This is a genomic window from Kitasatospora sp. NPDC059408 (assembly GCF_042751525.1).
Classification (GTDB): domain Bacteria; phylum Actinomycetota; class Actinomycetes; order Streptomycetales; family Streptomycetaceae; genus Kitasatospora.
Genome location: NZ_JBHYWI010000017.1, coordinates 57,672 through 114,360, shown reverse-complemented (window position 1 = coordinate 114,360; position 56,689 = coordinate 57,672). Strand labels below are relative to the sequence as shown.

51 protein-coding genes (2 of these 51 only partly in view) are annotated in these 56,689 nt (G+C 74.4%); 36 read left to right on the top strand and 15 right to left on the bottom strand.

From position 1 onward, the window contains the following. The 7 genes in view from ACFXDE_RS14175 to ACFXDE_RS14145 are tightly spaced (at most 43 nt apart) and all read left to right on the top strand, a layout consistent with a single transcriptional unit that may run on beyond the window. On the top strand, nt 1–754 hold the 3' portion of the coding sequence (locus ACFXDE_RS14175) for an ATP-binding protein (RefSeq protein ID WP_380494070.1). The gene continues 581 nt to the left of window position 1, outside the view; 754 of the gene's 1,335 nt are visible here — the last part of the coding sequence; the start codon falls outside the window, past its left edge; it ends in the stop codon at nt 752–754. Next, a complete protein-coding gene (locus tag ACFXDE_RS14170; protein ID WP_363648005.1) occupies nt 738–1,151 on the top strand; it encodes a roadblock/LC7 domain-containing protein in 414 nt (137 codons plus the stop codon). Before ACFXDE_RS14175 ends, ACFXDE_RS14170 begins: the two co-directional genes overlap by 17 nt. After that, a complete protein-coding gene (locus ACFXDE_RS14165) occupies nt 1,148–1,495 on the top strand; it encodes a DUF742 domain-containing protein (RefSeq protein ID WP_380436874.1) in 348 nt (115 codons plus the stop codon). The genes ACFXDE_RS14170 and ACFXDE_RS14165 overlap by 4 nt, the downstream gene beginning before the upstream one ends. 4 nt (nt 1,496–1,499) lie before the next feature. Next, nucleotides 1,500–2,117 (top strand): ATP/GTP-binding protein, encoded by a 618-nt coding sequence (locus tag ACFXDE_RS14160; protein ID WP_380494033.1) that lies wholly within the window; start codon nt 1,500–1,502, stop codon nt 2,115–2,117. Beyond that, nucleotides 2,114–3,580, top strand: a complete 1,467-nt coding sequence (locus tag ACFXDE_RS14155; RefSeq protein WP_380494031.1) for a cytochrome P450 — start codon at nt 2,114–2,116, stop codon at nt 3,578–3,580. Before ACFXDE_RS14160 ends, ACFXDE_RS14155 begins: the two co-directional genes overlap by 4 nt. Further along, complete coding sequence (locus ACFXDE_RS14150) at nt 3,544–4,659, top strand: cytochrome P450 (protein ID WP_380494029.1); 1,116 nt, start codon at nt 3,544–3,546, stop codon at nt 4,657–4,659. The genes ACFXDE_RS14155 and ACFXDE_RS14150 overlap by 37 nt, the downstream gene beginning before the upstream one ends. A gap of 43 nt (nt 4,660–4,702) precedes the next feature. Then, nucleotides 4,703–4,960, top strand: coding sequence for a hypothetical protein (locus ACFXDE_RS14145; RefSeq protein WP_380436866.1), 258 nt, complete (start codon nt 4,703–4,705; stop codon nt 4,958–4,960). A gap of 46 nt (nt 4,961–5,006) precedes the next feature. Here ACFXDE_RS14145 and ACFXDE_RS14140 read toward each other — a convergent pair whose 3' ends face one another. Together ACFXDE_RS14140 and ACFXDE_RS14135 are read right to left on the bottom strand one after the other, a co-directional pair. Next, on the bottom strand, nt 5,007–5,816 hold the full coding sequence (locus ACFXDE_RS14140) for an isocitrate lyase/phosphoenolpyruvate mutase family protein (RefSeq protein ID WP_380494027.1): 810 nt from the start codon (nt 5,814–5,816) through the stop codon (nt 5,007–5,009). An 11-nt stretch (nt 5,817–5,827) separates the two neighbouring features. Then, entirely contained in the window at nt 5,828–6,334 is a 507-nt protein-coding gene (locus ACFXDE_RS14135) for a carboxymuconolactone decarboxylase family protein (protein WP_380436862.1), read from the bottom strand. A gap of 149 nt (nt 6,335–6,483) precedes the next feature. On the opposite strand from ACFXDE_RS14135, the gene ACFXDE_RS14130 reads away from it, so the two are divergent. The 3 genes from ACFXDE_RS14130 (at nt 6,484) to ACFXDE_RS14120 (ending at nt 8,658) form a co-directional block, all read left to right on the top strand. Then, nucleotides 6,484–7,266, top strand: a complete 783-nt coding sequence (locus ACFXDE_RS14130; RefSeq protein ID WP_380494024.1) for an NRDE family protein — start codon at nt 6,484–6,486, stop codon at nt 7,264–7,266. Nucleotides 7,267–7,383: 117 nt separating this feature from the next. After that, nucleotides 7,384–7,575, top strand: a complete 192-nt coding sequence (locus tag ACFXDE_RS14125) for a hypothetical protein (protein ID WP_380436858.1) — start codon at nt 7,384–7,386, stop codon at nt 7,573–7,575. Between the two features lie 162 nt (nt 7,576–7,737). Further along, nucleotides 7,738–8,658, top strand: a complete 921-nt coding sequence (locus tag ACFXDE_RS14120) for an undecaprenyl-diphosphate phosphatase (protein ID WP_380494022.1) — start codon at nt 7,738–7,740, stop codon at nt 8,656–8,658. Nucleotides 8,659–8,662: 4 nt separating this feature from the next. Here the strand turns inward: ACFXDE_RS14120 and ACFXDE_RS14115 are convergent, their stop codons facing one another. Then, the gene (locus ACFXDE_RS14115; protein WP_380494020.1) at nt 8,663–9,352 is read right to left on the bottom strand and encodes an alpha/beta fold hydrolase; all 690 of its coding nucleotides are present in this window, start codon (nt 9,350–9,352) and stop codon (nt 8,663–8,665) included. A gap of 110 nt (nt 9,353–9,462) precedes the next feature. Here ACFXDE_RS14115 and ACFXDE_RS14110 point away from each other — a divergent pair, with 110 nt between their 5' ends. Both ACFXDE_RS14110 and ACFXDE_RS14105 read left to right on the top strand, forming a co-directional pair. Next, complete coding sequence (locus ACFXDE_RS14110; RefSeq protein ID WP_380494018.1) at nt 9,463–9,987, top strand: STM3941 family protein; 525 nt, start codon at nt 9,463–9,465, stop codon at nt 9,985–9,987. Between the two features lie 8 nt (nt 9,988–9,995). Then, nucleotides 9,996–11,420 (top strand): PLP-dependent aminotransferase family protein, encoded by a 1,425-nt coding sequence (locus ACFXDE_RS14105; RefSeq protein WP_380494016.1) that lies wholly within the window; start codon nt 9,996–9,998, stop codon nt 11,418–11,420. A 125-nt stretch (nt 11,421–11,545) separates the two neighbouring features. Here ACFXDE_RS14105 and ACFXDE_RS14100 read toward each other — a convergent pair whose 3' ends face one another. The 11 genes from ACFXDE_RS14100 to ACFXDE_RS14050 form a co-directional block, all read right to left on the bottom strand. Further along, nucleotides 11,546–11,719: a DUF6126 family protein gene (locus tag ACFXDE_RS14100; protein ID WP_329927495.1), complete on the bottom strand. Its 174-nt coding sequence runs from the start codon at nt 11,717–11,719 to the stop codon at nt 11,546–11,548. A gap of 10 nt (nt 11,720–11,729) precedes the next feature. Beyond that, nucleotides 11,730–12,365, bottom strand: coding sequence for a helix-turn-helix domain-containing protein (locus ACFXDE_RS14095; RefSeq protein WP_380436848.1), 636 nt, complete (start codon nt 12,363–12,365; stop codon nt 11,730–11,732). Between the two features lie 70 nt (nt 12,366–12,435). After that, complete coding sequence (locus tag ACFXDE_RS14090) at nt 12,436–14,148, bottom strand: pyruvate dehydrogenase (protein ID WP_380494068.1); 1,713 nt, start codon at nt 14,146–14,148, stop codon at nt 12,436–12,438. 144 nt (nt 14,149–14,292) lie between these two features. Continuing rightward, entirely contained in the window at nt 14,293–16,704 is a 2,412-nt protein-coding gene (locus tag ACFXDE_RS14085) for a glycoside hydrolase family 65 protein (protein WP_380494013.1), read from the bottom strand. Then, nucleotides 16,701–17,447, bottom strand: a complete 747-nt coding sequence (locus tag ACFXDE_RS14080) for an HAD family hydrolase (protein WP_380494011.1) — start codon at nt 17,445–17,447, stop codon at nt 16,701–16,703. Before ACFXDE_RS14080 ends, ACFXDE_RS14085 begins: the two co-directional genes overlap by 4 nt. Before the next feature lie 233 nt (nt 17,448–17,680). Beyond that, nucleotides 17,681–18,130, bottom strand: a complete 450-nt coding sequence (locus ACFXDE_RS14075) for an SRPBCC domain-containing protein (protein WP_380436842.1) — start codon at nt 18,128–18,130, stop codon at nt 17,681–17,683. 103 nt (nt 18,131–18,233) lie between these two features. Further along, a complete protein-coding gene (locus ACFXDE_RS14070; protein WP_380436840.1) occupies nt 18,234–19,955 on the bottom strand; it encodes an LCP family protein in 1,722 nt (573 codons plus the stop codon). 246 nt (nt 19,956–20,201) lie between these two features. Then, nucleotides 20,202–20,675 carry a nuclear transport factor 2 family protein gene (locus ACFXDE_RS14065; protein WP_380494008.1) on the bottom strand — a complete coding sequence of 158 codons (474 nt, stop codon included), beginning with the start codon at nt 20,673–20,675 and terminating at the stop codon, nt 20,202–20,204. Between the two features lie 5 nt (nt 20,676–20,680). Then, on the bottom strand, nt 20,681–21,640 hold the full coding sequence (locus tag ACFXDE_RS14060) for an NAD-dependent epimerase/dehydratase family protein (RefSeq protein WP_380436836.1): 960 nt from the start codon (nt 21,638–21,640) through the stop codon (nt 20,681–20,683). Nucleotides 21,641–21,660: 20 nt separating this feature from the next. Further along, the gene (locus tag ACFXDE_RS14055; protein ID WP_380494006.1) at nt 21,661–24,453 is read right to left on the bottom strand and encodes an AMP-binding protein; all 2,793 of its coding nucleotides are present in this window, start codon (nt 24,451–24,453) and stop codon (nt 21,661–21,663) included. 318 nt (nt 24,454–24,771) lie between these two features. Beyond that, nucleotides 24,772–24,978 (bottom strand): hypothetical protein, encoded by a 207-nt coding sequence (locus ACFXDE_RS14050; protein ID WP_380494004.1) that lies wholly within the window; start codon nt 24,976–24,978, stop codon nt 24,772–24,774. A 191-nt stretch (nt 24,979–25,169) separates the two neighbouring features. Here ACFXDE_RS14050 and ACFXDE_RS14045 point away from each other — a divergent pair, with 191 nt between their 5' ends. The 23 genes from ACFXDE_RS14045 (at nt 25,170) to ACFXDE_RS13935 (ending at nt 44,296) form a co-directional block, all read left to right on the top strand. Next, nucleotides 25,170–25,949, top strand: a complete 780-nt coding sequence (locus ACFXDE_RS14045) for a DNA-binding response regulator (RefSeq protein ID WP_380436830.1) — start codon at nt 25,170–25,172, stop codon at nt 25,947–25,949. Between the two features lie 132 nt (nt 25,950–26,081). Beyond that, nucleotides 26,082–26,885, top strand: a complete 804-nt coding sequence (locus ACFXDE_RS14040) for a LuxR family transcriptional regulator (protein ID WP_380436828.1) — start codon at nt 26,082–26,084, stop codon at nt 26,883–26,885. A gap of 252 nt (nt 26,886–27,137) precedes the next feature. Then, entirely contained in the window at nt 27,138–28,061 is a 924-nt protein-coding gene (locus tag ACFXDE_RS14035; RefSeq protein ID WP_380494002.1) for an ACP S-malonyltransferase, read from the top strand. Nucleotides 28,062–28,125: 64 nt separating this feature from the next. Further along, nucleotides 28,126–28,884 (top strand): thioesterase II family protein, encoded by a 759-nt coding sequence (locus tag ACFXDE_RS14030; protein WP_380494000.1) that lies wholly within the window; start codon nt 28,126–28,128, stop codon nt 28,882–28,884. Between the two features lie 178 nt (nt 28,885–29,062). Then, a complete protein-coding gene (locus ACFXDE_RS14025) occupies nt 29,063–29,317 on the top strand; it encodes an acyl carrier protein (RefSeq protein ID WP_380436822.1) in 255 nt (84 codons plus the stop codon). Between the two features lie 35 nt (nt 29,318–29,352). Beyond that, nucleotides 29,353–30,618, top strand: coding sequence for a beta-ketoacyl-[acyl-carrier-protein] synthase family protein (locus tag ACFXDE_RS14020; RefSeq protein WP_380436820.1), 1,266 nt, complete (start codon nt 29,353–29,355; stop codon nt 30,616–30,618). Next, nucleotides 30,615–31,766 (top strand): beta-ketoacyl-[acyl-carrier-protein] synthase family protein, encoded by a 1,152-nt coding sequence (locus ACFXDE_RS14015; RefSeq protein ID WP_380493997.1) that lies wholly within the window; start codon nt 30,615–30,617, stop codon nt 31,764–31,766. The genes ACFXDE_RS14020 and ACFXDE_RS14015 overlap by 4 nt, the downstream gene beginning before the upstream one ends. A gap of 73 nt (nt 31,767–31,839) precedes the next feature. Then, a complete protein-coding gene (locus ACFXDE_RS14010; protein ID WP_380493995.1) occupies nt 31,840–32,703 on the top strand; it encodes a beta-ketoacyl synthase N-terminal-like domain-containing protein in 864 nt (287 codons plus the stop codon). Further along, entirely contained in the window at nt 32,700–33,563 is an 864-nt protein-coding gene (locus tag ACFXDE_RS14005; protein ID WP_380493993.1) for an alpha/beta fold hydrolase, read from the top strand. The genes ACFXDE_RS14010 and ACFXDE_RS14005 overlap by 4 nt, the downstream gene beginning before the upstream one ends. Continuing rightward, a complete protein-coding gene (locus ACFXDE_RS14000) occupies nt 33,560–34,528 on the top strand; it encodes a hypothetical protein (protein WP_380493991.1) in 969 nt (322 codons plus the stop codon). Before ACFXDE_RS14005 ends, ACFXDE_RS14000 begins: the two co-directional genes overlap by 4 nt. A gap of 73 nt (nt 34,529–34,601) precedes the next feature. Further along, complete coding sequence (locus tag ACFXDE_RS13995) at nt 34,602–34,976, top strand: hypothetical protein (RefSeq protein WP_380493989.1); 375 nt, start codon at nt 34,602–34,604, stop codon at nt 34,974–34,976. 1 nt (nt 34,977) lies between these two features. Further along, nucleotides 34,978–35,385, top strand: a complete 408-nt coding sequence (locus tag ACFXDE_RS13990) for a hypothetical protein (protein WP_359971066.1) — start codon at nt 34,978–34,980, stop codon at nt 35,383–35,385. Then, nucleotides 35,385–35,792, top strand: coding sequence for a hypothetical protein (locus ACFXDE_RS13985; RefSeq protein WP_380436806.1), 408 nt, complete (start codon nt 35,385–35,387; stop codon nt 35,790–35,792). The genes ACFXDE_RS13990 and ACFXDE_RS13985 overlap by 1 nt, the downstream gene beginning before the upstream one ends. 47 nt (nt 35,793–35,839) lie before the next feature. Further along, a complete protein-coding gene (locus ACFXDE_RS13980; protein WP_380436804.1) occupies nt 35,840–36,949 on the top strand; it encodes a beta-ketoacyl synthase N-terminal-like domain-containing protein in 1,110 nt (369 codons plus the stop codon). Nucleotides 36,950–37,010: 61 nt separating this feature from the next. Then, entirely contained in the window at nt 37,011–37,259 is a 249-nt protein-coding gene (locus ACFXDE_RS13975) for an acyl carrier protein (protein WP_359971072.1), read from the top strand. Then, nucleotides 37,259–37,651: a 3-hydroxyacyl-ACP dehydratase FabZ family protein gene (locus ACFXDE_RS13970; protein WP_380493986.1), complete on the top strand. Its 393-nt coding sequence runs from the start codon at nt 37,259–37,261 to the stop codon at nt 37,649–37,651. Before ACFXDE_RS13975 ends, ACFXDE_RS13970 begins: the two co-directional genes overlap by 1 nt. Nucleotides 37,652–37,719: 68 nt before the next feature. After that, nucleotides 37,720–38,151 (top strand): 3-hydroxyacyl-ACP dehydratase FabZ family protein, encoded by a 432-nt coding sequence (locus tag ACFXDE_RS13965; RefSeq protein ID WP_380494066.1) that lies wholly within the window; start codon nt 37,720–37,722, stop codon nt 38,149–38,151. A 15-nt stretch (nt 38,152–38,166) separates the two neighbouring features. Next, entirely contained in the window at nt 38,167–38,913 is a 747-nt protein-coding gene (gene fabG / locus ACFXDE_RS13960) for a 3-oxoacyl-[acyl-carrier-protein] reductase (protein ID WP_380493985.1), read from the top strand. Between the two features lie 52 nt (nt 38,914–38,965). Next, nucleotides 38,966–39,589 carry a 2-hydroxychromene-2-carboxylate isomerase gene (locus tag ACFXDE_RS13955; protein WP_380436797.1) on the top strand — a complete coding sequence of 208 codons (624 nt, stop codon included), beginning with the start codon at nt 38,966–38,968 and terminating at the stop codon, nt 39,587–39,589. A 28-nt stretch (nt 39,590–39,617) separates the two neighbouring features. Continuing rightward, nucleotides 39,618–39,833: an MbtH family protein gene (locus ACFXDE_RS13950; protein ID WP_380436795.1), complete on the top strand. Its 216-nt coding sequence runs from the start codon at nt 39,618–39,620 to the stop codon at nt 39,831–39,833. 156 nt (nt 39,834–39,989) lie between these two features. Further along, nucleotides 39,990–40,709, top strand: a complete 720-nt coding sequence (locus ACFXDE_RS13945; protein ID WP_380493982.1) for a thioesterase II family protein — start codon at nt 39,990–39,992, stop codon at nt 40,707–40,709. Further along, complete coding sequence (locus tag ACFXDE_RS13940) at nt 40,706–41,548, top strand: mycofactocin-coupled SDR family oxidoreductase (protein WP_380436791.1); 843 nt, start codon at nt 40,706–40,708, stop codon at nt 41,546–41,548. Before ACFXDE_RS13945 ends, ACFXDE_RS13940 begins: the two co-directional genes overlap by 4 nt. Before the next feature lie 54 nt (nt 41,549–41,602). Beyond that, nucleotides 41,603–44,296: an amino acid adenylation domain-containing protein gene (locus ACFXDE_RS13935; protein WP_380493980.1), complete on the top strand. Its 2,694-nt coding sequence runs from the start codon at nt 41,603–41,605 to the stop codon at nt 44,294–44,296. Nucleotides 44,297–44,356: 60 nt separating this feature from the next. On the opposite strand, the gene ACFXDE_RS13930 is transcribed toward ACFXDE_RS13935, so the two are convergent. After that, nucleotides 44,357–44,914 carry a hypothetical protein gene (locus tag ACFXDE_RS13930; RefSeq protein WP_380493978.1) on the bottom strand — a complete coding sequence of 186 codons (558 nt, stop codon included), beginning with the start codon at nt 44,912–44,914 and terminating at the stop codon, nt 44,357–44,359. 135 nt (nt 44,915–45,049) lie between these two features. Here ACFXDE_RS13930 and ACFXDE_RS13925 point away from each other — a divergent pair, with 135 nt between their 5' ends. Further along, nucleotides 45,050–56,689, top strand: partial view of a non-ribosomal peptide synthase/polyketide synthase gene (locus ACFXDE_RS13925; RefSeq protein ID WP_380493976.1) — the start only. 13,053 nt of this gene lie beyond the right edge of the window; 11,640 of the gene's 24,693 nt are visible here — the first part of the coding sequence; the start codon lies at nt 45,050–45,052; its stop codon lies off the right edge, out of view.

Here is a 56,689-nt window from a genome sequence, read left to right as displayed (position 1 = left end):
CTCGCCGCCCAGCACCCAGGTGTTCGTCACGCTGATGCCGGTGCACAACGGCGCCGTCATCGAGATCGACGACGGTGGCGTCGGCATGCCGGAACAGGCCGTCGCCAAGGCGGGCGCCGCGCTGGCCGGCGGCAGCACGCTGGAGGTGTCCCGGCTGGGCGAGGTGCCGCAGCTGGGCCTGGCGGCGGTGGGCCGGCTCGCCGAGCAGTACGGCTTCCGGGTCACGCTCAGCTCGGCGCCCTCCCCGTACGGGGGCGTGCGCGTGGTCGTTCTGCTGCCGAACGCGCTGCTCACCGAACCGCTTCCGCCGACCGTCCCCGGCCTCGGGCCGGACGACCGGGTGTTCGGCGCCGGCCCCTACCACTCCCCCGTGGTGGGCGGGCACCCCCTGCTGGACACCCCACCGCTCGCACCCCCCCTGGCCGCCGGGCCTCCCTCCTCCGCCGGTCTCCCCGCCGGCGGTCCCCCCTTCGCCGGTCTCCCCGCCGGCGACCCGGCCCCGCCGCCGCTGCCCCGCCGGAGCCACCGGCGCGACCGTGCCGGCACGACCGCGCAGCACGCCGCTCCCCCGCCTCCGCCGCCCGCGCCGCCGTACCGCTCGGCCCGGGACGCGCAGGCGTTCATGGCGATGTTCCAGGCCGGCACCGCCAGCGGCCGCTCGGCCGCCCGGGCCCAGGCCCACGACGACCCGTTCCGTCCCGCGTCCCCCCGACTTCCCCAGCGCTCCGGAGAGTTCCATGACCACCACCCCTGATCTCGGCTGGCTCCTCGCCGACATCGTCGCCGTGCCCGAGGTCCAGCACGCCGTCGTCGTCTCCAACGACGGCCTGGAGATCGGCCGCACCCCGGGCATCGTGCGCGAGGACGCCGAGCGGCTCGCCGCCGCCTGCTCCGGCCTGCAGTCGCTGGCGCGCGGGGTCGCGGTGGGCTTCGGCGGGCCCGCCAGCGCCACCCGGCAGATCATCATCGAGTACGGGGGCGGGTACCTGTTCATCGTCGCCGCCGGGGCCGGCGCGCACCTGGCCGTGGTGACCGGCGAGGCGGTCGACGCCGGGCTGGTCGCCTACCAGATGCAGGTCCTGGTCGAGCGGATCGGCACCCACCTCACCAGCCCGCCGCGGGTCGACCACGCGGCGGGGGGCCCGCGGTGAACGGGCCGGTCCGCCCGTACGTCATCACCGGCGGCCGCAGCCGCTCCACCCGGCCCGAGCTGGCGGTCGAGAGTCTGGTCAGCGCCTTACCGGACCTGCCCGAACTCCCCGACCACGCCCCGCTGAACCGGGAGCACCGGCGCATCCTCGGCCTCTGCCGCAGCCTGCTGTCCATCGCCGAGGTGGCGGCCCACCTGGTGCTGCCGCTCGGCGTCGTCAAGGTGCTGGTCGGCGACCTGTGGGACCTCGGCGCCGTGCAGGTGCTCCCGCCCGTCCCGCAGGCCGAACGCCTGCCCACAACACTCCTGGAAGAGGTGCTCGTTGGCCTCCGCCAACTCCGCTGAAGCCGTGTCCGCCGAAGCCGTGCCAGCCGAGGTGCCCGCCGACCCGCAGTACCTGCCGTCCTCCGTCCAGGGGGCGGTGAAGATCCTGGTCACCGGCCCGTTCGGGGTCGGCAAGACGACGCTGGTCGGCTCGCTCAGCGAGATCACCCCGCTGCGCACCGAGGAGACGATGACGGCCGCGAGCAGCGGCGTCGACGACCTCGCGGGGCGCGGCGACAAGACGACGACCACGGTCGCGCTGGACTTCGGCCGGATCACGCTCAACCCGCGGCTCGCGCTGTACCTGTTCGGCACGCCCGGGCAGCAGCGGTTCTGGCCGCTGTGGGAGGACCTGTCGCGCGGCGCGCTCGGCGCCATCGCGATGGTCGACCTGCGCCGGCCGGACGAGAGCTTCGAGGTGCTCGGCCGGCTGGAGGAGCAGCGGATCCCGTTCGCGGTGGCCGTCAACGTCTTCCCGGACACGCCGACCTACCCGGAGGAGGAGCTGCGCTCGGCGCTCGACGTGCTGCCCGAGGTGCCGATCCTCTACTGCGACGCGCGCGACCGGCGGCAGTCCTACGACCTGCTGATCGACTTCGTGGACCACCTGCACCGGACGTCCGTGCTGGAGCTCCAAGGATGAACGCGCCCGAACCGCCGACCACTTCCGGGTGCCCCGTCGGCCACGGCGGCGGCCTGCCCGCCGGAGTGCCCGCCGGCGGCCCGCTGACGCCGCTGTACGGCGCCGCCGTCGCCGAGGACCCGCACGGCCTGTACGCCCGGCTGCGCGCCCGCTACGGACCGGTCGCGCCGATCGAGCTGGAGCCGGGGGTCGAGGCCTGGCTCGTCCTCGGCTACCCCGAGCTGCTCGAACTCACCCGCAACGAGACGCTGTTCTCCAAGGACTCGCGCCGCTGGCGGGTGCCCGCCGAGGGCCGGCTGGCGGCCGACTCCCGGCTGCTGCCGATGACCGCGTGGCGCCCCACCCTGCTCAACCTGGACGGCGCCGAGCACCAGCGGCTGCGCGCCGCCGTCGCGGACACGCTCGCCCAGATCGACCACCACCAGCTGCGCGGCACCACCGAGGCCGCCGCCAACGGACTCATCGACAGCTGGGGCCCGGACGGCACCGCCGACCTGGTCGCGCAGTACGCCCGCGCGCTGCCCCTGCTGGTCTTCACCCAGCTGGTCGGCCTGCCCGCCGCGGCCGGCCCCCGGCTGATCGAGCTGATCAGCCACTTCGTCGACAGCGGCGCCGAATCGGTGCGCGCCAACGCCGAGTTCCAGGCCATCCTGGTCGACCTGGTGCGCCGCCGCCGGGCCGCCCCGAGCGCCGACCTCACCTCCTGGCTGCTCGCCCACCCGGCCGGCCTGACCGACGAGGAGGCGGTGCACCACCTGGTGGTGCTGCTGGTCGCGGGCAACGAGACCAGCATCAACTGGACCGGCAACACACTGCGGCTGCTGCTCACCGACCGCCGCTTCCGGGCCACCCTCACCGGCGGCCGGCTCACCGTCTCCGACGCGCTGGAGGAGGTGCTCTGGCGCGACCCGCCGACGCAGAACTTCCCCGGCCGCTGGGCCACCACCGACACCGTGCTCGGCGGCCAGTACATCAGCGCCGGCGACATGCTCGTGCTCGGCCTGGCCGCCGCCAACGCCGACCCGGCCGCCCAGGGCGTCGCCGCCGCCGCGCACGGCTCGCTCGGCGGCAACCGCGCCCACCTGGCCTGGGGCGCCGGCCAGCACGTCTGCCCGGCGCAGCACCCGGCCAGGATCATCGTCGAGACCGCCGTCGAGACCCTGCTGCACCGGCTGCCGGACCTCCAGCTCGCCGTCCCTCCGGTCGAACTGGCCTGGCGTCCCTCCCCGTGGTCGCGGGCACTGCTCAGCCTGCCGGTGCTCTACAGCGCCTTCACCCCGCCCCGACCGCCCGCCCCCGAGAGGCCCGCATGGACACCGCCGACGCTCCCCGAGGAACCGGCCCCCGGCCCGTCCGACTCGACCCCTTCGGACGGGACCAGCACAGCGAGAACGCCCGGCTCAGGGACGCCGGCCCGGCGGTCCTGGTGGAGCTCCCTGGCGGGGTGGTGGTCTGGGCGATAACCCACCACGACACGCTCCAGGCGCTGCTCGCCGATCCGCGCGTCGGCAAGAACGCCCGGCTGTGGACGGACTTCCGGGAGGGCCGGCTGCCCGAGGGCTGGCCGCTGCTCAACTTCGTCACCGTGCCCGGGATGGTCACCGCCGACGGCGACGACCACCGGCGGCTGCGCGGGCTCGTCAGCCAGGCCTTCACGCCGCGCCGGATCGCCGACCTGGCGCCCGCGATCGAGGCGCGGGCCGTCGCCCTGCTCGACGCCGTCGCCGAGCTGGAGGGCCCGTTCGACCTGCGCGCGCACTTCGCGTACCCGCTGCCCATGCAGGTGATCGGCGAACTGCTCGGCCTCGCCGTCGAGCAGCAGGACGACCTGCACGAGCTGTCCGACACGCTCGTCTCCAGCTCGGCCACCCCGGCCGCCGCCGTCGCCGCGCAGCGGGACCTCAACGCGCTGCTCGCGTCCGTCGTCGCGGCCAAGCGGGCCGAGCCCGGCGACGACCTGACCACCGACCTGATCGCCGCGCGCGAGGCCGGCGACGGGCTGAGCGAGGCCGAACTCGTCGGCACGCTGCTGCTGATGCTGGTCGCCGGGCACGAGACCACGCTCAACCTGATCACCAACGCCGTCCGCGCCCTGCTGGCCCACCCCGAGCAGCTGCGGCTGGTGCTGGACGGCGAGCAGCCGTGGTCGGCGGTGGTCGAGGAGACGCTGCGGTACGACTCCCCGGTCGGGCAGTTCCCGCTGCGGTACGCGATCGAGGACATCGAGGTCGGGGACGTGGTGATCCGGCGCGGGGAGGCGATGCTCGCCTCGTACGCGGCGGCCGGGCGCGACTCCGGGCACCACGAGGACGCCGACGCCTTCGACCTCACCCGCCGGCCCAACCGGCACCTGTCGCTCGGGCACGGGCCGCACTTCTGCCTCGGCTCCGGGCTGGCCCGGCTGGAGGCGGAGACGGCGCTGCGCCACCTGTTCGAGCGCTTCCCCGGCCTCGCCCTCGCGGCGGACGCGGAGGGCGCGGAGCCGGAGCCGATCGCCTCGTTCGTCAGCAACAGCGTGCGGACCCTGAGGGTGACGGTCTGAGCCGTCCGGTTACCCGAGGGCGGCCCGGGTCGTTCGGCAGGGCATGAAGAAACTCGCCACCCTGGCCGCCCTCACCATGGCGGGCCTCGCGCTCGCCGCGCCCGCCGCCTCCGCCACCAGCCAGACCGCCGCCTCCCCGGACGCCACCGGCGGTCTCACCGACGGCCTCACCGTCTCCCCCGCCGACCTCGCCATCCACACCGCCGGCCAGCTGCCGGTGGTCGGGCACACCGCCCAGGAGGTGGAGAAGATCGGGACCAACCAGATGACCCACCCCGGGCTCAGCGGGCAGATCGGCTGACCGACCCCCGTACGGTCGGCCCGTCCGCCGAGGCCGGCAACGGCGTTCAGCCCTGGAAGAGCCCGTTGAGCTCCGGGTAGGTCAGCCCGCCGTCGAGGGCGGTGTACGTGCCGCTCGCGTACACCTCCTCGGCGGCCCGGCGGACCGCCGCGAACGCCACCTTGGCGAGGCCGGGACCGAGGCTCACCCGCGCGACGCCGAGCTTCGCCAGCTCCGGGACGGACGGCGAGCCGGGCGCGGCCAGGACGTTGAGGGGGGCGGGGACCGCCCGGACCAGCGCGGCGATCGTCTGCGGGTCCGCCACGCCGGGGGCGAAGACGCCGTCCGCACCTGCCTCGACGTAGGCCCGCAGCCGGCGCACCGCCTCGTCCAGCCGGCCCTCCGGCTCACCGAGCCGGTGCAGGAAGACGTCGGTCCGCGCGTTCACGAAGAGCGGCACGTCGGCCGCGTCCGCCGCCGCCCGGGCCGCCGCGATCCGCTCGGCCGCCTCGTCGAGCGGACGGCCCTCGTCCTCCAGGTTCACGCCGACGGCGCCGGTGCCGAGCAGCGCGGTCACCGTCTCGCCGACCCCGGCGGCGGTCCGCGCGTAGCCGCTCTCCAGGTCGGCGGTGACCGGCTGCTCCACCGCGCGGACGACCAGCGCGGTCTGCGCCAGCACCAGGTCGCGGTCGGCGCCGCCGCCGTCCGGGCTGCCGATCGTCCAGGAGACGCTCGCGCTGGCCGTCGCGACGGCCCGGGCGCCGGCGTCGGCGACCAGGCGGGCGCTCACCGCGTCCCAGGCGTTGGCGAGCACCAGCGGCTCGCCGGCGCGGTGCAGCTCGTGCAGGAGCCGGGCCTTGTCCTGCTGGCTCGTCACGGCGGTTCCCCTCACTTCGCGGCCGGGCTGAGGCGCGAGGTCACGCCGATCCGGTTCCAGGCGTTGATGGTCGCGATCAGGGCGATCAGCTGGGCGAGTTCGGCCTCCTCGAAGTGGGCGGCGGCCTCGTCGTAGACGGCGTCCGGCACGTGCCCCCGGGTCAGCAGGGTGACGGACTCGGTGAGCGCCAGGGCGGCGCGCTCCTTCGCGGTGAACCACGGGGTCTCGCGCCAGGCCGGGAGCGAGATCAGGCGGTGGTCCTGCTCGCCACCCTGCACGGCGTCGGTGGCGTGCATGTCGATGCAGAAGGCACAGCCGTTGATCATCGAGGCGTGGACCTTGACCAGCTCGGCGAGCCGGGGGTCGAGGCCGGTCCGGGAGGCGCGGTCCACGGCGATCATCGCGGAGTAGTACTCGGGGGCGAGCCGGTGCATCGCGAGGCGCTGAGCGGGCGCCGGAACCGGCGCGTCCGCGCCCTCTGCGGTCCCGTGCGCCGCGGTCTCGTTCGTCGTCGTCATGATCACCAGCCTAGGGACGGAGTGGCCCTACCGCCTGGTGCATTCATGTGCGGCGTTCCTGGGCCACTTTCCGGGCCCCCACCGCTGTTCCGGTAGGCGAACCGGCGTGCGAGGATCGCTGAACAGAGCGAAAACCGGGGGACAGGATCGTGTGTACGGCGTTCGTCAGCATCGAGCCGGGGTCGGCGGTGCCCGTCCTGCTCCTCTCCGTCCGGGACGAGTACCTCGGGCGCCGCTGGCTCCCGCCGGCCCACCACTGGCCGGAGCACCCGGAGCTGGTCGGCGGGCTCGACCTCGCCGCCGGCGGCACCTGGCTCGCCGCCGACCCCGGGCGGCGCTCTGCCGCCTGCCTGCTCAACGGCTTCGGGCCGCTCGCCCCCGCCGAGACGCGGCTCTCCCGCGGCCGGCTGCCGCTCACCGCCGTGCGCGAGGGCGGCGTCGGCCACCTCGACCTCACCCCGTACGACCCGTTCCACCTCGTGCTGGCCGGTCCCGACGGCGCCCGGGTGGCCAGTTGGGGCGACGGGCGGCTGGTCGAGCACCACCTGCCCACCGGCCTGAGCGTCGTGCTCAACGACGGCCTGGAGGGCCGCGCCCACAGCCGGACCACCTCCGAGCGGATCCGCGCCGTGATGGCCGCCCGCGCCGCGCACTTCCGGGCCCGCTTCGAGGCCGAGCCCCGGCCCGAGCCGGGCGGCGCCGGGACCGTCGAGGACGCGTGGGGCGCCTGGCTGCCGGTCGTCTCCGGGGACGGGCTCGCGCCGGACGACGACGCGGCGCTCGTCCAGCGGCGCGACTTCGGCGACGGGCGGATCTGGGGCTCGTCCTCGATCTCGCTGCTCGCCCTCGGACCGGACCGGCTGCGCTACGACTTCGGGCCGGCGCCGGTGGCCGCCGGGGAGGCGGCGTGGCGGCGGGTGGCGCTCGGCTGACCCGGGCCGGTTCGGGGGCCGTCGGCGGATTCGGGGCCCGTCGGCGAACGAACGCTTGAACCTGCCGCAGCGGGAGGTTGCATCGTGGTGCCTCGTCGACCACGAGGGAGGACCACGATGAACCGCCCCCGCCCCGCGGACGTGCTGCCCGCCGCCCTGCTGGTGGCCGGCACCGCGCTCGTCGCCGCGGGCGCCGCGCTGGCGCTCAGCCACGCGGCCGAGCGCGCCGTGTCGTCCGGGGTGCTGCTCGCCGTGTGGGTGCACGTGCTGCTCACCCACGCGCCGGCCGCGCACCCGGCCGCCGCCTGAGCGGCGCCCGAACGCCGGGTGCCCGAACACCGGTCGCCCGGCCCGGGTTTCGGCGAGACGTCCACTCGGTGAATTTCCGGCCTCAGACCTGCCGGGCGTCTACATCCCCGTAGTAGCTTCGCCGGGGCTCCCCCTGATCAGACCTCCGAGCGAAGGTGCGCGATGTCCACCCTGACCTACCCGGAAGCGATAGGCGTCGGCCTGCTGCAGGGTGTGACGGAACTCTTCCCGGTGTCCAGCCTGGGCCACAGCATCCTGCTGCCGGCGATCATCGGCGGGAAGATCCAGCACGACCTGGACATGACCGCCGAGGGCTCCCCGTACCTCTCCGTGCTGGTCGGCCTCCACCTCGCCACCGCGCTCGCGCTGGTGGTCTTCTTCTACAAGGACTGGCTCCGGATCATCAGCGGCCTGATCAGCTCGATCCGTCACCGCCGCGTGGAGACCCGCAACGAGAAGCTGGCCTGGCTGCTCATCGTCTCCACCATCCCGGTCGGCATCGCCGGCCTCGCCTTCGAGAAGGCCCTGCGCAACGCCCTCGGCAAGCCGATCCCGGCCGCCGTCTTCCTCGCCCTCAACGGGCTCGTGCTGCTCGGCGCCGAACGCCTCAAGCGCGGCGGCACCGGCCGCCGGCGGGCCGGCCACGCCGCCCCGGTGACCGACGAACCCGGGCTGGACCCGGCGATCGCCTCCGACCACCGGCTCGCCCGGCTCGGCTACAAGCAGGGCGTCTGGATCGGCGCCGCCCAGATCCTCGCGCTCTTCCCCGGCATCAGCCGCTCCGGCGTCACCATGAGCGCCGGCATCCTGCGCGGGCTGCACCACGAGGACGCCGCCCGGTTCTCCTTCCTGCTCGCCACGCCGGTGATCATCGCCGCCTCGGCGCTCAAGGTGCCCGAGCTGTTCAAGCCGGAGAACTCCGCCGTCCTCGGCCCGGTCGTGGCGGGCAGCATCGCCGCCTTCGTCGCCGGGTACGTGTCGGTGCGCTTCCTCACCAAGTACTTCGAGACCCGCAGCCTGACGCCGTTCGCGATCTACTGCTTCGTGGCCGGCGTCGGCAGCGCGGTCTACCTCTCGCTCTAGTTCCTCACAACTCCTGGAGGACGGCCGCGAGTTCGTGCGGCTGGGAGAACATCGGCCAGTGGCCGGTGTCCAGTTCGACCAGCCGCCACCGCTCGCCCGCCAGCAGCTCGGCGGCCCGGCCGAACGGCTCGGGCCAGTCCAGCAGGCACTTGACGTACGTCACCGGCAGCTCGGGCAACGCGTCGCCCAGCACGGCCGGTTCGGTCAGCGAGGCGCCCGGGTGCGGCGTCGAACCGGCGACGATCCGGGCGACCTGCTCGTCGGTGAGGCCCTGGCCGGCGAAGTCCCCGGCCGCGAGCGGCGGCCACCAGCCGCCGTTCCGCGCGATCGCCACCGCCACCTCCTGGCCGTTCCCGGCCACCGAGACGAACGACTCGCCGTCCCGCGGCACGTCGGCGTCCACGAACACCACCCGGGCCAGTCGCTCGCCGATCCGCTCGGCGGCCTGGCCCACCGGGATGCCCGAGTAGCTGTGCCCGACCAGGACGACGTCGCGCAGGTCGAGCCGCTCCACCTCGGCCACGATGTCCCGCACGTGGACCTCCTGCCCCGCCGGAGCCACCCCGCGCCTCTCCGCTAGCCCGGACAGCGTCAGCGGGTACGCCCCGTGCCCCGCCGCGCGCAGCTCCGCCGCCACCTCGTCCCACGCCCACGCGCCGAGCCACGCGCCTGCCACGAGTACATAGTTCGCCATGGGCGGCACGGTAGCGCGGGGATGTGACACCACCCAGGCGGAGCCCGCCGACGGACGACAGGCCCACCCGGGTCCGACCGGTCTCCGGCCGGGCGCTACCGTGACCGGCCGTGATCAACGAAAACCCGCCTCCGACCGTCTACGCGCTGTCGAGACGCAAGGCGCTCCTCCTCCTGCTCGCCTCGCTCGGCTTCACCGTCGGCGGCGCGCTGCTGCTCTGGCACCACGCCACCGTCAAGGGCCTCGTCGGCGGTGCCCTGGCCGTGCCGTTCTTCGGGTTCTGCTCCTTCGCGCTCGCCCGCCGGCTCGTCCGCAACCGGCCCGAACTGGTGCTGGACGCCGACGGCCTGGAGCACGTCCAGCTCGGCCGCATCGCCTGGAGCGAGATCGCCGCCGTGGGGATCCGCAGCATGACCGTCCGCGGCAGCACCCAGCGGATGATCGCGGTCGTGCTGCACGACCCGGCGGCCTACCTGGCCCGCGCGCCCCGGCTCGTCCGGGCGAGCGCCGGCCTCAACCGCTCCCTCGGGTACGGACCCGCGAACATCGCCGCCAACACCATCCCCGTCCCGCTCGAAGAGGTCCTCGCGGCGATGCACCGCCACCACCCGCGGCTCGGCGCCGACGCGGGATAATCCCGTCGATGAGCACTTCGTGGAGCGCGTTCGGCGGCGACCTGCACCTCGACCTCAGCGGGCGGCGCGCCGCCGGGACCGGGCTGCGGGCCGCCCTGGAGGACGCGCTGCGCGAGGCCGTCCAGGACGGGCGGCTCGCCCCCGGCACCCGGCTGCCGTCCTCACGCGCGCTCGGGGAGGACCTCGGGATCGCCCGCAACACCGTCGTGGAGGCGTACGGGCAGCTCACCGGCGAGGGCTGGCTCACCTCCCGGCAGGGCTCCGGCACCACCGTCGCGGAGCGCGCGGCACCCCGGCCTCCGGTGCCCAGGGCCACCCCGCCGGTGCGGGAACGCCCGGCCGCGCGCCACGACCTGATGTCCGGCCGGCCCGACCTGTCGCTCTTCCCGCGCACCGCCTGGCTCGCCGCCGCCCGCCGGGCGCTGGCCACCGCCCCGCACGAGGTCCTCGGGTACGGCTCGCCGCTCGGGCGCCCCGAGCTGCGGGAGGCGCTGGCCCACTACCTGGCGCGCGTGCGCGGGGTCCGCACCGACCCGGACCGCCTGCTGGTGTGCAGCGGCGTGACGCAGGGCCTGGGGCTGCTCTGCGCGGCCCTGCGGGACCGCGGGGCCGGCGCCCTCGCCGTCGAGGAGTACGGCCTGCCGCCGCAGCTCGCCGTCGCCCGGGCGGCCGGGCTCGCGACCGTACCGCTCCCGCTCGACGACGCGGGCGCCCGGGTGGAGCTGCTCGACGACCGGGTCGGGGGCGTCCTGCTCACCCCCGCCCACCAGTTCCCCACCGGCGCGCCGCTGGCCGCCGACCGGCGGGCGGCGGCGGTGCGGTGGGCGCGCGAGCACGACGGGTACGTCATCGAGGACGACTACGACGGCGAGTTCCGCTACGACCGGCAGCCGCTCGGCGCGATGCAGGCGCTCGACCCCGAGCGCGTGGTGTACGCCGGGACGGCCGCCAAGAGCCTCGCCCCGGGCCTGCGGCTCGCGTGGCTCGCCCTGCCGGACGCGCTCGTCGAACCGGTGGCCCGGCTGAAACAGCTCGCCGACATCATGTCGCCGGTGCTCGACCAGCTGACGCTCGCCGAACTGATCGCCTCCGGGACGTACGACCGGCACGTGCGGCGCTGCCGGCTGCACTACCGGCGGCGCCGCGACCGGCTCGTGGCCGCCCTCGCCGAACACGCCCCGCACGTCCGCGTCACCGGCATCGCGGCGGGACTGCACGCGGTGCTGCGGCTGCCGGCGGACGGACCGTCGGAGGCCGAGCTCCTGGCGCGGGCGGCGGCCGCCGGGGTGTCGCTCAACGGGCTCTCGTGGCACCGGGCGGACGGGGGTGTCGCGAGCGGGCCGCCGTCGCTGGTGATCGGGTACGGGACTCCTGCGGAGCACGCGTTTCCGGCTGCGCTGTCGGCGCTGTGCACGTTGCTGCGCAGTGCGTGAGTGCGGGGTGCTGCGCGGCGCGTAAGCGCGGGTCTGCTCCTTCCGCCTCGCGCAGTTCCTCGCGCCCCTCTCGGGGCGCGGGGATGGAAGGGGAAGGGTGACAAGGGCGCCCGCTCCGCTCCCGACTACTTGTTGCGGCCGCCCAGTTCGAACAGCAGCATGATGAAGCCGGCGAAGGCGTGGATGCCCGCGGTGTAGATGACCAGGCGGACGGCGACGCGGCGGTTGGCCCACTTGCCGGCGTCGATGGTCTTGGGGGCCTCGGGGGTCGAGGTGTGGGTGGTCGGGTCAGCGGCCATGGTTGTCTCCTCAGTGCGGTGCGGCAGGGCCGCCGCCGAGGCAGAGTTCGCCGCCGGGGCTCTGCAGCAGGGTGTGGACGAAGAGCAGCTCGACCCCGTGCGCCGACTCGGCGGCGATGCAGTGCGGGGTGAGCGAGTCGAAGTGGGCGGAGTCGCCGACGGCCAGGTGGTGGACGCGGTCGCCGAGGGTCAGCCGCAGGGCGCCCTGGAGGACGTACAGCCACTCCTCGCCCGGGTGGACCCGGACGACGGCGTCCTGCACGCCCGGCGGCACGTGGACCCGCAGGGCCTGCATGGCCCGGCCGGGGGCGCCGGCCCGCCGGTAGCCCCAGCCGCCGGCCCGGCCGGGCTCGATGACGCCGCCGCGGACCACCGGGTCGGGTTCGGTCATCGCCTCGCCCAGCAGCCCGGAGACGGACGTGCCGTAGGCGCGGGCGAGGCCGAGCAGGACGGGCAGCGACGGCTGGCGCCGGCCGGTCTCCAGCCGGGACAGATAGGCTGGGGACAGTCCGACCCGGGCGGCCGCCACCTCCAGCGTGAGGCGGCTGCTGTGCCGGTGCTCGCGGAGCCTGGCGGCGAGGCCGGCGACCTCCTGGTCGTCGAGCTGCTCGCCTGCGGCGGGGGCGCCGGTGGGGCTGGTCGTCATGTGACCAGTGGACACCTCGCGTGCCGCACGGGCAAGAAATTTGCCCCCCAGGCAAATCCGCTCGGAGGGCTCAGGGCCGCGGGATGTTGCGCAGGTTGCTCCGGGCCAGGTCGATCATGCGTCCCACCCCGCCGGAGAGCACCGTGCGGCCCGCGGCCAGGGCGAAGCCCTTCAGCTGGGCGGCCGTGATGTGCGGCGGGATGGACAGCGCGTTCGGGTCGGTGACCACGTCGACCAGCGCGGGCCCGGGCCGCTCCAGCGCCTCGGCCAGCACCTCCCGCACCCGGGCCGGCTCGGTCACCCGTTTCGCCGGGATGCCCATCGCCCGCGCGATCCCGGCGTAGTCCACGTCGCCGTTGTCGATCTGCCACTCGGGGTAGCCGGAGACGAGCATCTCCAGCTTGATCATGCCGAGCGCGCCGTTGTTGAAGACCACGGTCTTCACCGGCAGCCGGTGCTTGGCCACCGTGAGCAGTTCGCCGAGCAGCATGCCGAGCCCGCCGTCGCCCGCCATCGCGATCACCTGCCGCCCGGGGCAGGCGAGTTGGGCGCCGATCGCGTGCGGCAGGGCGTTGGCCATCGAGCCGTGCAGGAAGGAGCCGATCACCCGGCGGCGGCCGTTCGGCTGGAGGTAGCGGGCGGCCCAGACGTTGTTCATGCCGGTGTCCACGGTGAACACCGCGTCGTGGGCGGCCACGTCGTCGAGCACCGAGGCGACGTACTCGGGGTGGATCGGCAGGTGCGACTCGATGTCCCGGGTGTAGGCGCCGACGACGTCCTCCAGCGCCTTGCAGTGCTTGCGCAGCATCTCGTCCAGGAACGACCGGTCCGGCTTCGGCTCCAGCAGCGGCAGGACGGCCCGCAGGGTCGCGGCGACGTCCCCGTGGACGGCCAGCTCCAGGACCGTCCGGCGGCCCAGCCGGGTGGCGTCGTGGTCGACCTGGACGGTGCGGGCCTGCGGGAGGAACGAGTCGTACGGGAAGTCGGTGCCGAGCAGCACCACCAGGTCCGCGCCGTGCAGGGCCTCGTGGCAGGCGCCGTAACCGAGCAGGCCGCTCATCCCGACGTCGTACGGGTTGTCGTGCTGGATCCACTCCTTGCCGCGCAGCGAGTGGCCCACCGGCGCGTTCAGGGCCTGCGCCACGGCCAGCACCTCGGCGTGCGCGTCCCGGACGCCGGCGCCGCAGAACAGGGCCACCCGGCGGGCCGGGTTGAGCAGTTCGGCGAGCGCCCGCACCTGCGCCCAGGGCGGGGCGGCGACGGCCTGCTCGGTCAGGAAGTGGCCGCTGCCGGTCGGGCCGGCGGCGGGCAGCGCGGCGACGTCCCCGGGGAAGGCGAGGACGGAGACGCCGCGGGCGCCGAGCGCGTGCTGGATCGCGATCCGCAGCAGGCGGGGCAGCTGGGCGGGGGTCGAGAGCATCTCGCACCAGCTGCTGCAGTCGGTGAACACCCGCTCGGGGTGGGTCTCCTGGAAGAACCCGGTGCCGATCTGCCCGGACGGGATGTGGGAGGCCAGCGCGAGGACGGGCAGGCCGCTGCGCTGGGCGTCGTACAGGCCCTGCACGAGGTGGGTGTTGCCGGGGCCGCAGGAGCCGGCGCAGACCGCGAGCCGGCCGCTGAGCTCGGCCTCGGCGGCCGCGGCGAACGCACCGGCCTCCTCGTTGCGGACGTGCACCCAGCCGATGCCCTCCGCGCGGCGGATGGCGTCGACGACCGGGTTGAGGCTGTCGCCGACGACGCCGTAGACCCGCTCCACGCCGGCCTGCCGGAGCACCTCCACCATCTGTTCGGCCACGCTCGCCACGGGGTCTCCTCGATCGGCTGCCGGATGACGCGGGACACCTGCACCCTCCGGGGAGGGGGGTGCAGGTGCACGGCGGGGAGGCCGAACGGGTGAACGGGCGGCGGCCCGGAAGTCGGGCCGCCGCTACTCCGCCGCCAGGTGGTCGGGGTTCTGGCCGCCGACCTTGCCCGCCGCGAGACCGGCCTGGGGCTGGCGGCGGGCGGGTTCGCGGCCGGGGGGCTGGGCGCAGCGCTCCTGGGCGGGCGGGGCGGTGGTCGGGAGGGTGACCGGCTCCCCGGCCTTCAGCTGGACCGTCTCGCCGTCGTGCCGCAGGTGGATCACCTCGCCCCGGCGCAGCGTGTAGGTCGTCCCGTCGTGGGAGATCTCGACGCCGAGCAGCATGCCGCGGACCATCAGCGAGAAGCCGAGCTTGGTGAGCCCGGCGGGCAGCCGGGGCCGGAAGGAGAGCGTCTCGCCGTGGTCGCGCAGGCCGCCGAGGCCGGCCACGAGGGCGATGCAGGCCCCCGCGAGGGAGGCCATGTGGAGGCCGTCGCGGGTGTTGCCGCCGAGGTCGTGGAGGTCCATGAGGGCGGCTTCGGCGGTGTAGTCGTACGCGAGGTCGAGCTGGCCGACCTCGGCGGCGATGACCGCCTGGGTGCAGGCGGAGAGGGAGGAGTCGCGGACGGTGAGGCGCTCGTAGTAGGCGAAGTTGCGGGCCTTCTGCTCGTCGGTGAAGGCGTCGCCGCGGACCTGCATGGCGAGCACGAGGTCGGCCTGTTTGACGACCTGCTTCCGGTAGAGGTCGAAGTACGGGTAGTGCAGCAGCAGCGGGTACTTCTCGGGCGGGGTGCGCTCGAAGTCCCAGACCTGGTGGTGGGTGAAGCCGTCGGCCTGGGGGTGGACGCCGAGGCTCTCGTCGTAGGGGACGTACATCGCGGCGGCGGCGTCGCGCCAGGCGGCGGTCTCCTCGGTGTCGACGCCGAGGTCGGCGGCCTCGCGGGGGTGGCGGCCGGCGGCCTCGGCGGCGGCGCGCAGGTTCGTCTGCGCCATGAGGTTGGTGTAGACGTTGTTGTCGGCGACGGCGCTGTACTCGTCGGGGCCGGTGACGCCCTCGATGCGGAACTTGCCGGCGGCGTCGTGGTGGCCGAGCGAGCGCCACATCCGGGCGGTCTCGACGAGGAGTGCGAGCCCGTACTCGCGCTCGAACTCGACGTCGGCGGTGGCCCGGACGTAGCGGGCGACGGCGGCGGCGATGTCGGCGCCGATGTGGAAGGCGGCGGTGCCGGCCGGCCAGTAGCCGGAGCACTCCTCGCCGCGGATCGTCCGCCAGGGGAACACCGCTCCGGCCAGGCCGAGTTGGGCCGCTCGCTCGCGGGCGAGCGGGAGGGTGGTGTGCCGCCAGCGCAGGGCCTGGTTGACGGCGGCGGGCAGGCAGTAGGTGAGGACCGGCAGGACGAAGGTCTCGGTGTCCCAGAAGCTGTGGCCGTCGTAGCCGGGGCCGGTCAGGCCCTTGGCGGGGATGGCGCGCTCCTCGCTGCGGGCGCCGGCCTGGAGGACGTGGAAGACGGCGAACCGGACGGCCTGCTGGAGTTCGACGTCGCCCTCGATCTCGATGTCGCTGGTCTTCCAGAACTCCCGCAGGTAGTCGGCCTGTTCGGCGACGAGGCCGTCCCAGCCGGTGTACCGGGCGGCGGTCAGCGCGGCCTCGACCTGGTCGCGGACGGCGGGCAGCGAGCGGGTCGCGGACCAGCCGTAGGACATGAACTTGACCAGCCGCAGGCGCTGTCCGGGGGCGAGGACGGTGGTGACGCTGATCCGGCACTGGTCGGCGCCGGCCTCGGCCACGGTGTCGAGCCGCTCCGGGCCCTCGATGACGTGGTCCATGCCGGCCGCGACCCGGATGCCGCTGTAGCGGGTGCGGTGCACCAGGACGGCCTTCGTCCCGTCGGCGTGGTGGGCCTCGGGCTGGAGGGGCGCCTCCAGGACGGCGGCGGCGCGCGGGTCGCCCTCGGGGCCGCCGGGGAGCTGCTCGTTGGCGACGAGCTCGGACTGGAGCACGATCCGCACCGGGCCGTCGACCGCCTCGACGGAGTACTCGACGGCGGCGATGGCCCGCTGGGTGAGCGAGACGAGCCTGGTCGAGCGGACCCGGATCGTGCGGCCGGCCGGGGAGGTCCACTCGGCCTCCCGGTGCAGCAGGCCGTCGCGGAAGTCCAGCCAGCGCCGGTGGCCGAGGAGTTCGCCGTAGCGCAGGTCGAAGGGCTCGTCGTCGACGAGCAGCCGGATGATCTTGCCGTTGGTCACGTTGATGACGCTCTGGCTGGACTCCGGGTAGCCGTAGCCGCCCTCGCCGTAGGGCAGCGGGCGGAGTTCGAAGACGCCGTTGAGGTAGGTGCCGGGCAGGCCGTGCGGCTCGCCCTCGTCGAGGTTGGCGCGCAGGCCGATGTGGCCGTTGGAGAGCGCGAACACGGACTCGGCACGGGCCAGCGCGGCCGGGTCGAGGCCGTGTTCGGAAACCTGCCACGGGTCGACGACGAAGGTGTCGGACGCGGTCATGCCTGCTCCCCCAGCAGTTCGGAGAGGTCGTCGACGACCACGGTGGCGCCGTCCCGGCGCAGTTCGGCGGCCTGGCCGGTGCGGTTGACGCCGACCACCGCGCCGAAGCCGCCGGCCCGGCCGGAGGCGACGCCGGCGAGGGCGTCCTCGAAGACGGCGGCGTGCGCGGGTTCGACGCCGAGGACCTTGGCCGCGTGCAGGTAGGTGTCGGGGGCCGGCTTTCCGGGCAGGCCCTCGCGCTTGGCGACGATCCCGTCCACGACCACGTCGAACAGGTCCTCGATGCCCGCGGCCCGGAGCACGTCGCGGCAGTTCGCGCTGGAGGAGACCACGGCGCTGGGCAGCCCGAGCGCGCGCAGCCGTCGCACGTAGGCCACCGAGCCGTCGTACGGCTGGACGCCCTGCTCGCGGATCATGCGCAGGACGGTGTCGTTCTTGGCGAGGCTGATCCCGTGCACGGTGGGGGCGTTCGGCGGGTCGTCGTCGGTGCCCTCGGGCAGGTCGAAGCCCCGGCTCCGCAGGAAGGCGCGGGTGCCGTCGAGGCGCGGGCGGCCGTCGACGTAGGTGTCGTAGTCGGTGACGGCGTCGAAGGGGACGAACTGCCCGCCGGTGCGGGCTGCTTCGGCGCGCAGGAAGGTGTCGAAGGTGTCCTTCCAGGCCGCGGCGTGCACCACGGCGGTCTGGGTGAGCACCCCGTCGAGGTCGAAGAGGAAGGCGCGGATGTCGTCCGGTAGGCCCAGCATGGGTGCAGTCTTACCCGGGATGGCCCGTGATGCCGGGGAAGCCGCCGATTTCCCGGCGGCGCGTCGCGGGACGGGTGGCGGCATCGGGGGCCTCCCGTGGGCTCGGGGGGCGGGGCGGGGGCGGGTTCGGGGTACAGGACAACGATCGGCCCGCGGCGGCGATCCCGCCACCGGGCGGGGGCTCAGGCGGGGCTCGGTGGGCTCAGGCGGGGCTCGGTGGGCTCGGGCGGGGCTCAGGCGGGGTCGTGGCGCCGGGCGGTGACGAAGTAGGGCTGGACCTTGCCGCTCTGCGCGTAGTCCTTGAGCCGGACGACCAGTTCCGCCCAGGTGCCGGCCACCATCGGGACGCCGTCCTCGCTGCCGGGCTGCCAGCCGCCGTGGCGGAACAGCAGCCGGGTGCGGTCGGGGGCGTCGGGCTGTTCGGCGAGGTCCCAGGTGATCCAGGTGCCGGCCCAGTGCGGCGGGAAGGCGCCGGTGTTCGCCCACACGACGCGGTCGAGGTCGGCGCGCTCGCGGCGCAGCCGGAAGGGCTCGGGGACGTCGGGGAAGTCGAAGAGCAGGATGTCGTCGTCGCGGTCGACGGCGGTGGTCCACCAGCTGGTGAGGCCGTCGTGGGTGTTGAGGGCGGCGAGGACGACGTCCCGGGGGGCGGCGATGTCGATCTGCAGGGCGATCTCGGGCATGGGATCCGCCTTTCGTGGCCCGCGGTCCCCCTCAGCCACCATGGCACGACCCCGGGACGGACGCGCCCCGGGGTCGTACGGGTGGTGCGGTGTACGGGTGCGGTCAGCCGCCGCTGCCGTAGGTGGTGTTCGCGCAGATGTCGTCGTCCGCGGAGCGGGCGTCGTTGGTGACGGTGGTGGGCAGCGGGGCCGGGGTGCCCGGGGTGCCGGCCGCGGGCGTGCCGCCGGGGGCGGCGGCGCCGTTGGCGGCGGCGAAGTCCTGGCCGACGATCACCGAGATGCCCCGCGAGCTGCTGGGCTCCAGGCTGGCGCCGGGGAACAGCGCGGCGACCTTCTCGGCGTTCGCCTTCTGGCTGGCGCTGTACTCGATCGTGGTGGTCTTGTACTTCGTGCTGGCCGCCTGGCCCGCCGTGGTGGCGGAGAACTTGGCGGCCTTGAGCTGCTCGGTCGCCTTGCCGGCCAGGCCGTTGGCGATCGTGCCGTTGTAGACGGCCACCTTCACGGACTCGTTGGAGGCGTCGCCGGCCGGGGCGGTCGAGGTCGGTGCGGCGGGCTGCGGCGAGCTCGGGGCGGCGGGGGCGCCGTCCTGCTGGCCGGTGGCGTTCTGGCCGTCGATGGTGTGGTCGGCCTTGAGGGTGTCCCAGAGCTTCTGGACGTCCGGCTGGACCAGGTCGATGTTGGCGTCCTGGGTGCGGTAGCGCCAGGGGGCCGTCACGAACTTGAGGTTGTGCATGTCGATGTTCTTCAGCGACAGGCCGAAGGACAGCAGCTTGTCGGCGGAGCTCAGCCCGGGGTCGACGGTCAGCGACTTGGTGGCGGCGTCGGCCAGCGGCAGCAGGTTGGTGGGGCTCAGCCCCTCCGACTTGATCTTGTTGGCGAGCGAGCTCATGAAGGCCTGCTGGCGCTTCATCCGGCCGATGTCGGAGCCGTCGCCGATGCCGTGCCGCAGCCGGACGTAGTCGAGCGCCTTCTGCCCGTCGACGGTCTGCTTGCCCTGCGGGAGGACGAGCTCGCCCTTCTTGTGCAGGTTGGGGTTGATGTCGCCCTCGTAGATGGCCTTGGGCAGGCACACGTCGACGCCGCCGACGGCCTTGGTCATCGAGGAGAAGCCGTTGAAGTCGACGACCATGGTGTGGTCGACCCGGATGCCGGTGAGCTTCTCGATCGTGTTCTGGGTGCAGGCGGGGTTGCCGGCGTCGCTGCCGCCGACCGAGAACGCCGCGTTGAACAGGTCGTTCCCGGCCTTGGTCCACTTGCCGTTGGGCAGCTTGCAGGACGGGATCTGGACGATCGCGTTGCGCGGGATCGAGATGCCGACGGCGTGCTTGTGGTCGGCATAGACGTGCAGCAGGATCGTCGTGTCCGAGCGGGCGCCGCCGTCCTCGCCGCCGCCGAGGTCGGAGTTGGAGCCGCCGCGGCTGTCGGAGCCGATGAGCAGCACGTTGACCGGCTTGTTGCCGTCCGCGTCGGCCTGGGCCTCCGGCGGGCGGTCGGTGGCTATCGCGTCCGCGTCGAAGGACTTGATGTTGGCGTTCAGCTTGAAGTAGATCGCGCCGCCGGTGCCGGCGAGCAGCACCAGGACGCCCGCCGCCGACCAGGCGACGATCTTCTTCACGTTCTTCTTCGGCTTCCGGCTGTTGCGGGCCGCCGCGCGGCCGCCGCCGCCCGCGGACGGGGCGCCCTTGCCACCCTTGCCCTGTGCGGCCCGGCGGGCCTCGGCCCGTCCGCCGGCGCGCGGCTGCGGGACGGCGCTGTCGCCGTCCGTGGTGGCCGCGTCGGGCGCGTCCTCGCCACGAGCCGGGCTCTCGCCCCGTTTGCCTGCCATCCGCGTACCTTTCACCGCCGGAAGCGCTGCCCGTGATGATCGGGCACACCGTACTCTGGGAGACGGTCGGGACCGCACCCGGGTTGCACAATACGAAGGCCATATAAGAACTACGGCCATCACCGGAGAATACAAGCCGGTCGATCGCGCACCGTGTGACCAAGGTCTCCGGGACAGGCGGCGCAGCGCGGGCGGGAGCCCGGCCCGCCGTGCGCGAACCGGGATCCCGGGAGGTGGGGCGGTGTCTCAGCTCTCGATCACGCGGCGGAACAGCACGGTGTCGAAGACGTCCTCCATGCGCACCGCGCGGCCCCCGCGCAGGGTCCAGGAGTGGATGAACGGCAACGTCACGGTCGTGCCGCGCTTCGACGTGACCTCGCGCACACCGAAGACCACGACGCGGTCCCCGGCGGCCACGAACTCCTGTGGTCGCAGGCGCATTCCGCCGAGCACGGAGGGCACCTTCGCGAGGAACTCGCGCACGCCCGCGTGGCCGTGCTTGGTGCCGCCGAGGCCGTACTCGGCCATGCCGTCGGGGTGCACCCACTCGACGCGCGGGTCGAGGGTGTCCAGCAGCGCGGCGACGTCGCGGTCGTGGAAGGCCCGGTAGGCGCGCTCGATCAGGGCGCGGCTGCCGGTGGCGGCGGCATCGGCGGTGAGAGCGATGCCGGTGAGAGCGATGCCGGTCGGAACGGTGTCGGTGAGAACGGTGTCGGTCATGTCGGTCAGCGTCCCTTCGTCATGCTCTCGCCGCCCACGCGGCGGCCGTCCAGGTACTGCGGGTACATCACGCGCAGGGTGCGTTCGATGCCGTCGCGCCAGTCGACGGTGCACGGGCCGGTCAGCTTCCGGCGCAGCGTGGGATCGAACCGGTACGTCTCGCGGGTCACCTCGCTCGGGACGAGGTCCGCCGTCACACCGGTGAGCCGCTCGATGTGGCGGATGCAGTCGGTGACGCCGACGGACTGGTCGCCGCCCCAGTTGACGACGGTGGCCGGGGTGGCGGCGGCCGCCCAGAGGCGGGGCACCTGCGCCACCAGGTCGTCGGTGTGCAGGAGGGAGCACCAGTTCTGGCCCTCCAGCGGCACCTGGATCGGCTGTCCGGCCAGCATCGCCTTGAAGTACAGCATCGGCACGCCGCCGTAACTGCCGGGCCCGTAGGCGATGTTGAGCCGGGCGATGGTGGTGGGCAGGTCGAGCACCCGGGCGAAGGCGCGCACCGCGCCCTCGGTGGCGAGCTTGCCCATCGGGTAGGCGGGCAGCCAGTCGGCGGAGCCGTCCACCGGGTCGTCCTCGGTGTAGGCGTGGTCGAGGGTCCGGCGCTTGTAGAGCGCGCCGGTGGAGACGAACAGGAACGCCTCGGCGGTGCGGCAGTGCTCCATCAGGCGGCCGGTGGCGACGGCGTTGATCTCGGCGGTGGCGTTGAAGTCGCCGTCCTCGCCGCGGTGGACGGCGGAGTGCAGGACGTGGGTGAAGTCCCGCGGCAGTCCGGCGAGCGCCCGCTCGGAGCCGTCGGCCATGTCCCAGTGCCGGGTGCGGATGCCCCGGTCGGCCAGTGCCCGTTCGACGCCCGGTGTGCCGAACCGGCCGATGCACCAGACCTCGGCGTGTTCGGCGAGCGCCTCGGCGACCGGCCGGGCGACCTGCCCGGTGCCGCCGGTGATCAGGATCTTCTTCCCCCGCATGGTGCTGCTGTGCTCCTTCGTCATCGGTGCGCGGCCCGCCGGCGGGCCAGTTCGTCGGCCCCGGCGAGCGCGCGGTCCAGTTCGCGACGCAGGACCGCCTGGAAGGCGGCCACGTGGCGCGGGCCCATCAGGGTGTAGTGCTCGCCCGGCACCTCCACGTACCGGTTCTCCTCGCGGGCGTGCTCGTCCCAGCGGCGCAGCTCGTTGTCGAGCCACTCCTGGCGGGTGCCGCGCAGCGGGAGCGCGTGGAACACCGTCATCGAGCGGACGGCGCCGCTCGGCCGGTACTCCCGGCCCAGGCCGGTGAGGGTGTCGGCGATCTCCGCCCAGGCCGCGAACCGGTCGGCGTCCAGGTCGAGTTCGGCCAGCCGGTGCGGCGGGGCGAGGGCGACCAGCCGGGCGGCCTGCTCCTCGCGCGGCAGGTGCCGCAGCGCGTCGGGGAGGTCGACGGACTGCTTCTTGTCGATCAGTTCCAGGAAGAGCGCCAGGTGGGCGGCCGTCTCGGCGTACCCCAGCTCCTCCATGCGGTACTTGATGTGCGGAGGCAGGTTGAAGCTGCCGACGAAGTCGACCCGCTCGCCCCGCGCCTCCAGGACCTTGGCGATCTCGAAGGCGACGGCGGCGCCGTAGGAGTACCCGGCCACCGCGTACGGGCCCTCGGGCTGCTCGGCGCGGATCGCGTCCACGTAGGCGTCGACCATCTCCTCGAAGGAGACGAAGGGCTTCTCGCCGTCGTTGAAGCCGCGGGCGCGCAGCGCGTGGAACGGACGGTCGCCGACGAAGTACCGGGCGAGGTTGACGAAGACCAGCACCTCGCCGACGCCGGGGTGGACGCAGAACAGCGGGGTCTTGTCGCCGCCGGTCTGCATCGGCACCAGCGGGTCGTACGGCCGGGCGGTGCCCGGGGCGGCGGCGGGCTCGGCGAGGCGGGCGGCCAGGGCGCGGACGGTCGGCGCGGTGAGCACCGTGATGACCTCCAGGCCGGTGACGCCGAGCCGCTCGGCCACCCTGGCGCGCAGCCGCAGGATGTCGAGCGAGGTGCCGCCGAGGTCGAAGAAGCCCGCGGTGGCGCTGATCGCGGCCGGGTCGCAGTCGAACAGCTCGGCGTAGATCGCGGCGAGGGCGAGCTCGACCGGGCCCTCGGGCGCGGTGTACCCGCCGAGCATGCGCGTCGTCAGGTCAAAGACGGCGGACTGCTGCCCGGCGTACGCCCCCTCCTCCAGGCGGCGGCGCATCAGGGCGCGCTGGATCTTGCCGAGGCTGGTCTTGGGGAACGCCTCGGCGGGCAGGGGCAGGACCAGGGCCGGCCGGAAGCCCCAGTGCGTGACGACGGTCGCGCGGACGGCGGTGAGCACCCGGTGCAGGGCGGTCTCGTCGCCCTCCGGCAGGTCGGGGTGGAAGGCGATCACCAGCTGCTCGGTGTCGCTGCCCGCCGGGCGGGTCGGGAAGGCGGCGACGTAGGAGCGGGCGACGCCGTCGAGCTGTTCGAGGGCGGCCTCGACGTCGTGGCTGAAGTACGTGACGCCGTTGACGATGACGCTGTCCTTGCTGCGTCCGACGAGGGTGAGCCGGCCGCCGTCGATCCGGCCGAGGTCGCCGCTGCGGAACCAGCCGTCGGCGGTGAAGGCCCCGGCGGTGGCCGCCGGGTCGCGGAAGTAGCCGCCGGTGATCATCGGGCCGGTCAGCTGGAGCTCGCCGACCGCGCCCTCGGGCAGCGGGCGGTCGTCCGGGCCGGCGATGCGGACGGACAGGCCGGGGACGGGGGTGCCCAGGTTGGCGAACTCGGCGCCGCGGTCGGTGGCCGGGAAGCCGTGGCGGGAGTAGACGCTGCCGGCACAGGTCTCGGTCATGCCGAAGGCGGGCCACAGGGCGTCCCCGGCCAGGCCGTACGGCGCGAGCCTCTCCAGAAACGTTTCTCCGGTGCTGACCAGGACGGCCTCGCCGCCGCTGATGATCTGCCGGACCCGGCTCAGGTCGAGCCGCTCGTCCCCGGCGTCCAGCCGGTCGGCGGCGGCGGAGACCAGGCCGAGGAGGAAGTTCGGCGCGAAGGTCATCGTCACGCCGTGCCGGGACAGCAGCCGCGGGAACTCCAGCGGGTCGGCGAGCACCGCGGCGGGGGCGACGTGTAGCTGGCGGGCGCCGACGGACAGCGGCAGCAGGTGGCACTCCAGCAGCGCGGCGACGTGGTCGAAGGAGACCCAGTTCAGCGTGACGTCGGCGGCGTCCAGCCGGTGCGCGGCGTTCTTGGCCGCCATCGAGGCCAGCAGGTTGGCGTGGCTGAGCATGACGGCCTTGGAGTTGCTGGTGGACCCGGAGGTCAGCATCAGCACGGCGGTGTCCCCGGGGGCGGCGCGGTGCAGCTCCGCGGCGGGCTCGCCGGACAGCTCCTCCAGGACGGCGAGCGGGCGGTCCCGGTCGGGCGGGAGAGCGGCGGCCAGGCCGGCGGTGGTGACCGTCAGCGGACCGTCCAGCAGGGCGTCGACGTGGCCGAGCCGGGCGGCCCACCGCTCCGGGTCGGCGGCGGCCGGCGCGGCCAGCGGGCACGGGACGAAGCCGCCGAGCACGGCGCCCCAGAACGCGGGCAGGAAGTCCTCGGCGCGCTCCAGGATCAGCACCACCCGGTCGCCGGGGCGCAGGCCGCGGGCCCGCAGGCCGGTCAGGACGCGCCGGGCGGCGTCGAGCAGGGCCGGGTAGGTCTGATCGGTCGGACCGGCGTCGGCGTCGGCGGCGCCGGGGCCGTGGCCGAGGCCCGTCGCCGGATGCCGCTCGGCGACGTCCAGCAGCAGGTCGGTGAGGTTGGTGGGACGTGTCACGGGCCGTCTGTCTCCTGGCTTCGGGGCGCGCCGGGGCAGCCCGCCTGGCACGCCGAACAGGGGTGAGGACCACAGGGGTGCGGATGTCCGCAGCGTGGCGCGACCGGACGGTTCAGCGCGGGGACGCCGGCGACGGCACCGCCCGCCACCGCGCCGTCGCGCCGGTGGCCGGCCGGGCCGGCAAAGTTATGGGCCGAAAAGTCCCCGTCTGACGTATGGTCACGCCGCTTACCGTAAGGTCGGACCAGTCCAGGCCGGCCGGGCGAGTTCAGGGTTGGCCGGAAGGGGACAGGGCCGCGACCGGCGGTGAGGGGCGGGCTACTTCTCGTGAGGAAAACGGAATGCCGATCGCTCCTTTCCGGTGCCCGAGTGCAGGTTGATGCCAGGGCGGCTGGAGATTCGCCAGGTCGGTGGTGGGAAAATCCCGGCCTGATATATGCCCGTCGCGATGCCGTTCGCGATGCCGTTCGCGATGCCGTTCGCGATGCCGTTCGCGATGCCGTTCGCGATGTCCTTCGCGCCCACCCCGCGACGCACCCGCCGAGTGCGGGCTCAAAGGCCCTTGACCTGCGGTTTTGAGCAAAGGTTGACTGGCTTCGAACAGCCGAACTACTGTCAGTCGCAGGTGGTCTGATCAGGTGTCATCTGACATGTTCTTGATTAAACAGTTGAACGTCGAATGAACGGAAAGACCACCACCGTAAGGGGGGACGCAAGTGACCAGTGCAGCCGGTTCGCCGAACGGCCCTGGCCAGGAGGAATCGACGCCGGGCGATCACGCCGCGCACGTCGAAAAGACCCTGCTCCAGGCACGGGCACTGATCGAATCCACTGTCTCGCTCTACCGGCAGCGCCCCGACCAGGGCCCCCCCGCCCCGCACACCGACGTCACCGCCCTAGGCGAGGCCGTCGAACAGCTCGTGCACGGCGCCCGGCACTCGGTCTGCGTCGCCGTCACCGGCACCGGGCCCTTCGAGCAGATCGCCCGCGACGCCCTGACCACCATGCGCCCCGGCACCGTCGTCCGGGTCCTCTGCGCCCCCGGTGTCGCCGACTGCGCCCTGGCCAAGCTCGCCCACGCGCCCGGCGCCCGCTTCGAGATCCGCGTCTCCGAGGCCGACCTGCGCGACATCGTCATCTCCGACGGCGCCGCCGCCCTCGTCCGCGCCTCCGCCGGCAACGCCAAGGGCCAGGCCACGCTGGTCAACGACCGGGCCGCGGTCCGCGCCCTGGAGCTGCTCTTCGCCGGCGCCTGGTCGCTCGGCCGCAAGCTCGACGACCACCTCGCGCTCAGCCCCCGCCTGCTCGGCGACCTCACCCGCAGCATCCTGGAGCGGCTGCGCAGCGGCTACACCGACGAGGCGGCCGCCCGCGACCTCAGCATGTCCCTGCGCACCTACCGGCGCCACGTCGCCGAGATCATGCGCGAACTCGGTGCCAGCTCCCGCTTCCAGGCCGGCGTGCGCGCGGTCGAGCTGGGCCTGCTCCACGAGTGACAGCCTGTCTTCGGCGCCCCTGCGGGCCCTGCGGGACAGGGCCGGGCGCCGTCCCCGAGCACACGGGGAGGACCGCGGCCCACCAGCCGCGGCGCAGTGAGTAACACCAACGGGGAAACTGGTGAGTACGACGTGCCCATCGAGGCAGAGGACGAACTGGAAAGAGCACTCCTGGAAGTGCGGTCGCTGATCGAGTCGACGGTGGCCATCCACCGCGACCGCAGCCACCGGGCCCAGCAGATCGCCACGGTGGAGGGCGGCTACCGGGCGGTGCTCGACACCGCCGCCGCCCTCATCCGCAGCGCCGTGCGCAGCATCGACATCGTGCACGCGCGGATGCCCGGCGCCGAGGAACAGGAGCCCGGGCTCAGCGAGTTCGCCGAGCGAAGACTGATCTACGGCGCCGCCGAGACCATCTCCGTGCGGCTGCTGACGAACCCTTCGATGATCGACGAGGACTTCGTCCGCGAGCAGCTCGCCAAGGAGCGGCCGGTGGCGATCCGGGTGGCCCGGGTGCCCCCGCTCCAGGCGCTGCTGGTGGACGGCACGACCGCGCTGGTCGTCGCCGAGTCGGCCACCGGCGTCCGGGCCTCCGTCATCCGCGAGCCCAAGGTGGTCTTCACGCTGGGCTCGCTGTACGAGAGCGTGTGGCGCAACGCCGTCCCGGCCGGCGAGCGGATCGTCTTCGGCGACCGGGACCGGGCCGCGCTCGCCCAGCAGATCCTCGGCGCGCTGCGGGCCGGCGTCACCGACGAGGTCGCCGCCCGCGAACTCACCGTCTCGGTGCGCACCTACCGCCGGCACGTCGCCGAGATCATGGCGATGCTCGGCGCGCAGTCCCGCTTCCAGGCCGGCGTGCGCGCCGCCGAACTCGGCCTGCTGCGGCCCGCCCGGCCGGGGCCCGGCGGCGGCCCGGGCGGCGGCCCGGGCGCCTGAGGCCGCAACGTTCCACCGGGTGCCGGGCGAGTGGCAGCTTCCTGAAGGGTCTGTTGCCGCTCCCCCGGCGCCCTCGGTTGTATGGGCCGCGGAAAGGGGGCCGGGTGCCGCACGCACCCGGAAATCCCCTTCCCGATGGCCTGCCGTACTCCCCCGAAACTGCCGGCCGTCGGCACGGGGACCCGCCCTCCGGAAAACCTCCGGCGGCGGGCCCCCGTACCCACCGGTGAATTCGGCGCGGAAGGCGGGTCAATGGACCAGAACCCGATCGGTCTGGTGTTCCCCGGCCAGGGGACGCAGAAAGCGGGAATGGGCGAGCCCTGGCGGGAAACCCCGTCCTGGGAAATCGTCACGGCAATCTCCGGGGTCACCGGGGAGGATCTCGCGGAACTGCTCCTGGACACTCCGGACGAACACCTGCGGCGCACCGACCTGGCGCAGCTCACCGTGTTCACGGTGGCCATGGTCGCGTACGCCGAGGCGGTGCGCCGCGGCGCGCTCGACGGGCCGGTGGCCGCCGTGGCCGGCCACAGCCTGGGCGAGTACGCCGCGCTCACCGCCGCCGGGGCGCTCACCCTGCCCGACGCCGCCGCGCTGGTGGCGGCCCGCGGCCGGGCCATGCGGGACGCCGCCGACGAGCGCCCCGGCACCATGGGCGTCCTGGTCGCCGCCCCGCTGGAGCAGGTCGCCGAACTCACCGACCGGATCCGGGCGCGGGGCGCCGAGGTGTGGGTCGCCAACGTCAACGCGCCCGGCCAGACCGTGGTCTCCGGCTCCGCCGAGGGCATCGAGCTGATCGGCGCCGAGGCGCCCTCGATCGGCGCCAAGATGATCCGGCTGTCCGTCGGCGGCGCCTTCCACAGCCCGTACATGGCGCCCGCCGCCGAACGGCTGCGGACCGCACTGAAGAACACCGCCTTCGCCCCGGCCCACCTGCCGGTCGTCGCCAACGCGGACGCCCGCGCGTACGCCGGCGAGTGCGACTGGCCCGCCCTGGCCACCCGCCAGCTCACCTCGCCGGTGCTCTGGGAGCCCTCCGTGCGCACCCTCACCGGCGAGCTCGGCTGCCGCCGGCTGGTCGAGATCGGCCCCGGCAAGACCCTGGCCGGCCTGATCCGCCGGATCGCGCCGGAGACCGGGGTGGTGTCGCTGAACAGCCCGGCCGCGCTGGGCTGACCGGGGCCGGGACGGGGTCCGAGGACCGGCCCCAGCACCGAACCGGACAAGGAGAACCACCCCGATGACACAGGCCACCGAGAGCATCTGGCTGCGCCGGTACCCCACCGCGGCACCCCCGCGGCTGCGGCTGCTCTGCCTGCCGCACGCCGGCGGCTCGGCCGGCTTCTTCCACGGCTGGGGGCGCGCCTTCGGCGAGGACGTCGAAGTCCTCGCCGTGCGCTACCCCGGCCGCCAGGAGCGGATCGCCGAGGACCCGTGGACCCGCCTGGAGGACCTCGCCGACGCGATCACCGCCGAACTCACCCCCTGCCTCGACACCCCGCTCGCCCTGTTCGGCCACAGCATGGGCGCCACCGTCGGCTACGAGATCGCGCTGCGCCTCGCGCAGCGGCACGGCATCGCCCCGGCGCTGCTGGCCGTCTCCTGCCGCAAGGCCCCGCACCTGCTGACGCCGCGCACCGCCGCCTTCGGCAGCGACGACGAACTGCTCGCCGAGGTCGGCCGGATGGGCGGCACGGACGCCGCGCTGCTGGCCGACGAGGACCTGCGCGAGCTCGTCCTGCCCGCCATCCGCGCCGACTTCCGGGCCGTCGCCGGGTACGCGCCGCGGCCCGGCGTGCCGCTGCCCTGCCCGGTGGCCGGCTACGTCGGCGACGGCGACCCCGACGTCGCCCCCGACGAGGTCGCGGCCTGGGCCGGGATCGCCCCGGCCGGCTTCGACCTGACCGTCCTGCCGGGCGGCCACTTCTACCTGGTCGAGCAGCGCGAGGCGCTCGTCGCGGACCTCCGCGCACGGCTTTCCGCGACCGCCCGCCGCTGAATTCCCGGACGCCGGTGGCAGGTTGTTGCAGCCGCCGTTGTGGGCCCGGAAACCGGGCTCGCAGAATTCCATCCGCACGGTTATTCGATCCGGCGCGGCACCCCGCGCCGCATCCCGCACCACATCCGGCAATGCATTCCGCGCGGCCCGGGAACCGGGCCGGACAAAGGAGAAGACCATGACCACCGCCACCCGCGACGAGCGCCTCGAAACCATCAAGGAAATCGTCTGCGACATTCTGGAGATCGAGGAGGACGAGGTCACCGAGACCAGCCTCTTCAAGGAGGACCACGACGCCGACTCGCTCCGCGCGATCGAGATCCTCGCCGCCCTGGAGAAGGAGTTCGGCGTCGTGATCAATCAGAGCGAGCTGCCCCGCATGGTCAACCTCACGGGCGTCTACGAGGTCGTCTCGGAGCCGGCCGGCTGGTAGTCCCGACAACGCTGCGACGGATGGGGAGGGTCGCCATGACGGCGGCAGGAAACGGCACCGGGCACACCGGGCCGCAGCGGCACCGGGTGGTGCTCACCGGGCTCGGGGTGGTGTCCAGCATCGGCCTCGGCGTCCGGGAGTTCCTCACGGGGCTCCGCGAGGGCCGCAGCGGGGCCCGGCCCATCTCGGTGTTCGACACCGAGGGCTTCGCCCACGCCAACGGGTGCGAGATCACCGACTTCGACCCGCGGGACTGGATCCGCACGCTGGACGTCGAACAGCTCGGCCGGGCCGCGCAGTTCTCGACCGCGGCGGCCCGGATGGCCCTGGAGGACTCCGGCCTCGACCTGGCACTGCTGCGCGGCCGGCGCGGACTGATCTCCATCGGCACCACCGACGGCGAGAGCTACGACCTCGACCAGCTGGTCGAGCGCGAACTCGCCGACGGCACCGGCACCTTCGACCCGACGGCCGCCCGGCGAGTGCCGGCCGGGCGGCTGTCGGCGGCCATCGCCCAGGAACTGGGCCTGACCGACGTCGAGGCGCTGACCATTCCGACCGCGTGCTCCGCGGGCAACTACGCCATCGGCTACGGCTTCGACGCCGTCAGCTCCGGCGAGGCGGAGTTCGCCTTCTGCGGCGGCGCGGACGCGATGTGCCGCAAGACCTTCACCGGCTTCTACCGGCTCGGCACCATCGCCCCCGACCGCTGCCAGCCCTTCGACGTCGACCGCAAGGGCATCCTCACCGGCGAGGGCGCCGGAGTGCTCGTCCTGGAACGGCTGGACTCGGCACTGGAGCGCGGCGCCACCATCTACGCCGAGGTGCTCGGCTACGGGCTGAACTGCGACGCCCACCACCAGGTGGCCCCGGACCGGGACAGCGTCGCCGAGCTGATGCGGCTCGCCCTGGACAACGCCGGCGTCAAGCCGCAGGAGGTGGACCTCATCTCCGCGCACGGCACCGGCACCAAGGCCAACGACATCACCGAGGCCGGCGCCATCCGGCAGGTGTTCGGCGACACCCCGCCGCGCACCGTCTCGATGAAGTCGATGCTCGGCCACAGCATGGGCGCCGCCAGCGCGCTCGGCGCGATCGGCTGCGCGCTCGCGATCCGCAACCGGTTCATCCCGCCCACCATCAACCACGTCACCACCGACCCCGACTGCGACGTCGACTGCGTGCCCAACCAGGCGGTCGAGGCCGACCTGCGGATCGTCCAGAACAACGGTCTCGCGTTCGGGGGCAACAACGCGGCGGTCCTGCTCGGGCGGTACGACGCGACCAAGGAGGCGTCATGACGATCCGCCCCATCATCGGGATGGGCGCGGTCGCCGCCACCGGCACCGGTGTCGGCGAGCTCTTCGAGAACCTGTGCGCGGGCGTCTCCGGCCGCGCCGAACTGCGCGGCTTCGACCGCACCAGGTTCCGCGCCCAGCACGCGTACGAGGTCGACGACCGCCCCGCCCCGGGCGAGGACGTCCCGGGCCGGGCCGGCCGGCTGCTGCACGAGGCGATCGCCCAGGCCGCCGCCGACGCGGGCCTCGGCGAGGACCTGGCCGGCATCCCGATCCTGGTCGGCACCGGCCTGCGCGAACTGCGCTCGCTGGAGCTGTGGTGGGCCGACGGCTCGCCGTTCGCCGACTCCGGGCTGCACTTCGGCACCGGCCTGAAGGAACGCTTCAACGCCGACGTCACCCACACCTTCTCCAACGCCTGCTCGGCCTCGCTGTACGCGCTCGCGCTGGCCGGCGACCTGCTCGACCAGGAGGGCCCGGACGCGCCCGACACCGTCATCGTGGCGGGGGTCGACGTCCTCACCGAGTCCATGTACGGCCTGCTGGAGCGCGTCCACGCGACACCCCCGGACCGGGTGCGGCCCTTCGACCGCAACCGCACCGGCGTGCTGATGGGCGACGGCGCCGCCGCGATCGTGCTGCGCCGCACCGAGGAGGGAGCCCCGCAGGTGCACGCCCGGCTGCGCGGCGTGGCCGTCAACTGCGACGCCTTCCACGTCACCGCGCCCTCCCCGGAGGGCATCGCCGAGGCCATGCACGCCGCCCACCGGCTGGCCGGCGTCAAGCCCGCCGACCTCGACCTGGTGATGGTGCACGGCACCGGCACCCTGCTCAACGACGAGGCCGAGGCCACCGCCCTGGCCGCCGTGCTCGGCGACGACGCCTCCGGCCCGCTGATGACCGCGGTGAAGTCGATGACCGGCCACACCTCGGGCGCCTCCGGCCTGATCAACCTGATCGTCGGCGTCCGGGCCCTGAACGAGGGCCGGGTGCCGCCGACCGTCGGCCTGGAGGACCCGGTGGACGAGGCCGCGAAGTTCAGCTTCGTCACCGGCGAGGCCGCCACCGACCGGACGCTGCGGCTCGCGCAGCTGAACGCCTTCGGCTTCGGCGGCATCAACGCCGTGGCCATCGTGGAGGGGACCCAATGAGCGAACGACGTGAGCTCATCATCAAGAGGTGCGCATGGGTGAATGCCCCTGCCGAGCGAAGCGAGGCGGGCGCATGAACGTAGTGGTCACCGGCGCCGCCGTCCTGCTGCCCGGCACCGAGACGGTCCGCGCCCTCGCCGACGGGCCCGCCCCCGGCGGGGCCCCGGTGGAGCCGGCCGCGCACGTCGGCAAGAAGGGCCTGCGCTACAAGGACCGGGCCACCCAGCTCGGTTACGCGCTCACCGCCGCCGCGCTGCGCGACGCCGGACTGCTCGGCGCGGACGAGAAGGCGGGCATCACCGTGCCGGCCGCCAGCGTCGGCGTGGTCGCCAGCTCCAACTTCGGCAACCTGGACACCGTCACCCGCGCCCTGGACACCCTGCGCGAGGGCACCGTCACGGCCACCTCGCCGATGGACCTGCCGAACGCCTCCAGCAACGTCATCGCCTCCTCGGCGGCGATCCGCTACGGGCTGCGCGGCCCCAACCTGATGGTCTGCAACGGCGAGACCTCCGGCCTGGACGCCCTGCACTGGGCCACCACCCTGATCAACGCCGGCCGGGCCGAGCGCGTCCTCGTGCTCGGCGTCGAGCCGGACAACGAGGTGGTGCGCCGGCTGCTCGGCGGCGAGCGCGCCGTCGACGGCGGGGCGGCCCTGGTGGTCGAGTCCCGCGCGGCCGCCGCCGCCCGCTCGGCGACCGTCCGCGCCGTGCTCGGCGGCTACCGCCGCGGCGCCGCCGCACCCGACGAGCGGGGCCTGCGCTGGGAGCTGCCCGCGCACCTCGGCAAGGCCTCCGGCGCCGCCGGGCTGCTCCAGGTGGCGGCCGCGGTCGGGCTCTTCGACGCCGGCGAGCCGGGCCCGGTCCAGGCCGTCACCGGCGGCGCCGGCGACGACGCCCGCGCCGACCTGCTGGTGCTCGCCCCCGAAGCGGCATGAGCGGCGACGCCGTGGCGGGCGGGCCCGACCTGCGCCCGGTCTCCGTCGAGCGGCGCACCGACGGCACCGGCCCCCGCGTGCTGCTGCTGCACGGCCTGGCCGCCAACGACAGCGTGTGGGAGCCCGCGCTCCCCGAACTGCCGGACGGCCTGCAGATGTGGACCGCCCGGCTGCCCTGGCGCACCGAGACCATCACCGGCCTCGGCACCGAGACCGACCTGACCGGCCGGCTCGCCCAGGCGCTGGAGTCGGTGCCCGGCGGCGCCGAGGTCGTCGTCGCGCACTCGATGGCGGCCAACGTGCTGCTCGACCTGCTGGACCGCGAACTGCGGGCCGGCGTGGACGCGCCGCGCAAATACGGCCTCCGCGCGCTCGTCCTGGTCTCGCCGTTCTACCGCTCGCGCGCCGAGCAGTTCGACTGGGAGACCATCAGCTACTACCTGAACGACTTCCACCTGATCATGGAAGAGGGGATCCGGGCCCACTCCGGCGGCCGGGTCCCGGCCGACCTGCGGCGGGCCATGGGCGAGCGGGTGCGCGAACGCGTCGGCCCGTACGGCTGGTTCCGCTTCTTCGACCTGTACCTGCGCACGCCCGCGCTGGCGGCCGGCCGACTCGCCCTGCCCACCCTGGTGCTGGCCGGCGAGAGCGACTTCGCCGCCCCGCCCGGGGAGGGCGTGGCGCTCGCCGGGGCCCTGCCCGACGCCCGCTCCCTCGTCCTGCCCGGCTGCGGGCACTTCCCGATGCTCGACGCGCCCGGGCGGTTCGCCGCCGCCGTCGCCGAGTTCGTCCACACCGTCCCGGGCCTGTCGCCGTCCGACGGCCACGCCCGACCAACCGCCCTGGAGCTCCAGCGATGACCCTCGTCACGGACACCGCCGTCAAGGCGCTGCTGACCACCTCCACCGCCACCCAGGTCCGCCCCCGCTACGAGGGCTCCAACATCTGCACCTGGATCGGCTTCAAGCACGTCAACTACCTCGTCGAGGAGGCCGTCCTCGACCACTTCCGGCAGGCCGGGCTCCCGGCCCGCGCGCTCTACGAGGAGCACGGCCTCGGCCTCGACCTGGTCTCGATCGACACCCGCATCCTGCACGCCTTCCACATGGACGACGTGGCCGAGGCCGAGGTCGTGCCGTGGACCAAGGACGTGGACGGCACGATCGGCCTCAAGGTCGTCATCCGGGTCGAGCGCGACGGCGAGGTCCTCAAGGCCGTCACCTCCAAAGTCCGCGTCTCGCTGCGGATCGACACCTACCTGGAGGCGGCCGGCGAGGTGCCCGCGCTGCTCGCCCGCTTCGCCGTCGCCAAGCTCGGCGACGACCTGGAGCGCGCGGCCGGCACCGCTGCCCCCGCCGAGGAGGAGGTCCTCGCCTCGCTGACGGCCGGGCAGAACGCGTACGCGTGGAAGTGGAACATCCCGTACCCGTACTGCCACTTCACCGAGCGCATCCAGATGTCGGGCTACCTGCGGCTGATGGAGGAGGGCAAGGACCGCTTCGTCGCGGACCGCGGCATCTCCATCAAGACCCTGCTGGACGACCGCAAGTGGATCCCGGTCGTGCCGCGCTCCGACATCCGCATCCTCGACGAGGCGCTGATGGAGGAAGACCTCTACACGGTGTACACCGTCGAGGAGGTCTTCAAGGACTTCACCTACACCTCCCGCATGGACTTCTACGTCCTGCGCGACGGCGAGCTGGTCAAGACCGCGACCGGCCGCATCGTGCACGGCTACGCGGTGATCGGCAACCGCCGCGACTGGAGCCTGGTGAGCTTCGACCAGCGCGTGCTCGACGCCGTCAACGGAGTGCAGCAGGCGTGAGCGAGCGTAGCGAGCGAGCCATCGAGAGGTGCACGTTTCGCGAAGCGACTGCCGAGCGGAGCGAGGCGGGCGCATGAGCGAGACCAGCGAGATTTCCGCGAGCGGGGTCGAGGTGTGGGAGGGCTCCACGCCGCGCCTGCTGCTCATCGAGAGCCAGGGCCGCGTCGCCCAGGACGCCGGCTTCCGGCGCGACGCGGTCGCCCAGGTGCTCACCGGGCAGTCGGCGCTCCTCTTCCTCGTCCAGGACGGCGTCGTGCTCGCCGTCCCGGGCAGCGACTCCGACCTCGACCGCTTCCAGGAGGAGGGCGGGGTCCTCGCCGCGGACAGCTTCTCGCTGGCCCAGCACGGCCTGGACGGCGCGGCCCTGCGCCCCGAGCTCCGGGTGGTCGGGATGGACGTCGTGGCGGGCTGGATCCTCGATCCGGCCGTCCGGGTGGTGTGGCACTGAGGTGGCCAGACGGATCCCGCACACGGACGTGCTCATCACCCTCATGGGTGCCCCCCACGCATCGGACCAGGTCACCACCGCCCTGCGGCTGACCCAGGCCCTGTTGGAGCGCGGTGCCACCGTGCAGGTGTGGACCTGCGGCTACGCCACCCTGCTCACCCAGAAGCCGCTCGGCCCGGACAAGCCGCGCAACCTCGCCGACTGGAACCGGGAGTACCCCTCCCTCGCCACGCTCGCCGAGGAGCTGCTCACCGCCCACCCGGACCGGCTCCACTGGTACGGCTGCCGGTTCTGCAGCGACGACCGCGGCGCCGTGGACCACCTCCCCCAGGTCGTGCTCCGCCCGCCGGCCGGCTACGCCGCCAACGTCGCCGCCGCGGACAAGACCCTGCTGATGGGGGTGATCTGATGGCCGGCGACCCGACGGACCCGACGGACGGCCGGGTGCTGGCCATCGTCGAACGCGGCTACCGCGGCGCGCTCGACAAGCAGTTCTTCGACGAGCTGTACCTCGCCACCGAACTGCACCGCCAGCTCGGCGGACTGGACGTCCTGCTGCGCGGCTCGGCCGCCGGCTACGCCCTGGACGCCGCGCCACCGCCCCCGCTGCGGATCGGCAACCGCACCGTCGACACGCTCACCGACCCCCGCCAGGGCCTGCGCACGCTGCTCGGCGCGGGCGTGCGGGTGCTCGTCGAGGAGCCCGACATCGCGGCGCTGCGCTCCCCGCTGCCGCTCGTCGACGGCGTCGAGCTCGCCCCGGCGGGCGCGACCGCCGCGCGCTGGGGCGAGTACCGGATGGTCGTCTTCCTCTGAACGCCCCGCTCCACTGACCCCTTGACCGAAAGGAACCGGTGACGGTCATGACCACCCTCACCACGGGCGCCGGACGCCCGGTGATCACCGCCTGGTCGGCCGTGTCCCCCTACGGCATCGGCCGCACCGCCTTCACCGAGGGCCTGCGCGAGCGCCGCGGCACCGTCACCGCGCTCGGCGCCGAACACGGCACCACCCCCGACGGGACCGGCCACGTCGTGCCCGGCTTCGCGATCCGCGAGGTGCTCGGCAAGAAGGGCACCCGCTCGATGGACCGGGTCACCGGCCTCGCCGTCACCGCCGTCGGTGCGCTGCTCGACGACGGGCCGCGCAACCGGGCCGTCGGCACCGGCGAGGGCGCCGCGTTCGCCCTCGGCACCACCACCGGCAGCGCCCAGTCGATGATGGACTTCACCCGCGACTCGCTCACCGGCGAGCAGCCCTTCTTCGTCGACCCCGCGCGCTTCCCCAACACGGTGATGAACTGCGCGGCCGGCCAGAGTGCCATCTGGTACCAGCTGAAGGGCCCCAACGCGACCATCGCCGGCGGCCGCACCGCCGGCCTGCACGCGCTCAACTACTCGCGCCGGCTGCTCGGCACCGGCCGCGCCCGGACCGTCCTGTGCGGCGCGGCCGAGGAGTTCAGCCAGGCCCGGTCCTGGCTGGAGCACCACAGCGGCGACGCGGCCGAGGCCGGCGCGCCCGCCCTCGGCGAGGGCTGCGCGATGCTCCTCGTCGAGCCGTACGCCCCGGGGGACCCGGACCAGCCGGTGCTGGCCGAACTCCTCGGCGTCGAACTGCGCGTCGTCCTCGACGGCGACCCCGCCCCCGTGCTGGCCGCCGCCCTGCGCGCGGCGCTGGAGCGGGCCGGCGTCGAACCGGGGCAGGTCGCCGCGGTGGCCCGCTCCGGCGCGCCCGGCCGCGAGGGCCGCGGCGAGGCCGAGGCCGTCCGCGAGGTGCTCGGCACCGACGGGTACGCCGACCTGACGCTGACCGGGCTGATCGGCGACACCGGGGCGGCCGCAGCCGCCTTCCAGGCCACCGCCCTGCTCTCGTACGCGGCCGACCACCCGGCCGGGGCGGCCGGACGGATCGGCGTGATCACCTCCGTGGACCGCAGCGGCACCGTCGGCTGCGCCCTGCTCGGCCTGCGCTGAGCCCCGGCTCCTCCGCACTCCCCCCGAACTCCCCCGAACTCCTCCGAAAGGAACGGCAATCGTGCTGGACAAGGAAGAACTCCGCGCCGTGGTCGCCCAGGTGCTGGACGTCGACGCCGAGGAGGTCACCGACGACGCCCGCTTCGTCGACGACCTGGAGGTCGACTCGCTGATGGCCCTGGAGATCGTCGTCGTGCTGGAGAAGAAGTACGGCGTGAAGCTGCCCGAGTCGGACCTCAAGCAGATCACCACCCTGCGGAACGCCTACGACGTCCTGCTCGGCCGGCTCGACGCGGCGAAGGCCGCCTGATGCCCGCCGCCGGCCCGCTCGGCGGCGCGGTCGAGGTGCTGCCCGCCACCGACGGGCCGCGCACCGCGGCCCGCTTCCGGGTGGAGGACACCGAGACCGTGCTGCCCGGCCACTACCCGGGCTTCCCGATCTTCCCCGGCGTCTGCCTGGTCGAGTGCACCCACCAGGGCGCGCTCGCCACCCTGCCCGCGGAGGCGAAGGGCGCCGCGCTGGCCGCCGTGGAGTCCACCCGGTTCACCGGGCCGGTCTTCCCCGGCGACGAGCTGGAGATCGCCATGGAGTGGAAGCGGACCGCGGCCGGCGACTGGCAGTGCCGGGCCAAGCTGGCCACCGGGCGCGGCCCGGCGGCGAGCGTCCGGCTGCGCTACGCCCTCGCGGAGGTGGCGGCGTGACCGGCTTCTCCGTGCCGGGTGTGATCGGCCAGCGCGACATCCGCGCCCGGCTGCCGCATCGCTTCCCGATGCTCCTGGTGGACCGGGTCGTCGACCTCGTCCCCGGCGAGCGGCTGACCGCCCTCAAGGCCGTCACCTGCAACGAGCCCTGGTACGAGAAGCTCGGCGCGGACACCCCCGCCGAGGACTTCGCCTACCCGTCCTCGCTGCTGGTCGAGTCCTGGTGCCAGTCCGCCGGGGTGCTGGCCACCTGGGACGACCCCAACCCGGACGTGCTGAGCGGGCAGGTGATGCTCTTCGGCGGCATGACCGGTGTCGAGTTCCACCGCCCCGTGCTGCCCGGCGAGGTGCTGGAGCACGTCGTCCGGCTGGACCGCCGGGTCGACGACACCGTGCTGTTCGAGGGCGAGACCCGCTCGGCCGGTGAACCCGTGATGACCGTCGGCCGGATCGTGATGGCCTTCCGCCCCGCCGAGGCGCTGCGCCCGGCCACCGTCTGAGGAGAGAGCACCACCATGTCGGACACCACCAGCCGGGTCGCCCTGGTCACCGGCGGCTCGCGCGGCATCGGCCGGGCCACCGTCACGGCGCTCGCCCGGGACGGCTTCGACGTCGCCTTCTGCTACCGCTCGGACGACGAGGCGGCGCGCAGCCTGGAGAAGACCGGCGACGAGCACGGCGTGCGGATCACCGGCACCCGGGTGGACGTCGCCGACGGCGCCGCCGTCCGGGCCTGGATCGAGGCCACCGAGGACGGGCTCGGCCCGGTCGCCGCGGCCGTCACCGCGGCCGGCATCACCCGCGACAACCCGCTCGTCCTGATGGAGGACGAGCAGTGGCGCCAGGTCATCGACACCAACCTGGACGGCGTCTACCACGTCTGCCGCGCCGTGGTGTTCGGCATGATGAAGCGCCGCGGCGGCGCGATCGTCAACATCTCCTCGGTCGCCGGGGTCTACGGCCACGGCACCCAGACCAACTACTCGGCGTCCAAGGCCGGGATCATCGGCTTCACCCGCGCCCTGGCCAAGGAGAGCGGCCGCGCCGGCATCCGGGTCAACGCCGTCGCCCCGGGCTTCATCGAGACCGACATGGTCGCCGCGATGAACGACAAGGCCCGCAAGGAGGCACTGACCTCGATCCCGCTGCGCCGCATGGGCACCGCGGAGGAGGTCGCCGACCTGGTCGCCTACCTGGTCTCGGACAAGGCCGCGTACATCACCGGCGCGGTCCTCCAGATCGACGGCGGCATCACCATCTAGCCCGGACGGCCGGGCAGTTCGAACCACCCGTTCAGAAAGGCTGGAGGCGGCGATGGCACGACGTGCACCGCGCTGGTACTTCTCCTTCCGCAGCCCCTACTCCTGGATGGCCTACCGCGACCTGGTCGACCACCACCCGCAGGAGGCCGAGCGGATCGAGTGGCTGCCGTTCTGGGAGCCGGACCCGTCCGCCCAGGACGAGCTGGAGCAGAGCAACATCCGGCTCCCGTACGTCCCGATGTCCAAGGAGAAGCACCTCTACATCCTGCAGGACGTCCGGCGCCTGGCCCGGGCCCGCGACCTGGAGATGGTCTGGCCGGTCGACCCGGCCCCACGCTGGGAGGTCTCGCACCTCGCCTACCTGGCCGCCGAACGGCTGGGCGTCGGGCGGGAGTTCATCGCCGAGACGTACCGCACCCGGTGGGAGCGCGGCGAGGACATCTCGCGGCCCGACACCATGCGCAAGATCGCCGAGACCATCGGCGCCGACCCGGAGGCGCTGGCCCGGGCCCACGAGGACCCGGAGATCCGCGAGCTCGGGATGGCCGCGCTGGGCTCCCTGCACCGCGACGGCGTGTTCGGCGTGCCGTTCTTCATCTGCGGCTTCGACAAGTACTGGGGCGTGGACCGGCTGCCGGACTTCCTCCGGCGCCTGCAGTCGCTCAAGGTCTCCTGACCCACCACCACCGAAGGAAGGGCCCACCATGGCCAGCAACCCGTTCGAGAACGACGACGCCCGCTACCTGGTCCTCGTCAACGAGGAGAACCAGCACTCGCTCTGGCCCTCCTTCGCCGAGGTCCCGGCCGGCTGGACCTCCGTGTTCGGCGAGGACGGCCGCCAGGCCTGCCTCGACTACATCAACGAGCACTGGACCGACATGCGGCCGAAGTCCCTGGCCGACGCCATGAACGCCGCCTGAACCACCCCGTCCGGCCGGCGGGCGGCGGGCGTTGGCAGCAATCTGCAACGCCCGTTGCCCGCGCTCGGGGCCCGGTGACAGCGTGGACGTCCGGCCGCCCCCGGGCGGCCACGCCCCCGGTCGCCGTGCAGCCACCACGCAGCTTCCCAGAAAGCGATGCCGCTCATGACCCACTCCCTGGTGTGCCTGCCCTTCGCGGGGGGCGGCGCCGGCTTCTACCGCGGGTGGAAGAACCTCCCCGCACACGCCCCGCGCATCGTCCCGCTCCAACTGCCCGGCCGCGAGGAGCTGTTCCTCGACGAGCCGTTCACCGACGCGGCGACCGCCGCCGCCGCGCTCGCCCCGCGGGTCGCGGAGCTGGCCGACGGTCCGGTCGCGCTGTTCGGGCACAGCCTCGGCGCGGTGCTCGCCTTCGAGCTCGCCCGCGCACTGGAGCAGCAGCCCGCGGTCGACCTCGTCCACCTCTTCGTCAGCGGCTCGCCCGGCCCGTGGACCCCGCGCACCCGCCGCGCCACCGGCCTGGACGACGACGCCTTCCTCGCCCGGGTCCAGGAGTTCGCCGGCTACCAGCACGACGCGCTGGCCGACCCGGACATGCGCGAACTGCTGCTGCCGATCCTGCGCGCGGACGTCGGGATGCACGAGGACTACCGGCCCGCGACGGACGAGCCGCTGCGCACCCCGATCACCTCGCTGCGCGCCACCGGGGACACCCTGGTGACCCGCGAGCAGGCCGGGGAGTGGCGCGCGGCCACCACCGCCGCGTTCCGGCTGGTGGAGCCGGAGGGCGGCCACATGTACCTCACCGAGTCGCCGCTGCCGGTGGTCGACACCGTCGCGGCCGCGCTCGCCGCTCCCTCGGGCGCCGCCTCGTGAACGAGCCCGCCACCGGCCGGCTGAGCGGCAGGACGGCCCTCGTGACCGGCGCCGCCCGCGGCCTGGGCCGCTCGTGCGCCGTCCGGTTCGCCGCCGAGGGCGCCGACCTGGTGCTGGTCGACGTCGCCGGCGACCTCGACGGCGTGCCCTACCCGCTCGGCTCGCAGGGCCAGCTGGCGCACACCGCCGAGCTCTGCCGGGCGCACGGCGCGGCCGTCCACACCGTCGCCGCCGACGTCCGCGACCCGGCCGACGTCACCCGCGCCGCCGAGCAGGCGCTGGACCGCTTCGGCACCGTCGACGTGCTGCTCAACAACGCCGGCATCGCCGCCCCTTCGGGCAAGGCCGTCCACGAGATCGCCGAGGACGAGTGGGACCTCATGGTCGGCATCGACCTCACCGGCGCCTGGCGGATGATGAAGGCGGTCGTGCCCGCCATGGTCGAGCAGCGCTCCGGCAGCGTGATCAACGTGGCCTCCACCGCCGGGCTGGTCGGCTACCGGCACTTCGCCGGGTACGTCGCCGCCAAGCACGGCCTGATCGGCCTCACCAAGGCCGCCGCGCTCGACTACGCGCCCTTCCGGGTCCGGGTCAACGCCCTGTGCCCGGGCTCGGTGCGCGACGACCCGCTGCACGAGGGCCGGATGCTCGCCGAGATCGCCCGCTCGCTGGACGTCGCCGTCGACGAGCACGAGGAGATCTTCGTCCAGGCGCAGCCGATGAACGCCCTCATCGAGCCGCAGGACATCGCCGGCGCCGCGCTCTGGCTGGCCGGCGACGACTCCCGGCAGGTCACCGGGACCACGCTCACCGTCGACGGCGGCTTCAGCGCCCGCTGACCGCCCGCCGACGTCCCGCACGCCCGTTCGTCCCACCGTCAGGAGTGTCCGTCCATGTCGAGAAGTCAGGCCACGTCCTGCCACAGCCTGGTGGTCCGGCTGCCGGGCGCCGTCGAGGCCGGGGAGCTGGCGCGGCGGCTGCGCACCGCCGCCGGCCGGGCCCGCGCCGAGCTGGCGGGCCTGCCGCTGTGGGAGGAGCGGGTGGACCTGCCCGCCGGCCACCCGCGGGCGGCCGCCCGGGCCCGGCGCGAGGCCGAACGCCCGCTGCGGGCCGCCGGGCCGCCGCTGCGCGCGGTGCTGCTGCGCTACGCCGACGACGCGGCGGACCTGGTGCTCGTCGCGCGGCACGAACTGGCCGTCGACGGCGCCGCGTTGACCTTCGCCGAGTCCGAGCCCGAGGCCTCCGCCACGCCCGTCGCGCCCGCCACGCCCGTCGCGCTGGAGTGGGGCCTGGGCGAGCCGGCCGCGGCCGGGGCCGTCGCGGAGCTCCCGCTGCCGGACGGCCTGCCGGGTGACGCCACGCTGCTCGTCGGCGCCGCCGCCCTGGTGCTCGCCCGGTACGGCACGGGCGCTCCGGTGGACGAGGCGCAGGACGTGTCGGCCTACCTGGCCGGACGGCCCGCGTACGAGGGCGGCGTGCTCGACCTCGGCGGCATCGGCGTGCTGGTCGAGGAGGCCCGCGCGGGCCAGTGGCGGGTGGCGCAGCTGGCGCCGGCACTGCCCGGCCTGCTGCACCTCACCGTCGGTGCGGACGGCACGGCGGCCGGGGTGCTGCGCCACCGGCCGAGCGAGCTGGCGCCGGTCGTCGCCTCGCGATTCGCCGACCACGTCGCCCACGTGGCACGGCAGTTGGCGGCGGACCCGGGCCGGGCACTGGAGACCGTGGAGCTGCTCACCCCGGCCGAGGCGGAGCACGTCCTGGCCCTCGGTGTCACCCCGCCGGCCGGGAGCGCCGCGTCCGCCGTCCGCACGATCGACGGGCTCTTCGCCGACGTGGTCCGCGAGCGGCCGGACGCCGTCGCGCTCACCGCCGGCGAGACGAGCCTGCGCTACGCCGAGCTGGACGCCCTCGCCGAGCGCACCGCCGCCGGGCTGCGCGCCCTCGGCGTGGCCCCCGGCTCGATGGTCGGCGTCGCCCTGGAGCGCGACGCGGACCTGGTGATCAGCCTGCTCGGCGTGCTCAAGGCCGGCTGCGCGTACGTGCCGATGGACCTGCGCTACCCCGAGGACCGGCTGCGCTACACCGTCGGCAACGCCGGGGCGGGCGTCGTCATCGGCACCGGCGGGGGCCTCCCGGCGGACCTGGACGGCGTGCGCGTCGTCACCCCGGCGGAACTGCGCGCGCTCGGCGACGCGGCCCCGGCCGCGCCCCGCGCCGAGGACGGCGCCGCGCCCGCCTACGTCATCTACACCTCCGGCTCCACCGGCCGCCCCAAGGGCGTCGTCATCCCGCACCGCAACGTCGCCGCGCTGGTCGAGGCCACCCGCGGGGACCTGCGGCTCGGCCCGGACGACGTGTGGACGCTGTTCCACTCCAGCGCCTTCGACTTCTCGGTCTGGGAGATCTGGGGCTGCCTGCTCACCGGCGGCCGGCTCGTCGTCGTCGACCACTGGACCACCCGGGACCCCGAGCTGTTCCACGCCCAGCTGGTCCGCGAGCGGGTCACCGTCCTGAGCCAGACGCCGTCGGCCTTCGCCCAGCTGGTCGAGACCGACCGGCCGTCGCCCGCCGACGCGCTCGCCGTGCGCCTGGTGGTGTTCGGCGGCGAGCCGCTGGACGTGCGGATGCTCGCCCCCTGGTTCGCCCGGCACTCGCCCACCGCCTGCCGGCTGGTCAACATGTTCGGCATCACCGAGACCACGGTGCACGTCACCGCGCACACCGTGACCCCGGCCGACGTGCTCGCCACCGGCCGCAAGGTCGGCCCGGCGCTGCCCGGCTGGTCGCTGTCGGTGCGCGACCCGCGCGGGCGGCTGCTGCCGGTCGGCGTGCCCGGCGAGATCTGGGTGGGCGGCGCCGGCGTCGCCGACCGCTACCTCGGGCAGCCGGAGCTGACCGCCCGGCGGTTCGTCGAGGACCCGTACGGCGGCGGCCGGATCTACCGCAGCGGCGACCGCGGCCGGCTGCGCCCGGACGGCGCCCTGGACCACCTGGGCCGGCTGGACAGCCAGGTCAAGGTGCGCGGCCACCGGATCGAGCTGGACGAGATCCGCAACGTGCTGCTGGGCCACCCCGACGTGACCGGCGCGGCCACCGTGCTCAACCACGAGACCCCCGGCGACGCGGCCACCGCCCGGATCGACGCCTACGTGGCGCTGCGCGGCACGGCCGCCCCGGCCGACGTCCTCGCGCACGCCCGCGGGGTGCTGCCCGGATACATGGTGCCCGCCTCGGTCACCGCCGTGCCGGCGATCCCGCTGACCATCAACGGCAAGGTGGACACCGCCGCGCTGCCGGCGCCCGGGGCCGCCGCGGCCCCGGCCGGGGCCGGCGCGGCCACGGACGGTGCGGACCCGGACGGTGCGGACCCGCTGACCGACCAGGTCCTCAAGCTGTGGAGCCACGCGCTCGGCGCCGAGGTCGGGCTCCAGGACAATTTCTTCGAGCTCGGCGGGAATTCCCTGCTGGTGATCCGGGTGCTCCGGGAAATGCGCGACCAGGGACTCCCGAAGGTGACCACCCAGGACTTCTACCGGAACTCGACGGCGGGCCGGTTCGTGGAACTCGTCCGGGACGCCAGGGGCTGATACCGGGAGGAACGGAAGGGCCCGAAAGCAAAGGGCCCCGGGCTGACCGCCCGGGGCCCTTCAGGCCGTTCCGTCGACGCGTTTCTTGACCGCCGCCAGGAGCGCGATCCGAATCATTCCGCTGGGAATGCGGATGACCTTCCAGTACCGCCCGAAGCTGCGTTTCGCCGCGTCGTCGGTGGCCAGGATCCTGGTCTCGGTGGAGAGCACCCCGCCGGCGCAGCGCAGGGTGAAGACGACCTTGGTGCAGCCCGGCTCCGCGTAGTCCCCGAAGACCTCGGCCATCGGCTGCTCCGGGGTGACGGGACCGGCCGGCGAGCCGATCCCCCCGTACACCAACTCGTCGTCGGACAGGGCGAGTACGGTCTCGCCGCCCATCGCGAAGTCGTCCAGGACGCGGCCGTCCGGGCGCAGCTTGTTCTTGGTGAACGCGAGCAGGAAGCGGGCCACCGGGGCCTCCCGCCAGGTCATCTCGCGGGCCGCCGCCAGCACCTCCTCCGGGGGCGCGGTGACGGCCACCCAGTGGTGTTCGCGGAAATGCCATTCCGGCATGTAGCGGTCGACCAGTTCCCCCTTCGGAGGGGTCGGCCCGGACTCCTTCGTGCCGTTCTCCTTCATGCCGCGACGCTAGCACGCGGCCCGGCGGCCACCAAGGCGTGGCAGCTTTCTGCAAGCGGCGTTGTCCGGGCTTCGGGGCCGCTGTTAGACATGGTTTCCGGTTGGTTTTCGTCGAGGTATTGAGGGTGAGTGGCCGTGTCCGACCTCCAGGATGTCCTGCTGCCGCTGACCGCCGCCCAGTCGGGTGTCTGGTACGCGCAGCAGCTGAATCCGCAGAACACCATCTTCAACACCGGCGAATTCCTGGAAATCGGCGGTCCGGTGGACGCGGGGCTGTTCGAGGCGGCGCTGCGCCGGGTGGTCGCGGAGGCGCAGACGCTGCGGCTGCGCTTCACCGGGACGGAGACCGGGCCGGCGGCGCGGATCGTGCCGGCCGAGGAGCTGGAGTGGTCCCTGCACGTGGTCGACGTGAGCGCGGAGGCGGACCCGTGGGCCGCCGCCCGGGCCTGGATCGCCGCGGACTTCGCCCGGCCGCTGGACACCGAGCACGACCACCTGTTCCTGTTCGCGCTGTTCAAGGTGGCCGAGGACCGCCACCTGTGGCTGCACCGCTACCACCACCTGCTGGTCGACGGCTTCACCGTCAACATGGTCGCCCGGCGCACCGCCGCCGTGTACTCGGCGCTCGCGGCCGGCGAGGAGGTCCCGGAGAGCCCCTTCGCGCCGCTCGGGCAGCTGCTCGCCGAGAAGGAGGAGTACCGCGACTCCGAGCGCCGCGCCGCCGACCGCGCGTACTGGACGGAACGGATGCGGGGCTGCCCCGAACCGGTCAGCCTGTCCGGCGAGCAGCCGCGGCTGGCCCGCTCGCTGGCCCGGCACACCGCCCACCTCGACCCGGCCGGCACGGACCGGCTGCGCGAGCTCGCGAGCGAGGCCGGCGTCACCTGGCCGCCCGCGCTGGTCGCCGCCGTCGCCCTGTGGCTCGGCCGCCTCACCGGCTCGCCCGAGGTCGTGCTCGGCCTGCCGGTCTCCACCCGGCTCGGCCAGAGCGCCCGCAGCGTGCCCGGCATGGTCTCCAACGTGCTGCCGCTGCGCATCGCCGTCGAGCCCGGCGCGACCGTCGAGGAACTGCTCGCCGGGGTCTCGCGCGAGATGCGCGCCGCGATGAAGCACCAGCGCTACCAGTTCGAGGACCTGCGCCGCGACCTCGGCATGCTCGCCGACGACCGCCGGCTGGTCGGCCCGCACGTCAACATCATGATGTTCGACTACGACCTGCGGTTCGGCGGGCACCCGGCCCGCCCGCACAACATCTCGATCGGCCCGGCCGACGACGTGTCGTTCATCGTCTACGACCGCGGCACCGGCGCGGGCCTGCAGATCGACTTCGACGCCAACCCGGACCTCTACGGCGACGGCGAACTCGCCGCCTACCAGCGGACGTTCCTGGACTTCCTGCACCGCCTCGGCACCGCCGCGCCCACCGACCGCGTGGACTCCGTCGCGCTGGACACCGCCGGACTGCCCTCGCGCACCCGTGCCACCGCCGGTGACGCGGACAGCCAGGCGGCCCCCGCCGTCGCCCGCGCCCCGCGCACGGACGCCGAGGATGCGCTGTGCCGGCTGTTCAGCGAGGTGCTCGACGAGCAGGTCGGCTCGATCGACGACAACTTCTTCCTCCTCGGCGGCAGTTCGATCCAGGTGACCCGCCTGGTCGGCCGGATCCGCAAGGAGCTGAAGGCCGAAATCACGCTGCGCACGGTCTTCGAGCACGCCACCGTCGCCACCCTCGCCGAGGCCCTCGGCCTGGGCGCCGGCACCGCCTCCGAGCCCGCCCCCGCCGCCCCCGCCGCCCGCGCCGCGCTCACCGCCCGCCCGCGCCCCGAGCGGATGCCGCTGTCCGCCGCGCAGAACCGGCTCTGGTTCCTCAACCAGATGGAGAGCGGCAGCGGCCGCGCCGCCTACAACGACGGCCTCACCGTCGAGCTCACCGGCCGCCCCGACGCCGACGCGCTGCGCACCGCCCTGGCCGACGTCGCCGCCCGGCACGAGAGCCTGCGCACCGTCTTCCCCGTCCTCGACGGCACCCCGCACCAGCACGTGCTCGACCCCGCCGACGCGCGGCCCGCGCTCCACGTCACCGAGGTCGCCGACGAGGACGACGTGGACGGGCTGCTCGCCGGCGCCGCCGCCCTCGGCTTCGACCTGGCGGCCGAAGTCCCGGTGCGCGCCCACCTGTTCACGCTCGCCCCCGAGCGGCACGTGCTGCTGCTGGTGGTCCACCACATCGCCGGCGACGGCTGGTCGGTCGCCCCCTTCACCCGCGACCTCAGCCTCGCCTACGCCGCCCGCCTGCGCGGCGAGGCCCCGCGCTTCGCGCCGCTGCCCGTCCAGTACGCCGACTACACGCTGTGGCAGCGGGAGCTGCTCGGCGACGAGCGGGACGGGCTGAGCCTGCTCGCCCGGCAGATCGAGCACTGGCGCGCCGCCCTCGCCGAGCTGCCCGAGGAACTCGCCCTGCCCGCCGACCGGCCGCGCCCGGCCGTGGCGAGCCACCGCGGCGGGCGGACCGCCTTCGAGCTCGACGGCGAGACCCACCGGCGGCTGCTCGCGCTCGCCCAGGACTCCGGCGCGAGCCTCTTCATGGTCGCCCAGGCCGCGCTGGCCGCCCTGCTGCACCGCGTCGGAGCGGGCGACGACATCCCCGTCGGCACCGTCATCGCCGGACGCACCGACGAGGCCCTGAACGAGCTGGTCGGCTTCTTCGTCAACACCCTGGTGCTGCGCACCGACGTCTCCGGCGACCCGACCTTCCGCGAACTGGTCCACCGCGTCCGCGAGTTCGACCTCACCGCGTACGGCCACCAGGACGTGCCGTTCGAGCGCCTGGTCGAGGCGCTCAACCCGGTGCGCTCGCTGGCCCGCCACCCGCTCGCCCAGGTCACCCTGGCGCTGGCGGACAACGCGGCGCCGCTGCTGGAACTGCCCGGCCTGGAGACGGCGATCCGCCACCTGGAGACCGACACCGCCAAGTTCGACCTGTCGCTGCGGCTCGCCGAGCGCTTCGACGCCGAGGGCCGCCCGGCCGGCCTGGCCGGCGGCTTCGAGTACGCCCGCGACCTGTTCGACGAGACCACCGTCCGGGTGCTCGGCGAGCGCTTCCGCCGCCTGGTCGAGGCCGTCACCGCCGACCCGGCCGTCCGCGTCGGCGCCGTCGACCTGCTCGGCGACGCCGAGCGCGCCCGGATCCTCGGCGAGTGGAACGACACCGCCCTCGACGTCCCGGCCGCCACCACCCCCGCACTGTTCGCCGCCCAGGCCGCCCGCACCCCGGACGCCCCCGCCCTCCTCCACGAGGGCACCGGGCTGAGCTACCGCGAGCTCGACGAGCGCTCCGCCCGGCTGGCCGCGCTGCTCGCCGAGCGCGGCGCGAGCCGCGGCCGGACCGTCGCGGTCGCCCTCGGCCGCGGCGTGGACACCGTGGTCAGCCTGCTCGCCGCGATGCGCGCCGGCGCCGCCTACCTGCCCGTCGACCCGGCCTACCCGGCCGAGCGCATCGCCTACATCCTCGACGACGCGCGCCCGTGCCTGGTGGTCACCAGCACCGCGCTCCAGGCCGCGCTCCCCGCGGACGACGACACCCCGCGGCTGCTCCTGGACACCGTCGAGCTGCCCGCCCAGCCGCTGGCCGACGGGCCGCTGACCGTGCACGACGCCGCCTACGTCATCTACACCTCCGGCTCCACCGGCCGCCCCAAGGGCGTCGTGGTGAGCCACCGCGGCGTCGCCAGCATGGCCGCCGCCCACCGGCTCCGGTTCGGCGGCGGCGCCGGGCACCGCGTGCTCCAGTTCTCCTCGCCCAGCTTCGACGCCTCCATGTGGGAGATCCTGACCACCCTGGTCAACGGCTCGGCGCTGGTCCTCGCCCCGGCCGGACGGCTGGCCGCCGGCGAGCCGCTGGCGGCCCTGCTGGCCGAGCAGCGGGTCACCCACGCGACCCTCCCGCCGGTCGTGCTCGCCGCCATGGGCGACGCCGCGCTGCCCGCCGGGATGACGCTGGTCACCGCCGGCGAGGCCTGCTCGGCCGAGCTCGTGGCCCGCTGGGCCGACGGCCGCGCCATGGTCAACGCGTACGGCCCGACCGAGTCCACCGTCTGCGCCACCATGTCCGCGCCGCTCGTCCCCGGTGCCGGCGCACCCACCATCGGGCGGCCGATCACCAACACCCGGGTGCTCGTCCTGGACGCCGGCCTGCGGCCCGTCCCGGCCGGCGTCGCGGGCGAGCTGTACCTCACCGGCGCCGGCCTCGCCCACGGCTACCTCGGCCGCCCCGGCCTGACCGCCGAGCGCTTCACCGCCAACCCGTACGGCCCGGCCGGCTCGCGCATGTACCGCACCGGCGACCTCGTGCGCTGGACGGCGCACGGCGAGCTCGACTACCTCGGCCGGGTCGACGACCAGGTCAAGATCCGCGGCTTCCGGATCGAACTCGGCGAGGTCGAGGCCGCGCTGCTCGGCCACCCGGCCGTCGCCCAGAGCGCGGTGATCGTCCGCGAGGACCGGCCCGGGGACAAGAGGCTCGTCGGCTACGTGGTGCCGGCCGCCGGCGCCGTCGCCGACCCGGCCGAGCTGCGCGCCCACGTCGGCGCCGCGCTGCCCGACTACATGGTCCCGGCCGCCGTCCTCGTCCTGGACGCGCTCCCGGTCACCGCCAACGGCAAGCTCGACAAGCGCGCCCTGCCCGCCCCCGACTTCGGCGCGAGCACCGGCCGGGCCCCCGAGACCGCCCAGGAGCTGCTGCTCGCCGGGCTGTTCGCGGAGGTCCTCGGCCTGGAGTCGGTCTCCGCCGACGACAGCTTCTTCGACCTCGGCGGGCACTCCCTGCTCGCCACCCGCCTGGTCGGCCGGATCCGCACCGAGGCCGGCGCCGAACTCACCGTGGGCGCCCTCTTCGAGGCGCCGACCGTCGCCGCGCTCGCCGCCGCCCTGACCGGCGCCGCCGGCGCCAGGGCCGCCCTGCGGCCGCAGGCCCGACCAGCGCGCGTCCCGCTCTCCCACGCCCAGCGCCGACTCTGGTTCCTCGGCCACTTCGACGGCCCCAGCGGCACCTACAACCTCGGCCTCTCGCTGCGCCTGCGCGGCCGGCTCTCGGCCGACGCCCTGGCCGACGCGCTCGCCGACGTCACCGCCCGCCACGAGGCCCTGCGCACGCTCTTCCCCGACACCGACGGGCACCCCGAGCAGCTGGTCCTCGACTCCGCCGACCCCGCCACCCGGCCGCGGCTGCACCGCGCCGAGGTCACCTCCGGGCAGCTCGACGCCGCGCTCTCCGAGGCCGCGGCCGCCGGCTTCGACGTGACCGCCGAAATCCCGCTGCGCGCCCACCTGTTCACCCTCGCCGAGGACGACCACGCGCTGCTGGTGGTTGTGCACCACATCGCGGCGGACGGCTGGTCGATGGCGCCACTGGCCCGCGACCTGTCGGTGGCGTACGCAGCCCGACTGGGCGGCACCGCACCGGAGTTCACGCCGCTGCCGGTCCAGTACGCCGACTACACGCTGTGGCAGGCCGAGGTCCTCGGCGACGAGCACGACCCGGCCGGCGAGCTCAACCGGCAGGTCGACTACTGGCGCACGGCACTCGCGGGACTGCCCGAGGAACTCCCGCTGCCCACCGACCGGCCCCGCCCGGCCCGGATGAGCTACCGCGGCGAGACGGTGCCGTTCGACGTGTCCGGTGAACTGCGCGGCCGGTTGGAGGAGTTGGCCCGCGAGAGCGGCACCAGCCTCTTCATGGTCGTCCAGGCCGCACTCGCCACGCTGCTGCACCGCCTGGGCGGCGGCGAGGACATCCCGCTCGGCTCGCCGATCGCGGGCCGCACGGACGAGTCGCTCGACGACCTCGTCGGCTTCTTCATCAACACGCTGGTGCTGCGCAACGACCTCTCGGGGCGGCCGAGCTTCCGCGAACTGCTCGGCCGCGTACGGGAGACGGCGCTGGCCGCCTACGCCCACCAGGACGTGCCGTTCGAGCGCCTCGTCGAGGCGATCAACCCCGAGCGCTCGATGGCGCGCCACCCGCTGTTCCAGGTCTCCTTCCAGCTGCAGAACATCCCGTCGGACCGGCTGGTGCTGCCCGGCGTCGCCGTCGAGACGCAGTCGATCCGGCTGGACACGGCGAAGTTCGACCTCTCGTTCACGCTCGCGGAGTCGGAGGAGGGGCTGGCGGGCAGTGTCGAGTACGCCGTCGACCTGTTCGACCGGGCGACGGCGGAGGCGTTGGGTGCGCGGCTCGTCGCGGTACTGGAGGCCGTCGCGGCGGACCCGTCGGTCCGGGTCGGTGACATCGACCTCCTGACCGGGGACGAGCGCGGGCTCGTCCTCGGCGAATGGGCGGGCATCGATCGGGAGTTGGCCCCGGCCACCTTCCACGGGCTCTTCGAAGCCGCTGTCGACGCCACGCCCTCGGCGCCCGCGATCGCAAGTGGCGAGCTCGTGCTCACCTATGCCGAGGTGGAGGAGCGGGCCAACCGGCTCGCCCACTGGCTGCGCGCCCAGGACGTGGGGGCGGAGAGCATCGTCGCGCTACTGCTGCCGCGATCCGTCGACATCGTCATCGCCCAGCTCGGTGTGCTGAAGGCCGGGGCGGCATACCTGCCGATCGACCCCGACTACCCCAGCGACCGCATCACCTACATGCTCGACGACGCCAAGCCCGCACTCGTCCTGCACGAACTGCCTTCCGTTGAGGGCGAGTCGGCAGAGCGTCCCGGTGTCGCGGTCGACCAGGCCCACCCGGCCTACCTGATCTACACCTCCGGCTCCACCGGCCGCCCCAAGGGCGTCGTCGTCACCCACACCGGCATCGCCGCCTTCGCCACCGCCGAACTCCAGCGCTTCGACGTCACGTCGGACAGCCGCGTCCTCCAGTTCGCCTCCCCGAGCTTCGACGCCTCCGTCCTCGAACTCGTCATGACCTTCGCCGCCGGCGCCACCCTCATCGTCCCCCCGCCCGGCCCGCTCGCCGGAGACGTCCTCGCCGACGTCCTCACCAACGAGCGCGTCACCCACTCCCTCATCCCCCCGGCAGCCCTCGCCAGCGTCCCCGCCGGCGACTTCCCCCACTTCCGCAGCCTCATCGTCGGCGGCGACGCCACCTCCGCCGAACTCGTCGACCGCTGGGCCCCCGGCCGCCGCATGACCAACGCCTACGGCCCCACCGAATCCACCGTCGCCGCCACCATCTCCCAACCCCTGGAGGCCGGCACCGGCGTGCCCTCGATCGGCACCCCCATCCCCAACACCCGCACCCTCATCCTCGACGAACACCTCCGGCCCGTCCCGCCCGGCGTCCCCGGCGAGCTCTACCTCACCGGCCACGGCCTCGCCCGCGGCTACCTCCGCCGCCCCGCCCTCACCGCCGAACGCTTCACCGCCAACCCCCACGGCACCCCCGGCACCCGCATGTACCGCACCGGCGACCTCGCCCGCTGGACCCCCGACGGCCACCTCGACTACCTCGGCCGCACCGACGACCAAGTCAAAATCCGCGGCTTCCGCATCGAACTCGGCGAAATCGAAACCGTGCTGGCCCGCCACGCAGCCGTCGCCCGAAGCGCTGTCATCGTCCGCGAAGACCAGCCCGGCCTCAAGCGCCTCGTCGCCTACATCGTCCCGGCTGGCACTCTCGACACCGAGGCTCTCCGCGCCCACCTCGCCGCCGCCCTGCCCGACTACATGGTCCCGTCCGCCTTCGTCACCCTCGACGCCCTCCCCCTGAGCGTCAACGGCAAGCTCGACCGCAAGCAACTCCCGGCCCCCGAGTACACCGGCACCACCCGGGGACGGCAGCCCGTCGGCAGGGCGGAGGAGGTCCTCTGCGGGATCTTCCGCGACCTGCTGGGCGTGGCCGAGGTGTCCGTCGAGGACGGCTTCTTCGAGCTGGGCGGCGACAGCATCGTCTCCATCCAGCTGGTCAGCCGCGCCCGCAAGGCCGGGCTGGTCTTCACCGCCCGCGACGTCTTCACCCACCGCACCCCGGAGGCCCTGGCCGCGGTCGCCACCACCGCCGCCGTGCTGCCCACCGAGGAGGCGGGCGCCGGGCTCGGGCTCGTGCCGGAGACGCCGATCGTCGCCTGGCTGCGCGAGGTGGACGGCCCGATCGACGGGTTCAACCAGGCGATGCTGGTCCGCACCCCCGCGGCGGCCACCTTCGAGCGCCTGGCGGACGCCCTTCAGGCCGTGCTCGACCACCACGACGTGCTGCGCGCCCGGCTGGTCCGCGGCGCCGACGCCTGGAACCTCGACGTCCCCGAGCCGGGCACCGTCCGCGCCGCCGACGTCCTGCGCCGCGCCGAAACCGCCGACCTGGCCGCCGAGGCCCGCGCCGCCCAACTGCGGCTGGCCCCGGACGCCGGTGTGATGATCCAGGCCGTCTGGTTCGAGGACACCGCCCGCCTGCTCGTCATGGCCCACCACCTGGTCGTGGACGGCGTCACCTGGCGCATCGTCCTCCCGGACGTCGCCCACGCCTACGAGGGCACCGCGCTGGAGCCCGTCCCCACGTCCTTCCGCCGCTGGGCGCAGCAGCTCACCGCGCTCGACCGATCCGCCGAACTCCCGCTCTGGCAGGCCCAGTCGGCGGGCGAGGACGCGCCGATCGCCGTCCTGGACCCGGCCGTGCACACCGCCGCGACCGCCCGGCACCTGAACCTCACCCTGCCGTCGGACGTCACCGCCGCCCTGCTCACCGACACCGCCGCGCGCTTCCGCGCGACCGTCAACGACGTGCTGCTGACCGCGTTCGCGCTCGCCGTGAACGCCTGGCGCCCCGGCCAGGGGACGGGTGTGCTCGTCGACCTGGAGGGCCACGGCCGCGAGAACGTCGTCGAGCACGCCGACACCACGCGCACGGCCGGCTGGTTCACCAGCATGTTCCCCGTCCGCCTCGACCCCGGCACCCCCGGCGACCCCGGCCGCGCGCTCAAGGCCGTCAAGGAGCAACTGCACGCCCTCCCGGACAACGGCATCGGCTACGGCCTGCTGCGCGGTTCCCTGACCGACGCCCCGCGCCCCCAGCTCGGATTCAACTACCTCGGCCGCTTCGCCGCCGCCGGAGAGGACGCCGACTGGGCGCTGTGCACCGACGCCGACCTCGGCGACGGCCGCGACCCCGCCATGCCGCTCGCCCACGCCATCGACCTCAACGCCGCCACCCTCGACACCCCCGAGGGCCCGCAGCTCACCGCCGACTGGGCCTGGCCCGACGCCCTCTTCACCGAGGACCGCGTCCACGAGCTCGCCGAGGCCTGGTTCACCGCCCTACGCACCCTCGCCGCCACCGACGGCAGCGGCCTGACTCCGTCGGACGTCCGCCCGCTGGTCGAGGTCTCGCAGGAGCAGATCGACCGCCTGGAGGCCGACCACGGCCCCCTCGCCGACCTCCTCCCCCTCTCCCCCCTCCAGCAGGGCCTCTACTTCCACGCCACCTACGACACCGACGGCCAGGACGTCTACACCGTCCAACTCGCCCTCGACATCGAAGGCCCGCTGGACGTCCCCGCCCTGCGCGCCGCCGCCACGGCCCTGCTCGCCCGGCACGGCACGCTGCGCGCCGCGTTCCGCCAGGACGGCTTCGAGACGCCGCTCCAGGTGATCCCGGCCGCCGTCGAACTCCCCTGGCGCGAGCTGGACTTCACCGGCCGACCAGCGGACGCCGACGCCTGGGCCGCCGAGGACCGGGCCGAGCGCTTCGACCCGGCGCGCGCCCCGCTGATGCGCTTCGCCGTGCTGCGCACCGGCGCCGACCGGCACCGGCTGGTGCTGACCAACCACCACATCCTGCTCGACGGCTGGTCGATGCCCGTCCTGGTCAAGGAGCTGTTCGCGCTCTACCGGGGCGAGGGCGCGGCCCTGCCCCGGGTCACCCCGCACCGCGAGTACCTGGGCTGGCTGGCCGGCCAGGACCGGTCCGTCGCCGAGGACGCCTGGCGGCGGGCGCTGGACGGCCTGGCCGAGCCCACCCTGGTCGCCCCGGCGGACCGGGACGGCGCCGCCGGCACGCCCGACCGCGTCACCGCCGAGCTGCCGGCCGAGCTCACCGCCCGCCTCACGGCGGTGAGCCGGGCCCGCGGCACCACGCTCAACACCCTGCTCCAAGCAGCCTGGGCGCTGGTCGTCGGCCAGCTGACCGGCCGGGCGGACGTGGTCTTCGGCGGCACCGTCTCGGGCCGTCCGCCGCAGGTCGCCGGGATCGAGTCGATGATCGGCCTGTTCATCAACACGCTGCCGGTCCGGGTCGCGCTCGACCCGGCCGAGACGCTCGGCGCCCTGCTGGACCGGCTCCAGGAGCAGCAGGCCGCCCTGCTGGACCACCAGTACCTCGGCCTGACCGACCTCCAGCACGCCACCGGCCTCGGCGAACTTTTCGACACCCTGGTGGTGTTCGAGAACTACCCGCTCGACGCCGACGTGCTGGACTTCGGCCGCGGCCTGCGCGTCACCGACTTGGCCGGCCACGACGCGACGCACTACCCGCTGATCCTCACCGCCGTGCCCGGCGAGCGGCTCCAGCTGCGCCTGGACCACCGCACCGGCGCGTTCGACGCCGTCGCCGCGACCGCCCTGCTGGAGCGGGTGGCCGGTGTCCTCACCGCCGCCCCCGGCCTGCTGGACGCGCCCGTCGGCCGGATCCCGCTGCTCGCCGCCGAGGAGCGGGAGCGGCTGGTGCACGGGCTGAACGACACCCCGCGCAACCCCGGCGCGGCCGTGCCGGTGATCACCCGGCTCTTCACCGAGCTGGCCGGCTGGGCCCCCGCCGCCGAGGCCGTGGTCGCGGAGGCGGGCAGCCTCTCGTACGGCGAGCTCGACGCCCGGGCCAACCGCCTGGCGCACAAGCTGATCGCCGCCGGGGTCCGCCCCGAGGACCGGGTCGCGCTGCTGATGGAGCGCTCGCCCGAGCTGGTCGTCGCGATCCTCGGCGTGCTCAAGGCGGGCGGCGCGTACGTGCCGCTCGACCCGCGCTTCCCGGCCGCCCGGATGCGGCACATCCTGGCCGAGACGGGCGCCGCCGTGCTGATCGCCGACGCGGCGGACGACGTGGCCGGGTACGGCCTCGACGAGGACGCGGACCTGACCGTCCTGGAGGCCGCCGCCGCGCTCGCCGAGGGCCCCACCCACGACCCCGGCGTGGACGTCCGGCCCGGCCAGCTCGCCTACGTGATGTTCACCTCCGGCTCGACCGGCCTGCCCAAGGGCGTCGGCGTGACCCACCGCGACGTCGTCGCGCTCGCCGAGGACCGCCGCTTCGAGTCCGGCCACGAGCGGGTGCTGCTGCACTCGCCGACCGCCTTCGACGCCTCCACCTACGAGCTGTGGGTGCCGCTGCTCGGCGGCGGCCAGGTCGTCGTCGCCCCGGCCGGGGACCTCGACGCCGTCCGCCTGCGCGAGACCGTCACCCGGCACGGCGTCACCGCGCTGTGGCTGACCGCCGGCCTGTTCCGGCTGATCGCCGAGGACGGCCCCGGCTGCCTGGCCCGGGTCGGCCAGGTGTGGACCGGCGGCGACGTCGTGCCCGCCGCGGCCGTGCGCCGCGTCCTGGCGGCCTGCCCCGGCCTGACCGTGGTCGACGGCTACGGCCCGACCGAGACCACGACCTTCGCCACCACCCACCGGATCGGCTCCGCCGCCGAGGTGCCGGCCGCGGTCCCGATCGGCCGCCCGCTGGACGGCATGCGGGCGTACGTGCTGGACGCCGCCCTGCGGCCGGTCCCGCGCGGCGTCGCGGGCGAGCTGTACCTGGCCGGGGACGGCCTGGCCCGCGGCTACCTCGGCCGC

Coding starts and splice junctions, on each gene's coding strand:
- ACFXDE_RS14170 (WP_363648005.1), top strand. CDS start 738: ATGACCACCACCCCTGATCTCGGCTGGCTCCTCGCCGACATCGTCGCC.
- ACFXDE_RS14155 (WP_380494031.1), top strand. CDS start 2,114: ATGAACGCGCCCGAACCGCCGACCACTTCCGGGTGCCCCGTCGGCCAC.
- ACFXDE_RS14145 (WP_380436866.1), top strand. CDS start 4,703: ATGAAGAAACTCGCCACCCTGGCCGCCCTCACCATGGCGGGCCTCGCG.
- ACFXDE_RS14135 (WP_380436862.1), bottom strand. CDS start 6,334: ATGACGACGACGAACGAGACCGCGGCGCACGGGACCGCAGAGGGCGCG.
- ACFXDE_RS14125 (WP_380436858.1), top strand. CDS start 7,384: ATGAACCGCCCCCGCCCCGCGGACGTGCTGCCCGCCGCCCTGCTGGTG.
- ACFXDE_RS14120 (WP_380494022.1), top strand. CDS start 7,738: ATGTCCACCCTGACCTACCCGGAAGCGATAGGCGTCGGCCTGCTGCAG.
- ACFXDE_RS14115 (WP_380494020.1), bottom strand. CDS start 9,352: ATGGCGAACTATGTACTCGTGGCAGGCGCGTGGCTCGGCGCGTGGGCG.
- ACFXDE_RS14105 (WP_380494016.1), top strand. CDS start 9,996: ATGAGCACTTCGTGGAGCGCGTTCGGCGGCGACCTGCACCTCGACCTC.
- ACFXDE_RS14100 (WP_329927495.1), bottom strand. CDS start 11,719: ATGGCCGCTGACCCGACCACCCACACCTCGACCCCCGAGGCCCCCAAG.
- ACFXDE_RS14095 (WP_380436848.1), bottom strand. CDS start 12,365: ATGACGACCAGCCCCACCGGCGCCCCCGCCGCAGGCGAGCAGCTCGAC.
- ACFXDE_RS14090 (WP_380494068.1), bottom strand. CDS start 14,148: ATGGTGGAGGTGCTCCGGCAGGCCGGCGTGGAGCGGGTCTACGGCGTC.
- ACFXDE_RS14085 (WP_380494013.1), bottom strand. CDS start 16,704: ATGACCGCGTCCGACACCTTCGTCGTCGACCCGTGGCAGGTTTCCGAA.
- ACFXDE_RS14080 (WP_380494011.1), bottom strand. CDS start 17,447: ATGCTGGGCCTACCGGACGACATCCGCGCCTTCCTCTTCGACCTCGAC.
- ACFXDE_RS14075 (WP_380436842.1), bottom strand. CDS start 18,130: ATGCCCGAGATCGCCCTGCAGATCGACATCGCCGCCCCCCGGGACGTC.
- ACFXDE_RS14070 (WP_380436840.1), bottom strand. CDS start 19,955: ATGGCAGGCAAACGGGGCGAGAGCCCGGCTCGTGGCGAGGACGCGCCC.
- ACFXDE_RS14065 (WP_380494008.1), bottom strand. CDS start 20,675: ATGACCGACACCGTTCTCACCGACACCGTTCCGACCGGCATCGCTCTC.
- ACFXDE_RS14060 (WP_380436836.1), bottom strand. CDS start 21,640: ATGCGGGGGAAGAAGATCCTGATCACCGGCGGCACCGGGCAGGTCGCC.
- ACFXDE_RS14035 (WP_380494002.1), top strand. CDS start 27,138: ATGGACCAGAACCCGATCGGTCTGGTGTTCCCCGGCCAGGGGACGCAG.
- ACFXDE_RS14030 (WP_380494000.1), top strand. CDS start 28,126: ATGACACAGGCCACCGAGAGCATCTGGCTGCGCCGGTACCCCACCGCG.
- ACFXDE_RS14025 (WP_380436822.1), top strand. CDS start 29,063: ATGACCACCGCCACCCGCGACGAGCGCCTCGAAACCATCAAGGAAATC.
- ACFXDE_RS14020 (WP_380436820.1), top strand. CDS start 29,353: ATGACGGCGGCAGGAAACGGCACCGGGCACACCGGGCCGCAGCGGCAC.
- ACFXDE_RS14015 (WP_380493997.1), top strand. CDS start 30,615: ATGACGATCCGCCCCATCATCGGGATGGGCGCGGTCGCCGCCACCGGC.
- ACFXDE_RS14010 (WP_380493995.1), top strand. CDS start 31,840: ATGAACGTAGTGGTCACCGGCGCCGCCGTCCTGCTGCCCGGCACCGAG.
- ACFXDE_RS14005 (WP_380493993.1), top strand. CDS start 32,700: ATGAGCGGCGACGCCGTGGCGGGCGGGCCCGACCTGCGCCCGGTCTCC.
- ACFXDE_RS14000 (WP_380493991.1), top strand. CDS start 33,560: ATGACCCTCGTCACGGACACCGCCGTCAAGGCGCTGCTGACCACCTCC.
- ACFXDE_RS13995 (WP_380493989.1), top strand. CDS start 34,602: ATGAGCGAGACCAGCGAGATTTCCGCGAGCGGGGTCGAGGTGTGGGAG.
- ACFXDE_RS13985 (WP_380436806.1), top strand. CDS start 35,385: ATGGCCGGCGACCCGACGGACCCGACGGACGGCCGGGTGCTGGCCATC.
- ACFXDE_RS13980 (WP_380436804.1), top strand. CDS start 35,840: ATGACCACCCTCACCACGGGCGCCGGACGCCCGGTGATCACCGCCTGG.
- ACFXDE_RS13970 (WP_380493986.1), top strand. CDS start 37,259: ATGCCCGCCGCCGGCCCGCTCGGCGGCGCGGTCGAGGTGCTGCCCGCC.
- ACFXDE_RS13965 (WP_380494066.1), top strand. CDS start 37,720: ATGCTCCTGGTGGACCGGGTCGTCGACCTCGTCCCCGGCGAGCGGCTG.
- fabG (WP_380493985.1), top strand. CDS start 38,167: ATGTCGGACACCACCAGCCGGGTCGCCCTGGTCACCGGCGGCTCGCGC.
- ACFXDE_RS13955 (WP_380436797.1), top strand. CDS start 38,966: ATGGCACGACGTGCACCGCGCTGGTACTTCTCCTTCCGCAGCCCCTAC.
- ACFXDE_RS13950 (WP_380436795.1), top strand. CDS start 39,618: ATGGCCAGCAACCCGTTCGAGAACGACGACGCCCGCTACCTGGTCCTC.
- ACFXDE_RS13945 (WP_380493982.1), top strand. CDS start 39,990: ATGCCGCTCATGACCCACTCCCTGGTGTGCCTGCCCTTCGCGGGGGGC.
- ACFXDE_RS13935 (WP_380493980.1), top strand. CDS start 41,603: ATGTCGAGAAGTCAGGCCACGTCCTGCCACAGCCTGGTGGTCCGGCTG.
- ACFXDE_RS13930 (WP_380493978.1), bottom strand. CDS start 44,914: ATGAAGGAGAACGGCACGAAGGAGTCCGGGCCGACCCCTCCGAAGGGG.